Raw genomic sequence first — 55,675 nt, 5'->3', positions numbered from 1 at the left:
AGATCAGGATTGGCGTTGACGTACGTTTCCCAATCGAACGAGGTAAATGAAGGTACCTTTGAGCTCGGAGCTCGGAGCGCGGCCTTCGGCGAGGCCATGATTGTTGAAGTGGTCGAAGGGGTTCACACCCGCAGCCTTAACGTCCGGATTCGCGTCCAGATATTCCTTAGTGTCGAACACCGGATGCGGATTTGCGCCCTCGCGCCAACCATGAAGATTGTAGTGGCTGAGCGCAAACTCATACGGGGACAGAGACATGTCGGAGCTCAAGTATGCATCAAGAACATCCGAGCGGTTCTAGTAATAGTATGTAGCGGCAAAAGTAAGAGCCATGAGTTCCTTCTCCATAGGCTTGGCGAATTGTGTAAAGCAAAATGGTCTAACTTTGATCCTCGTAAGCCACTTTGCTTTCCACCCTTGATCATGCGCGCCAATTTACTTGGCTAGCATAGCAACTGCTGGCGATTAACCAGTACAGCTGAGCGCGAAGACAGTTTAGAACATCTTTTTGTTCCATCGCATCTTTACGCCGTTGCGGTTATTCATCGCCGAAGATCATCCTGTAGGCGACCGGTTCGTATGCCTCGAGCATCTTCATCGAGAACACGCGGGGGTGGATGTTGAGCGCCCTGGCCCACGCCTCCCAGCGCTCGGGAATGATCTTTCCCTGACCGTTCTCAACCTGGGAGATGTAGGTGTAGTAGAGCGACCCAACCCGCGCAGCGAGCTCGCGCTGCGTGAGGCCCGCGGCTTCGCGCTGCTGTTTCAGCCAGCGGCCGATGTCCACCCGATTCTCGGTGCGGTCGACATCCTTCAGATCCGCGCTCGTCCTGCCCTTAGCCATGATACTCCCCGCCATAACGGCGCCCCACAAGTAGGCTGAAGTATGCAAAACAAATCTTGCTTGTCCAGTACTTGCATTACTGAATAAATGGAGTATAGACCACCACTGTAATTAGGTGGTGCTAATGAATGAAATTAATAATTGGTTAAACCGGTCTGTTATGCGGCGCGGCCGTTCTGCAAAGTACATCTCGGCCAGTTGAGGGGCAGGATCATACGGAATAAGTCGTGAATAAACGGCATGAAAAATAATAAAGAAAAAGTAGATGGTTAGTGGATTTAAAGGAGCAAATTCACGGAAAACAGGCGGGGGCGCCATATGACCCAGGGGAAGATGGAGGAGGGTGAGGAGAGGGTGGGGAATAACGGTGCGGAAGCAAGATGTGAGGCAGATAGCCGGGAGGAGGAAATCGCGATCGGCGGGTGGAAGTAGCGGGACCACTGGAGTCGATGCGGGGAATTCCGCCTCCGGAGCGTCTTCTGGCTGTTGCATGGATGCATCAGCAGGGCTGTCCGATGATGCTTGCGGGAAGAATCGAGCGTCTCAGGCCCTCTGGTCGATGGTCGGAGCAGGGGCCGAGGAGTGTGCGCAATCGCGGCGGGGCTGGTGGTGTGGGAGGGTTCGCGGCGCGCGCGGCTGAGGGGAAGGCGCGGATGTCCGGGGACGACGCGTGCCGGGGTGTGCGACGGCGGCAAGGCGCCTTCGACGGAGTGCGGGAGGCTAGGCGAAAGCGAGCCCGTTACAGTGCAGGGCGGGTGTCAAAAATCATGAAGCCGCGCCAGTGCACGCTGGGCGCAAGACGAGCCGATGGGCGCTGCGTTCCGCTGCCGTTTAGTCAGATTTTATGGGAGGTGAGTTTCGGGATAACTCTTTGATCTGACTGGTCGGAGTGGCAGGATTTGAACCTGCGACCCCCTCGTCCCGAACGAGGTGCGCTACCAGGCTGCGCTACACTCCGTGGCCAGTGGCCGGGCTTATAGCGTCCTCCTCTGGACCCTGCAAGCCCGGCCAACGAACTTTTTTGCAATTTTTAGTAGGGGCTCTCCACATCCCCGGTTTCGACGTAGACCGACTTCAGCTGGGAGTAGTGATCGAGCGCCGCGAGCGAGTTTTCGCGGCCGATTCCGGACTGCTTGAAGCCGCCGAAGGGGAGCTCCGCGGGCGCGAGATTATAATGGTTGATCCAGCAGCTGCCGGCCTTGATCTCCGCGATGACGCGGTGCGCGCGGGGAAGGTCGCGGGTGAAGACGCCCGCGGAGAGGCCGAACTCGGTGTCGTTGGCGCGGGCGATGACCTCATCCTCCTCAGAGAAGGTCAGAATGCTCATCACCGGCCCGAAAATTTCTTCGCGGGCGATGCGCATGTCGTCCTTCACGCCGGTGAAGATGGTGGGCTCGACATAAAAGCCGTTTTCAAAGCCCTGGAGGCGCGGCACGCCGCCGCCATGGTGCAGCGTGGCGCCTTCGTCCTGGCCGATCCTGATGTAGCCGGTGACCTTGTCGTGCTGCGCCTTGTTGATGAGCGGGCCCATCTGCGTCTGCGGATCGAGCGGGTCGCCGATCTTAATTTTCGCCGTGCGCTGGGTGAGGCGCTCGACGAATCGCTCGTAGATGCCGTTCTGGACGAAGACGCGGGTGCCGTTGGAGCAGACCTGGCCGGTGGAGTAGAAGTTGGCGAGCATGGCGCCGCCGACGGCGTTCTCGACATCGGCGTCGTCGAAGATGATGAGCGGCGACTTGCCGCCGAGTTCCATGGTCGCGTGCTTCATCAGCGAGCCGGCAATGCCGAGTACCTTGCGGCCGGTGGGCACCGAGCCGGTGAGCGAGACTTTTGCGACCACCGGGTGGCTGATCAGCGCGCCGCCGACATCGCCAAAGCCCTGGACGACGTTGAACAGGCCGTCGGGAAGGCCGGCCTCGGTGTAGATCTCGGCGAGCGCAAGGGCGCTGAGCGGCGTGTTCTCCGACGGCTTGAAGACCATCGCATTGCCCATGGCGAGGGCGGGGGCGGATTTCCAGCCGGCGCCCTGAATCGGATAGTTCCAGGCGCCGATGCCGACGCACACGCCCAGCGGCTCGCGGCGCGTGTAGGCGAACGGGCCGCCGAAATCGACATAGTGGCCGGAGAAGCCGGCCACTACGCCGCCGAAGAACTCCAGCGCCTCGGCGGCGGAAGCCGGGTCGGCGACGGTGGTTTCCTGAATCGGCTTGCCGGTGTCGAGCGTCTCGAGCTCGGAGAGCTCCTGGTTGCGGGCGCGCAGAATGTCAGCGGCGCGGCGCAGGATGCGGCCACGGTCGGCCGGGCGCATGCGCGCCCATTTGTCCTGCGCCTCGCGGGCAGCCTCGATCGCCTGTTCGATGATCGCGGGCGTCGCGGCATGCAGGCGGGCGATGACCTCGCCGGTTGCCGGATAGATGACATCCATCGGCTGGCCCTGGTCGTCCTCGACGAAACGGCCGTTGATGTAGTGCGAAGCTTTTGGCTGGGCGCGCATGGGAATTGTCCTCTCGTGTTGGCCGATCCTAGCCGAAATTGACGGTGCGTGCGCGGCCGGACCTAGCGGTCCGACTCACGCCAGCGCGGGTTGATCCRGGGTTCCTGATTCGMSGGGGCGAGCGGCTGCCGGCCGAGGATGTGGTCGGAAGCCTTCTCGCCGACCATGATCGACGGCGCGTTGAGGTTGCCGTTGGTCACGCGCGGGAAGATCGACGAATCGGCGACGCGCAGGCCCTCGACGCCGATCACGCGGCATTCGGAGTCGACCACCGCCATCGGGTCGTCGGCGCGGCCCATGCGGCAGGTGCCGCACGGGTGGTAGGCGCTCTCGACGTGCTCGCGGATGAAGTCGTCGAGCTGCTCGTCGGTCTGGACGTGGGCGCCGGGCGAAATTTCCCGGCCGCGGTAGAGGTCGAACGCCTTCTGGCAGAAGATCTCGCGGGTAAGGCGGATGCAGTGGCGGAAGTCGGCCCAGTCGTCCGGGTGCGACATGTAGTTGAAGCGGATGACCGGCTTCTCCCACGGATCGGCTGAGCGCAGGGTGACGCTGCCGCGCGACTTGGAGCGCATCGGGCCGACATGGGCCTGGAAACCGTGCGCCTTGGCTGCGGCCTTGCCGTCGTAGCGGATCGCGATCGGGATGAAGTGGTACTGGATGTCCGGATAGTCGACGCCGGGCTTCGAGCGCACGAAGGCGGCGGCTTCGAAGTGGTTGGAGGCGCCGAGGCCGGTCTTGAAGAACAGCCACTGCGCGCCGATCAGCGCCTTCGAAAACAGGTTGAGCTTGGAATAGAGCGTGATCGGCTGCAGCGATTCCTGCTGGATGTAGAGCTCCATGTGGTCCTGGAGGTTCTGGCCGACGCCGGGACGGTCGGCGACCACCTCGATGCCGTGCTGGCGCAGTTGCTCGGCAGGGCCGATGCCGGAGAGGAGCAGGAGCTTGGGCGAGTTGATCGAGGACGCGGCGACGATGACCTCGCGGTTGGCGCGCACGACCTGGATGCCGCTGCGGTTCTCGATCTCGACGCCGGTCGCGCGGCCATTCTCGATGACGACGCGGCGTGCAAAGCCGTTGACGAGCCTGACGTTCGGGCGCTTGAGGGCCGGCTTCAGATAGGCGTTGGCAGCGGACCAGCGGCGGCCGTGATGGATCGTCTGCTCCATTGGGCCAAAGCCTTCCTGCTTGGAGCCATTGTAGTCGTCGGTCGTTTCAAAGCCTGCCTGCCTGCCCGCTTCGACGAAGGCGGTGTAGAGCGGGTTCTTGCGCGGGCCGCGCTGGACGTGCAGCGGGCCGCTGGTGCCGCGCCAGCCATCCTCGCCGCCCTTCGAGTTCTCCATGCGCTTGAAGTAGGGGAGGACGTTCGCATAGGACCAGCCGGTCGCGCCCTGCTCGGCCCAGTGGTCAAAGTCGCGCGCGTGGCCGCGCACATAGACCATGCCGTTGATGGACGACGAGCCGCCGACAACCTTGCCGCGCGGGGTCGCGAGCACGCGGCCGCCGATATGCGGCTCCGGTTCGGTCTGGAACCCCCAGTCGTAGCGCCGCATGTTCATCGGATAGGAAAGTGCTGCCGGCATCTGAATCAGCGGCCCGAAGTCGGAGSCGCCGTATTCGATGACGATGACGGAGTGTTTTCCGTCCTCGGACAGCCTGTAGGCCATCGCCGAGCCAGCAGAACCCGAGCCGACTATGACGAAGTCAGCCTGTAGCATTACTCACCTCTTGGAAATCGTTGACGCTCTTCGAGGACGTTGAGGTCCATGTGGTTGCGCATGTAGCGCTCGGAGGCCTTCTGCAGCGGCTGGAAGTCCCACGGGTAGTAGGCGCCGTTGCGAAGGGCCGGATAGACGACGAGGCGGCGAGCCTGGCTTTCGCGCACGGCCGCGTCGTAAGCGGGGATGTCCCAGCGTGCCGCGACCATTGCCTCGAACTCGGCGACAAGGGCCTCATGGGCAGGATCGGCCGCGAGGTTGGTCAGCTCGAGGGGATCTGCCTCGAGGTCGAACAGCTGCGCCGGATCGGCAGGGCAGTGGATGTATTTGAAGCGCTCGGTGCGGATCGCGACCATCGGCGCGATCGAGCCCTCGGCTGCATATTCCATATAGACGGGCTCACTGCGCTTGCCGCCGTGCATCAGCGGCTTCAGCGTCTCGCCGTCGGTCCAGGGTCGGATGGCTTCGATGTCGATGCCGGCGAGGTCGCAGAGTGTCGGGAGGACATCGAGGTTGGAGGTCGGCACATCGACCCCGGCCGGGGTGATGCCGGGGCCCGCGATCATCAGCGGCACGCGCGATGAGCCTTCAAGGAAGGTCATCTTGAACCACAGGCCGCGCTCGCCGAGCATGTCGCCGTGGTCGGAGCAGAAGACGATGAGCGTGTCATCGAGCATGCGCGTTCGCGCGAGCACGTCGACCAGCGCGCCAACATGGTCGTCGATGTAGGAAATGTTGGCGAAGTAGCCGCGGCGCGAGCGGCGGATGTCTTCGTCCGTCAGTGAGAACGAGCCGTAGTCGCTGGCGTCATAGAGCCGGCGGGAATGCGGATCCTGCTGTTCATAAGGAATGAAGCCGACCTGCGGATCGAGGTGCTCGCAGTCCTCGTAGAGGTCCCAGTACTTGCGACGCGCGACATAGGGGTCGTGGGGATGGGTGAAGGAGATCGTAAGGCACCAGGGCTGGCGATCGTCGTCCTCTGACTGGCGCGCGAGCTGGTAGAGCTTCTGCACCGCATGATGCGCGACCTCGTCATCATATTCGAGCTGGTTGGTGATCTCGGCGACGCCCGCGCCGGTCACCGAGCCGAGGTTGTGATACCACCAGTCGATGCGCTGGCCGGGCTTTGTCCAGTCCGGGGTCCAGCCGAAGTCGGCTGGATAAATGTCGGTCGTCAGCCGTTCTTCAAAGCCGTGCAGCTGGTCGGGACCGACGAAATGCATCTTGCCCGACAAGCAGGTGTGATAGCCGGCGGCGCGCAGGTGATGCGCGAAGGTCGGGATCGACGATGCGAACTCGGCCGCGTTGTCATAAACCTGCGTGCGCGAGGGCAGCATGCCGCTCATGAAGGAGGCGCGGGCAGGGGCGCAGAGCGGCGAGGCGGTGTAGTTGTTGTTGAACCGAGCCGATCGGGCTGCGAGCGCTTTGAGGTGGGGCGTGTGCAGGAAGTCGGCCGGACCATCCGGGAACAGCGTCCCGGTCAGCTGGTCCACCATGATGATGAGAATGTTCGGCCGTGTCGTCATCCGCCTCGTTCCCCCGACAACTTGTGATCGAGATAGTCCTCCACGAGCGCGATGGCGCTCGCGGCATCGGGTGCTGCGCTGCGCAGTGCGCAGCGGATGTAGAGCCCGTCGATGAGCGCCGCGACGCCCTCGGCCGTGCGGGTCGCTTCGTCGAGCGGCAGCAGGTGGCGCAGGCCGCTCATCAGGTCCGAGTGCAGGCGACGCGCGTAGATTAAAAGAAGCCGGCGCATTGGCTCCGAGCGCTGGGCTTCGACATAGAAGGCGAGCCAGGCGGAGACCGTCTCGGTGCTGAACTGGCTGTTCGCGAAGTTGACGGCGACCAGCGCCGACAGGCGTTGACGCGGATCGGTGACGCCGCGCAGCGCGTTGGCCGCGTCGTGGCCGAGCTCCCGCAGAATGTGGCGCATGGTCTCCTGCAGGAGACCTTCCTTGGCGCCGAAGTAATGATGGGCAAGCGCCGCCGAGACGCCCGCGCGCCCGGCAATCTCCGTCATGGTGACGTCGAGCGAGCCGTGCTCGCCGATCACCGAGATCGCAGCATTGATCAGCGCCTTGCGGCGCACTGGCTCCATTCCAACCTTTGGCATTTCGCGCTCCTTGCGGCCGCGAAGCTATTTTTGATTGAGCCATCAATCAAGAAAAAAATGCTGACGCTGCGGGAAGTGGCGGCTCTTTACGAGGCTACGCAGACAGTTCATGGTTGAACAAACATTGGGCGATGAAGGCGGCGGCCTTCATGCTATGCTCGACCGCGGGAGAGAGACTATGACTGCAAACATTGTGGGTTGGGCGCATTCGCCCTTCGGCAAATTGACTGACGAGACGGTCGAAAGCCTGATCGTCGGTGTTGCGCGCGATGCGCTGGACCATGCCGGCATCGGGCCGGACGATGTCGACGAGATCGTTCTGGGCCACTTCAACGGCGGTTTCTCGGCGCAGGATTTCACGGCGAGCCTGGTGCTGCAGGCTGACGACCGCCTGCGCTTCAAGCCGGCGACGCGCGTGGAAAACGCCTGCGCCACCGGTTCGGCGGCGGTGCGTCAGGGCATACAGGCGATCGACTCGGGCGCAGCGCGCATCGTCTTGGTGGTCGGCGTCGAGCAGATGACGACGACGCCGGGGCCGGAGATCGGTAAGAACCTCCTCAAGGCCTCCTACCTGCCGGAAGACGGCGACACGCCCGCAGGCTTTGCCGGCGTCTTTGGCAAGATCGCCGCTGCCTATTTCCAGCGCCATGGCGACCAGTCAGATGCACTCGCCTACATCGCGGCCAAGAACCACAAGAACGGCGTCGAGAACCCGTATGCGCAAATGCGCAAGGATTTCGGCTTCGAGTTCTGCCGCACTGAGAGCGAGAAGAATCCGTTTGTCGCGGGGCCCCTGAAGCGCACCGACTGCTCGCTCGTCTCGGATGGCGCCGCGGCGATTGTGCTAGCGGACGATGAAACCTCAAAGCAGATGCGCCGGGCCGTCACCTTCCGCGCTAACCAGCACGTGCAGGACTTCCTGCCGATGTCGAAGCGCGACATCCTGCTGTTCGAAGGCTGCTCGGAAGCGTGGGCGCGGGCGCTGAAACAGGCGGGCGTGACGCTCAACGATCTGTCTTTTGTCGAAACCCATGACTGTTTCACCATCGCTGAGCTGATCGAATACGAGGCGATGGGCCTTGCGAAGCCGGGGCAGGGCGCAAAAATCGCGCTCGAAGGCCAGACGCAAAAGGATGGCCSCCTGCCGGTGAACCCGTCGGGSGGRCTGAAGGCGAAGGGCCATCCCATCGGCGCGACAGGCGTTTCTATGCATGCGCTCACCGCGATGCAGCTCATGGGTGAAGCCGGCGGCATCCAGATCAAGGACGCGACACTCGGCGGCATCTTCAACATGGGCGGCGCGGCCGTCGCCAACTACGTGTCGATCCTCGAACGGATCAGATGAAGCCGTCGGCCGTCGTCACCGGAGGAGCATCTGGAATCGGACTGGCGACAGTCGAGTGGCTGCTGGACGACGGCTGGCCGGTCGCCGTCCTTGACGTGAACCCTGAGGCGCTTGCTTCCGCCGAGGACATGCTCGCGGGCGAGAGCGCGATCTTCATTCCAGTCGATGTGACCGATGAAGAAATGGTCTCCGACGCCTTCGACCAGGTCGCGGACGTCTTGGGACCCATCGGCGGTCTCGTCAACTCGGCAGGCGTGGCGCATGTCGCGCCATGCCTCGAGACGAGCGCCGAGCTCTTGCGCGAGATGCTGGACATCCATGTCGTCGGTTCATTCATCACCTCGCGTGCGGCGGTCGAGCGGATGGCGGAGACGCTGTCGATCGTCAATCTTGCGTCGGTGTCCGGCATGCGCGGCAATGAGGGCCGGATGGCGTTCGGTGCGTCCAAGGCAGGTGTCGCGTTGATGTCGCAGGTGATGGCGGTGGAACTAGCGCACCGCGATGTGCGCGTGAATTGCGTGGCACCCGGCGTCATAGAGACGCCGCTGTCGGCGCGGCTGCACGACGAGAACATGCGCCAGGAATGGCTGCAGCACGTCCCGCTAAGCCGACATGGCGAGCCGGACGAAGTGGCGGCGGCAATCGCCTTCCTGCTGTCGCCTGAGGCCGCCTACATTACCGGCCAGACGATCGCCGTAGATGGCGGTTTCATGGCCGCCGGGATGCGGCGCAGGCTCTAATTAGTCGAGGCCGACGCGGCCGAGAGCAGGGATCTTCAGCGCCGGGCGCAGGAAATCGATGCCGGCCACCGCTCCCATGAAATGAAACTCGATGCCGCTGCGCAGGCCGACGGCGAAGCCGGCGAGGCCGTTCAGCGTAAAGTGCAGATCGCGCCAGTCGCTCGCGACGCGCAGCGAGACTGGGCCCTCGGCATAGTCGCGGCCGGCGGCGTTGGGTGGCAGCACCGTGCCGAGCGCCGGTACCGCATTCAGCACATGGGCAACGAATGTGTTCGAGTTCGGGCCCGGCCAGATCCGGTAGCCGCCGCGCTGGGAATATGGGTAAGCGGCAATGGCCGCTTCGACTTCGGGGATGAGGCGTTCAGCCTCCTCGCCCTGAATTTCGCGGATGATCGACGGCTGGTTGGAATACCAGTAGGCGTCGGCGGCGTAGCCGTTGATGCGGATCGGCGAGCCCCAGCCGACCTTGTCGTATCGCTCATAACTGTGGGCACCGGGCTTCTTGAGCACGATCCAGCTATGCACCGAGACCGCTCCCTTCATGCCGCCGGTGCGCGCGGCCATGATGTAGATCGCTGCCTCGGGATCGTCGGATGCGGGTGGCAGGATGCCGCTCGACTCCCAGTTTGCCGAGCTCCAGGAGGTGGGCCGGTCGGCCATCGCCCACCAGGCTGCCGTGGCGGCAGTTGGCGCTACGAAGACGATGAGGATAAATAGGAGAACGCCTCTCAAAAGCCTGAGCGGTCGCAGGCGCCGATGCGCCGGTGGCGGAGAAACGAGAGGCAGAGAACTCATGTCTGGACGAGATAATGACAAATCCGGTTCTGGTTGAAGTCACGCGCGGTAACATCGTCGAGAGCACGCACCGCGGGTCTGTTGCGGTCGTCGATGCCGATGGCGGCGTGGTCCTGGAGATCGGCGACATTGACCGGCCGGTATTTCCGCGCTCGGCGGTAAAGGCGATCCAGGCTCTGCCGTTCGTCGAGTCTGGTGCGGCCGACGCGTTCGGCTTCGGCGTTCGCGAAATCGCGTTTGCTGGCGCCTCGCATTCCGGCGAGCCAAAGCACGCTGCGCTTGCCGCCGCAATGTTCGATCGGGCAGGGCTGTCGCCGGGCGCGCTCGAATGCGGCGCACACTGGCCGACGCGTCAGGAAGCCGCGCTGGACCTTGCCCGGCACGGCCAGATGCCGATGGCATTGCACAACAATTGTTCCGGCAAGCACTCAGGCTTCCTGTGCACCTGCCAGCACCTGCGGCTCGACTACAAGGGCTACGTGAAGCGCGAGCATCCGCTGCAGCAGATGGTGCGCGAGGCGATGGAATCGGTGACGGGTGCGGTACACGGCATCGACAATTGCGGGACCGACGGCTGCTCGATCCCAACCTATGCCGTCCCGCAGCGCGCGCTGGCGCAGGGTTTTGCGAAAATGGCGACAGGCGTGGGCCTTGCACCGAAGCGGGCAGAAGCCGCCAAACGCATCCTCGAAGCCTGCATGGCCGAGCCGTACTATGTTGCCGGAACCGACAAGCTCGACACCCGACTGATGCAGGCCGCGAACGGACGCATCATGATCAAGACTGGGGCCGAGGCCGTCTATTGCGGCGCGATCCCGGAACTGGGGCTCGGCATCGCCATCAAGTGCGACGACGGCGCGGTGCGTGCTTCGGAGGTTATGGTCGCAGCCGCGCTTGCCAAGCTGATGGAGAAGGACGAGGAGCTCGCGGCGAAGCTCAGGGAGTTCGCGCATCCGGTGATGCACAACTGGAACGGCATCGAGGTCGGAACGCTCAGGCCAACGCAGGCGCTGGCCTGAGACCATCGATCAGCCTTGCGCCAATAGCTCGTCTAAGCGGACGGGCGCGAGGCGGTCGCAGCGGGCGACGCCCTCGGTCGGCGCCGAGCGGCGCGTCGCTGCCAGCGTAGCAGGAGCGACGTCTTCCTTCGGCTGGTCGATCGTGGTGCCGACGATGGAGAAGCTGCCCTTGCGCAGCGCAAGCAAGCGCTGTTCGCGCGCCTGGAAGACGCGCTGCTGCACGAAACCGGCCGCGAGGCTGGTCAGCAGGCCGCCTTCTTCCTGAATCCGGCGGAACTCTTCCCAGCCAGCATCGCAGAGCGAGGCGACGAGGATGTCGAGATCCTCGGACGACGCGGCCGGATCGGCAAGCGACGACAGGTGCGTCTCGTCGGCGATCACCAGCTGCAGGTCGCGGGCAATGCGGCGCGCATGCGCATCCGGCAGTCCATGTGGCTGGGTATGCGGCAGGACGCTGACGGTATCGGCGCCGGCGGAAGCAGCGAGCGAAGCGCGGACGATGTTGGTCTCGACCGAGCGTGCCGACATCATCCGGTAGGAAGTTTCGGCGTGGATCTTCGGTGGCAGGGCTGGGATGTTGCAGATCTCCTGCACCTTGGACCACAGGCGACGCAGCGCCCTGATCTTGGCCACAGAAATGAACTGGTCGTGGTCGACGCAGAGCGAGAAGCCGATATGCGGCGCGGCATAGACCAGTGGCTGCCGCGCATCGATGAACATGCGCAGATACGACACGGCTGCAGACAGCATCACGCCAAGTTCCTGCGCCTCGCTGCCGCCGGCATTGTGGACGACGCGCCCGTCCGCCTCGAGAAGCACGGCGGGGATGCCAAGGCCGAAGAAGTGGCCGAGTGAGGGGGGCATCGACGCCTGCAGCGCTGCCACCGACATGCGCAGCGTGCCGCTGCCGGCAAAAAGGGCTGCCGGATCAATGCCGAAGGAGAGGCTGAGGCGGGCCGGGTCGACCTTCTTGCGCCGAGCAAGCTCGATCAGCCAGTCAACCGACGCGCGGCTTGCGGGATGCATGTCCATGCGAAGGTGGATGCGGTTGAGCTGGATGTTGTGCAGCACCGCCGCGAGCGATTCCGGGCGGGCTGGAAGGCCATAGCCGAACGCATTCGGCGCGCCCTCGAACACGATCGAAAGGCCGGTTGCGCCGCCGGCAATGTCTTCCTGGGCCTGATGATTGGCGCGACGCGGATCGACGTCATCGATGCGCTGGACGATCGTCCAGCCGGCACCGGCGTTGCCTTCCATGGCCGCGGCGCCGACATCGAGCCGCGGCTGCTGGAAGCGGAGATCCGCGCTGCGTGGAGGTTGTGGCGCGTCAGCACGACGCTTGATGACCGCCTGCCGCCCGATTTCCAGCCAGTCCGCCCGGTTCATCGGCGGGAAACTGCCTGCGCTGATGATTGCCGCTTCCATCTGCTTTCCTCCGCATCGAACCCTTAGTTTAGGGTGGGTACCCTGATCCCGCAATGCAACGGACGTTCTCGAAGTTTGATCGCAACGGGACGCGGGCATTTCCGAAACCGCTGTGATGAATCGGCCACGGCCTCCTGACCATTACCTCATTGGCAGCAAGTAAAGCGCTGGATATACGAGGAGACGATACCCACTCAGTGGCACCGGACACGCGGGAGAGGCAGGATGTGGCAGGACGAGCAGAAGAGCATTTTCGTCGGCGGTAGCCGAAAGCCGGATGACAGCTACCAGAAGGCGGAAGAGCTTCTGCTGAAGTATGCCAACCGCCACGGCATCATCACGGGCGCAACGGGCACCGGCAAGACCGTGACCCTGCAGATCCTGGCCGAAGGGTTCTCCAATGCCGGCGTGCCGGTGTTCTGCGCGGACATCAAGGGCGACCTCGCGGGCCTGTCGCAGATGGGCGTGTCGCAGGATTTTCTCCACAAGCGCGCCGAGGCCATCAAGCTTGAGCCTTACGAGTTCGCCGAGTTCCCGGTGATCTTCTGGGACCTGTTCGGAGAGCAGGGCCACCCGATCCGCACGACGATCTCCGAGATGGGGCCGCTGCTGCTGTCGCGGCTGATGAACCTGACGGAAGCGCAGGAAGGCGTGATGAACATCGCCTTCCGCCTTGCCGACGAGGAAGGCCTGCTGCTTCTCGACATGAAGGACCTGCAGGCGATGCTGACCAACATGGCCGAGCGCGCGCAGGAAATCGGGGCCCGCTATGGCAATGTCTCGCGCCAGTCGGTCGGCGCCATCCAGCGCCAGCTGCTGGTGCTCGAGCAGCAGGGCGGCAACTTCTTCTTCGGAGAGCCGGCGCTGTCGATTAGCGACCTGATGCGCACGACGCGCGACGGCCGCGGCGCGATCAACGTGCTTGCCGCCGACAAGCTGATGAACAACCCGCGGCTCTACGCGACCTTCCTGATGTGGCTCCTTTCGGAGCTGTTCGAGGAGCTGCCGGAAGTGGGTGATCCGGCTAAGCCAAAGCTCGTCTTCTTCTTCGACGAGGCGCACCTGCTGTTCAACGATGCGCCTAAGGCGTTCGTCGAGCGGATCGAGCAGGTCGTGCGCCTGATCCGTTCGAAGGGCGTCGGCGTCTACTTCGTCACCCAGAACCCGCTCGATGTGCCCGAGACGGTTCTGGCCCAGCTCGGCAACCGCATCCAGCACGCCCTTCGTGCCTACACGCCGCGCGAGGCCAAGGCCGTAAAGACGGCGGCCGACACCTTCCGTCCGAACCCCGACTTCGACTGCGCGACGGCGATCACCCAGCTCGGCACCGGCGAGGCGCTGGTGTCTGTGCTGGAGGAGAAGGGCATTCCGTCGATGGTGCAGCGGACGTTGATCCGTCCGCCCTCAGCGAAAATGGGGCCAATCACGCCGGAAGAACGCCGCAAGGTCATGGAAATGAGCCCGGTGCGTGGGCTGTACGACAATGCGATCGACCGCGAGTCGGCTTACGAAATCCTGCAGAAGCGTGCGGAGGAATCCGCCCGCGCCAAGGAGCAAGACGACCGTCGCGTTGAACAGGAGCGCCAGCGCGCCGATACCGGCGGTGGCGGCTGGACGCTGCCGGATTTCGGCGGCGGTGGCGGCAGCAGCCGGGCCGCTCGCGCAGTACCGGCAACCGGCAGACGGNCAGTCGTGCGCACGGTCGGTTCGACGCTTGGCCGCGAACTAGTGCGCGGCATCCTCGGCAGCCTGCGCAAGCGCTGAGACAGACTGAAAAAAGAAAACGCCGTGCGGACCAGTCGGTCGCATGGCGTTTTTCCTGTGCCCGATGTGGCGAGCGGATCAGGTGATCCGCAGGCCCGAGGTGACGATGATCGGCGATTTCGCAGCGACGCGCTCATAGAGGTCGATCACGTCCTGGTTGATGAGGCGGACGCAGCCCGACGAGACCGACTTGCCGATCGACCACCATTCCGGCGAGCCGTGCAGGCGATACAGCGTGTCCTTACCGTTCTGGTAGATGTAGAGGGCGCGTGCACCGAGCGGGTTGTTGACGCCCGGCTCCATGCCGCCAAGCCACTGCTTGGTCTTCGGATCGTAGGTCGTCGCGTACTTCTTGAGGTTCGGCTGACGCTCGATCATCTCTGCCGGCGGATGCCAGCGCGGCCACGGCTGCTTCCACTCGATCACGCCTTCACCGGACCACTCGAAGCCCTGGCGGCCGAGACCAACGCCGTAGCGAACCGCGCGGCGGAACGGCAACACGACATAGAGGAAGTGGTTGCCGGTATCGACGACGACCGTGCCGGGACGCTCGCCGGTCGGGTCAGCGACGATCTGGCGATGGTAGCGCGAATCGATCTTCTGATACGGAACCGCCGGAATGTTGTGGCCACCATCAGTCATCGCCGCATACATCAACGCTGGAGGCGCGAGCTCCGGCATCGGCGGCGGGGCGAAAGGGGTGCGCGCCGCAGGACGCGATTCGCCCGAAGTGGTTTCAGAACAGCCTGCGAGCGCAGCAGTCGCAATTGTCGCGGTTGCTGCCGTGAGGAGGGAGCGCCGGGAGATCATGGGATTGGACACGTTGGTTCCAGTTCAAGGTTGTGCGGGCTGTATAGGTATCGCGGCGGGCGTTGTGCAACCGCGAATTGCCCCTCGGCAGTCCTATCCCGTGAGTGATTCGCCACCTGTTGTTCTTTCGCCACGCTGACGTAGCGATGCTGCTCAAAAAGCAGTCAGGAGACCCTCGAGCGACGGGAGGATCAGGTTCGGCTCGTGATCGAGGTATTCGTCCGGAAGGTCGGAGCGGTTGATCCAGACCGTGTGGAAGCCGAACTTCTGCGCGCCGGCGATGTCCCAGCGATTCGATGACTGGAACGACACGGCGTCTGGGTAGAGCCGCCAGCTGGTGGTGACCAGGTCGTAGACCTCCGGGGCGGCCTTGAACTTGCGGATCTCGTCGACGGAGAAGATCTCATCGATGACGTGATCCAGCGCTGCCGAGCGCACGGCGGCCTGCAACATGGCTGGCGAACCGTTCGAAAGGATGGCGATGCGGCCTCCAGCAGCCTTGAGCTCGCGCAGGATGCGAGGCACTTCCGGATAGCAGTCGAGATGCCAGTAGGCTTCAAGCAGCTGCTTCTTCATGCCGGGATCGGCGGAAGGCACCAGCCGGAACGCCGTATCGAGCGCGTCTTCGGTGAGCTGCCAGAAATCGCGGTAGCTGCCCATCAGCGTGCGCACCCACGAATATTCCAGCTGCTTGGCACGCCAGATGTCGGACAGCCGCTGACCCTCCGGCCCGAGCCTCGCCGCATGGCGCCGCACGGCGGCGTGGACGTCGAAGAGGGTGCCGTAGGCGTCGAATACGTAAGCAGAATGTCTCATGGTGTCAGTGACTTGAACGCAGGTGCAGCATGCGGTCAAGCGAAAGAGACGGCTGGACTGATCGATGTTTTCAAGCTGTCGGTTGACGCAACGGGACAAAGCGCCTTCGATGCCGCTCAAAGAAGGAGATCAGTCATGAACCTTGCGAGCCCGGCCGAAAGCACGACTTGGACTTACATTGAGGGAGACTGGTACGAAGGGAACGTCCCTGTGATCGGTCCCCGCAGCCATGCGCTGTGGCTCGGCTCCAGCGTGTTCGACGGCGCCCGCTGGTTCGAGGGGATCGCGCCCGACCTCGACCTCCACTGCGCGCGCATCAACGAGTCCGCCACCAATCTCGGCCTGAAACCGACGGTCGGCGTGGAAGAAATGGTCGCGCTTACCTGGGAGGGCATCAAGAAATTCGACGGCAAGACGGCGATCTACATCCGTCCGACCTACTGGGCCGAGTATGGCGGCTACATGGGCGTGCCGGCCAATCCGGATTCGACGCGCTTCTGCCTCTGCCTCTACGAGTCGCCGATGCTGCCGCCGTCCGGCTTCTCAATCACGGTGTCGCCGTTTCGCCGGCCGACGCTTGAGACGATGCCGACCAACGCCAAGGCAGGGTGCCTCTATCCGAACAACGGCCGTGCGATTCTGGAGGCGCGGAACCGCGGCTTCGACAATGCGCTGGTCCTCGACATGCTCGGCAACGTTGCCGAGACCGCTTCTTCGAACGTGTTCATCGTCAAGGACGGCGTGGTGATGACGCCCGTCGCGAACGGCACATTCCTCGCTGGGATCACGCGCTCGCGCATCATCGGACTGCTGCGGGAAGCTGGCTTCAAAGTGGTCGAGAAAACGCTGAAAGTGCAGGATTTCCTGGACGCGGACGAGATCTTCTCCACCGGCAACCACTCCAAGGTGGTGCCGATCATCAAGATCGAGGACCGCGAGCTGCAGCCCGGACCGGTGGCGAAGCGGGCACGCGAGCTTTATTGGCAATGGGCCCATTCGACAGCTGCGTAAAGAGGCGCTAAACATCGCGGGACATTGCGCCGCCGAGGGTTGTGAAGCCGCGGTGCGCGCCTATGTACAGTTCGAACCCAGACCATTTCAGCGAGGGAGATATTGCCATGGCCTTTGAACTTCCGGAACTGCCGTACGACTACGAGGCTCTCCAGCCGTTCATGTCGAAGGAGACGCTCGAGTACCACCACGACAAGCATCACAAGGCCTATGTCGACAACGGCAACAAGCTGGCCGCTGAAGCAGGCATGGACGGCCTGTCGGTCGAGGAAGTTGTGAAGCAGTCCTTCGGCAAGAACCAGGGCCTCTTCAACAACGCTGCCCAGCACTACAACCACATCCACTTCTGGAAGTGGATGAAGAAGGGCGGCGGCGGCACGAGCCTTCCGGGCGCGCTGCAGAAGGCAATCGACAGCGACCTCGGCGGCTACGACAAGTTCCGCGCCGACTTCATCAATGCTGGTACGACCCAGTTCGGTTCGGGCTGGGCATGGCTGTCGGTCAAGGACGGCAAGCTCGAGATCTCGAAGACCCCGAACGGTGAGAACCCGCTGGTCCATGGCGCGTCGCCGATCCTCGGCGTCGACGTCTGGGAGCACTCCTACTACATCGATTACCGCAACGCCCGTCCAAAGTACCTCGAGGCGTTCGTCGACAGCCTCATCAACTGGGACTACGTCCTGGAGATGTACGAGGCGGCGACGAAGTAATTTCTCGCAGCCGCGAGACATGGAAGCCCCGGCACGCCGGGGCTTTCTTTTGCCGGAACCATCACAGAAGCGTGAGTCCTCGGCGGGCGGATGTGACTTTTCCGCAGATGCGAAATCGCCATTATCGCGACGATGGATCCGCAATGGGCCATAGCGAATTTTACCGGAGTTATTTCATGAAACTGTTCATCTACGCTGCCGCCGCTCTTTCCGTCATGACGATGGGGGCGACCGCGAACCCGATTGAACAGCGCCAGGCCAACATGAAGGAGCGCGGACAGATCCTGCGCGTGCTGGCCCCGATCGCACAGGGCCGCGCGGATTTTGACGCGGCGACCGTGCTGGATGCGCTGGAGAAGCTGAATGCGAATGCGCAGGCAGCGGCGGACGTCGATGCGTTTTATCCGGCCGGTACCGAGACCGGCGACACCAAGGTGAAGGAGAGCATCTGGTCGGACCGCGAGGGCTTCAAGAAGGCCAACGAGGACTACCTCTCCAAGGTTGCGGCTGCCACGAGACCTACCGCAACTAACGGCGGCTTGCATGTCCTCACTTGCCAAAATTTCCGCCGGCTTGCTGGTAGCCGCAGCTGTCGCCGGCGGTGCGGCGTGGTTCCTTGCGACGCCTTCGCGGCTGAACGCCGCGGCGCTGGCGTCGTTCGGGGAAGGGGATGCGAGCCGGGGCGAACAGGTGTTCTGGGCGGCCGGCTGCGCCTCGTGCCACGCGGCGCCGGGTGCTGAAGGCGATGCGGTGCTGCAGCTTGGCGGCGGTGAGCGCTTCAAGACCGAGTTCGGCGTCTTCGTTGCGCCAAACATCTCGCAGCATCCGACAGATGGCATCGGCAGCTGGAGCGTCGAGGACCTCGCCAACGCGATGATGCGCGGCGTCTCGCCGGACGGCCGGCATTATTATCCCGCCTTTCCCTATACGTCCTACGCCCGGATGAAGCCGGCGGATATTGCCGACCTCTACGCGTTCCTGAAGACGCTGCCGGAGGTGGAAGGCAAGGCGCCCGAGCATGAGCTGAGCTTCCCGTTCAACCAGCGCTGGGCGCTCGGTTACTGGAAGCTGCTCTACCTCAGCGACAAGCCGAGGGTGCAGATGGCCAATGCCAGCGAGGAAGTGCTGCGCGGGCAGTATCTGGTCGAGGGGCCGGGGCACTGCGGCGAATGCCATACGCCGCGCGGGATACTCGGCGGGCTGGACGCGAGCCGCTGGCCTTGCGGGTGCCAAGGCCGCCGAAGGCGAGGGCAGCGTGCCCAACATCACCACGGGCGAAGGCGGGATTGGTGACTGGTCGAAGACGGAGATCATCGACCTGCTCGAAACTGGCTTCACCCCGGAGTTCGATTCGGTCGGCGGCTCGATGGCACCGGTTGTCCGCAACATGGCGAAGCTGTCGGCGGAGGATCGCGAAGCGATCGCGGCATACCTGATGGCCATTCCCGGCCATCCGAGCGCCGACTGAGGGACACATCATGAAGAAGGCCCGGAACCAGGTTCCGAGCCTTCTTCATTTTGAGGCCTCGCCAACGACCTTGAGGGCGAAGGCGTAGACGTAGGCGATTTCCTCGAGACGGGAGAAACGGCCGGACGCGCCTGCGTGACCCGCGTCCATATTGATCTTGAACAGGACGGGGTTGTCGTCGTTCTTCAGCTCGCGCAGGCGCGCAACCCACTTGGCTGGCTCCCAGTAGGTGACGCGCGGGTCGGTGAGGCCGGCAACCGCCAGGATCGGCGGGTAAGCCTGCGCCTTGACGTTGTCGTAGGGCGAGTAGGCCGCTATCGTCTTGTAGTCGTCGAGCGACTCGATCGGGTTGCCCCATTCGGGCCATTCCGGCGGGGTGAGCGGCAGGGTCGCGTCAAGCATGGTCGTCAGCACGTCGACGAACGGCACTTCGGCGATGATGCCGGCGAAGGCATCCGGCGCCATGTTGGCAACCGCGCCCATCAGCATGCCGCCTGCCGAGCCACCCTGTGCAACGAGGCGGTCATGCGAGGTGAAGCCTTCGGATACGAGGTACCGCGCGGCCGAGATGAAGTCATGGAAGGTGTTTTCCTTCTTCTCGCGCTTACCCTCGTCGTACCAGGCGTAACCCTTGTCCTTACCGCCGCGGATGTGGGCGATCGCGTAGACAAACCCGCGGTCGACCAGCGACAGGCAGTTGGTGTTGAACGAGGCCGGGATGGTGACGCCGTAGGAGCCGTAGCCATAAAGCAGGCAGGGCGCAGAACCGTCGAGCGGCGTGTCCTTGCGGTAGAGCAGCGAGATCGGCACGGTTTCGCCGTCGTGGGCAGGCGCCATGATGCGACGGGTGACGTAGTCGGCGGGGTTGTGACCGGACGGCACTTCCTGCGTCTTCAGCAGCACGCGCTCGCGGGTGCGCATGTCGTAGTCGAACACCTGCGCCGGCGTCGTCATCGACGAATAGGAGAAGCGAATCACGTCGGTGTCGTACTCGTACGAGCCCGACAGGCCCAGCGAGTAGGCCTCCTCGTCGAAGGCGACGATGTGCTCGTTGCCGGTCGCGCGCTCGCGCACGACGATGCGCGGCAGGCCGTCCTTGCGCTCGAGGCGGACGAGCCAGTCGCGGAAGSCGATGATCGAGAGGATCAGGCGGCCAGGTTCGTGCGGGACGAGTTCAGTCCAGTTTTCCTCGCGCGGATCGCTGACCGGCGCGGTCATGATGCGGAAGTCCTTCGCGCCGCCCGAGTTGGTTAGGATGAAGAAGACGTCGCCGCCTTCTTCGAGGTCGTACTGAACGCCGGTCTCGCGCTCCTTGACCGTTATCGGCGTGGCGAACGGGTCGTTCGCCGGCAGCAGGCGGTACTCGGACGTCTCGTGATCACCGATCGAGATCATGATCCAATCGCGCAGCCGCGTGCCGCCGACATCCATGAAAAAGCCGGGATCCTTTTCCTCGTAGATCAGCCGGTCGCTGACGACGTCATCGCCGAGACGGTGGTAAAAGATCTGCGAGGGGCGGTGGTTCTCGTCGAGGCGCGTATAGAAGAAGCCGCCGTTCGACTGGTCCCATTCGCCGGAGCCGCCGGTGTTGCTGATCGCGTCCGGCAGGTCGGTGCCGCTGTCGAGGTCACGGACCTTCAGCGTGTAGAACTCGGATCCCTTGTCATCATAGCCCCACAAAAGGCGCTTGTGGTCGCCGGAGTGGTCAACGCCGCCGATGCGGAAATAGGCAAGGTCCTTTGCCTCGGCATCACCATCGAGCAGGATCTGCTGGTCGCCGCCGTCACGCGGAATGCGGAAGTACCTCGGATGTTCGCCACCGGTGACGAAGGACGTACCATAGGCGTAGGGGCCATCCCTCATTGGTACGCTTGAATCATCTTCCTTGATGCGGCCCCTCATCTCCTCGAAGAGGGTCTTACGCAGTTCAGCTGTGTCGGCCATCAACAATTGCTGGTAGGCGTTCTCAGCATCAAGGTGAGCGCGGATCTCGGGATCCAGCTTATCCGGCGCAAGAAACACTTCCTGCCAATTATCCGCTCGAAGCCACGCGTAGTCGTCCTGCCGCGAAATTCCGTGTGCGGTGTGGACGAACTTCTTGCGGTGCGGCAAAGGTGCATCTTTTCGGAGAAAGTTGGATGATCTAATGGACATAGCGGCTTCCTAGAATTGTCAGGTTAGCGAATATCCTCTGATCCAATCGCTGCACAAGGACGAAAAATCGTCAATTGCAGCATTTGCGGGCAAATGTCAGAGTTATCGGCCAGTGGTCTAAATCGCCCGTCGACCAAATGCCGCAACTAGTGGCCCGTCCCAATACTGGTTTTCCACTTGGTTCACGGAAAAAATCGCAAGTTTTGAATTGACTTACTCTTCGTAGAGTACCATTTATGCCGTGACGATGCGAATCGGAAGGTGTGGCCAACGCACCCGCTGCAGCGTCTTCCTCCGGGCACCAGATCGCCCGCGGAAATGACTAACATTCCAATATTGGGGCCAAAATGGATACGAACGAGACTGTCGCCAGAAATGGCGAAATGCTCATTGAGCTCACCGCGGATGTTGTTTCCGCTTACGTCAGCAACAATCCGGTTCCGGTCGGTGAGCTGCCAAACCTCATCGCAGACGTGTACGCTGCACTTGGCCGGGTAGAAGGCGCCGTTGAACAGGCTCCTACCGACAAGCAGAAGCCTGCGGTTAACCCGAAGAAGTCGATCCACGACGACTACCTGATCTGTCTCGAGGACGGCAAGAAGTTCAAGTCGCTGAAGCGTCACCTGATGACTCACTACGGCATGACGCCCGACCAGTACCGCGAGAAGTGGGGCCTCGACCCCAACTACCCGATGGTCGCGCCGAACTACGCGCGAGCGCGTTCGGACCTGGCGAAGAAGATGGGTCTCGGCCGCAAGGCAAAGTAAGAATTATCCAGTCACGCTGGAGCCCAAAGGGCAGCGGTCGAAAGATCGCTGCCCTTTTTGCTTTATGCCCGCCCGCGCGCGGAACAGGTCGAGCGCCTGCTTGAGCGAGATGTGGCGGTTGAGGTCGTAGCTCCAGTGCCGGCGCATACCGCGCAATCGCTCGCGCTCAAGCAGACGCTGCAGGCGCAGGATGATCCGCTCCTGCTCCGCGCCATCCGCTTCCAGAGCTTTTTCCATGTCCATGCCAGCGCAGAGCTGCAGCGCCATCAACTGTCGGGCGTGGTCGTGTTCGCCTGACCTGCGCTGCCGGAAAGCGCGGATCTCGTCCTGCAAAGTGTTCATCAGAATGCCTCGTCGGTTATCTGATGGGGACTCTGGGGGGGCCTGGAAGCGAGTGGATAAGTTCCGGCAGTGTGGCGAGGGTTCGGAGGAAAAAGCGAAATGAATTCCAGCAAGAGTTCGTTTCATTAAGCTATTTGTTCTCGATTTGTTCACACTCTCCCGTTGATCGAATATAAGAAAGCATTCCTATTTCAACGGGGTGCTCAACGTGCGATCGACGACCGCGAAGCAGGCGAGACAGTCAGAGAGGGAATACTGCGAAAGCTGCCAGCAGCCGGTGCTGTTGGGTGGCAACCCGGAAGCAGCAGAAGGCCGCAGCCGCAGGAACCCCGTGCGGGATGCCAGGACAACGGGGCTCGCCAAGCTGCCGCGGTCAGAGCGCGTCATTTCTATCTGCGATGCGGTGATCGACATCACATCGGCGCTGTTCAGCGTCAGCAGCAAGGATCTGCGCAATCCGCGGCGGTCGACCGCCGACATCGCTCGCGTCACGCAGATCGCGATGTACGTGGCGCATGTTACGCTAGCGCTCAGCATGCGCGACGTCGGCCACGGCTTTGGGCGCGACCGGACGACGGTTCTGTATGCCTGCCACCAGATCGAGGACATGCGCGACGACCTTGAGTTCGACCGCATTGTCTCCATTACCGAACGCGTGATCGCGGCCGCCTTTGGCCTCACGGAAGGACGCGGCAACGAGGTTATCTGATGATCGATGAAAAGCGGCAGAGGAGGCTCTTGGCCTTCCTCGCAAAGGGAAGCGCGCGCCTGCAATCAGCGGCAACGAAGGGCAGGGTGCTGCTCGACGGCGGCGACAGGGGCGTCATCGGCGAGGAGGCGGACGTGCTCGCGAGCCTTGCCCGCGCAGAACTTCTTACCATGACCGGCGAGGCCGTCGCGCTGACCGAGGTGGGCAGAAAGGCGGCCAAGCGGGCGGAAGCGCCGGCGGATGCGCACGCTACCCAGCATCAAGAGCGAGAAGTTGCGAGCGTGGTGAGGGCCTCGGGCGCCGAGCGGGTGATCGTCAACCAGAACGAAAGTCCACTCGACCTGCTCTGGCGCAGGCGCGACCGCAACGGTAGGCGGTTTCTCGACGAGCGCGAGTATCGGGCGGGAGAACGGCTGCGGAAAGATTATACCTACGGGCGGATCATACCACGACTCGGCATCAACTGGGGCTCGCTGGGAGGTGCCTCCGGAGCTTCAGGCCAGTGGCGGAACGGCGGCGAGGACCTGTCGATGAGGGCGCTGGCCGCGCGGCAGCGGGTTGAAAAGGCGATCGAAGCGGTAGGGCCTGAACTCGCCGGCGTCCTGATCGACGTGTGTTGTTTCCTGAAAGGTCTGGAAACCGTCGAGGCCGAACGCGGCTGGCCGGTGCGCTCGGCGAAGGTGGTGCTGAAGTCGGCATTGTCGGCGTTGGCACGGCACTACGAACCGGAAACGCGGGCAAGCCGCGAGGCAAGGCCGATCCTGCATTGGGGAGCAGCGGACTACCGCCCGGCCATCAGATGAGATCAGGCGGCGGAAGCGGCGAGTGCCTTTTCCGCCTCGGCACGGATACGGCGGATCATCGAGCGAAGGCCGTTGGCACGCTGCGGCGTCAGATGCTCGTCGAGGCCGAGCGCACGCAGCGTCTCTTCGGCGTCGATCTCGAGAATCCTGGAGGCTTTCTGGCCGGAGTAGAGGGCAAGGACGATTGCCACGAGGCCGCGAACGATGTGGGCGTCTGAATCGCCACGGAAGGTGAGCTCCGGATCGGCTCCTGTTCCGCGCGTGGTGTAAAGCCACACCTGGCTGACACAGCCCGGAACCTTGTGGGCGTCGTCGCGTGCCTCTTCCGGGTAGGGCTCGAGATCTCCACCCAGCTCGATCACGTAACGGTAGCGTTCCTCCCAGTCGTCAAGGAAGGAAAAGTCTTCGCGGATGGAGTCAATAGTCGTGGTCATGACCGCGATATAGTGCGTGGATGCGCGGCCGTCACCCGAAAAGCGCGGATCTGCAGATTACTCGGCCGCCTCGGCTTCTTCCGGCTGCGGCTGTGCCGGCACGGAACCGGTGACGATCTCGACCTCCTGAGCGTCCTTGCCGAAGTGCTCGTCGAGCGTCGTGTAGGCGATGCGGGCGGTTTCGCGGGCGCGGATGCCGATCGTCTGCATGGCAGCGCGGCCAACCTCGCAGACATCCGGGCGGCGTTCGCACAGACTCGACATGTCATCCACCAGCGCGCGGGCGGCCAGGAAGGCCTCGACTGCACCGATCGTCGGCTCGTCGTCGGAATTCGTGCCGAACGGGATGAGCAGCAGGACGATGGAAAGCCAGAAAGCGGACTTGATCAGGAAACCCATGTTGCACCCTCGACTGTCTGGCGGACGCGGTGCTCCGCCTGTCATGGGCTCATAATGCAGGGCAACCTGAAATGCCCGCTTGAGATGACGAGTGACATTTGCGGCAAAGTTGACTCAAATTTTATGTATCGGGCCCGAAGGCGCGTTTTCAGGCGTTTCGAGCCTCGCTTTCGGCCCGCCGCGGCCTGTCCCAACAAATTGAGATAACTTGTAATTTTCGTCCGAAAGGCGCGGAAGCGCCATGACTAGCGGCTGCGGACTAGCAACTTACCCTCTGTTTACCATGCGGCAAATTCCTCGCCGCTAATGGCTTCCCGAGGGCATTTCGGGCCCCGGTTCGGCCTCGCGTTTATTCATTCCTTAAACCGCAGATGCGAGGTTCCGGACAAAGAGTTCGATCCGCAAAGCGGACGTTGTACGGGTGCGTTGAGTTGAGTTCAGAAGCAACCAGATCAGGTCGCTGGTTCGAGGGGCTGCAGGCAGGCTGCGAACGCCTGCTTCATCCCTCGGCGACTGACGAGAAGAAGGCAGAACACTGCCGTCTTCTCGCTGTTCTGCTGGCTGGACCCTTCGTTGCTGCTCCGCTGATCGCGCAGGCAGCCGCATCTGCTTTCGGGCTTCTCACTGCTGTTTCCGCACTTTGTGTTGCCGTGGGCCTCACCTGGCTTTGCGCGCTGCTTCTTTCGACGCGTGGTCGCGCGCGGGAGGCAGGCGTCGCGGCGCTGGTTCTCGCAACGGTCGCGCTTTCGCTCGCAGTCGGTTTCGCCGGCGGTCTCGGTACCCCGGCCGCGATGCTACTGGCTGCACTTCCGATCGAGACGTATTGGATTACCCGCTCGCGTAAGGCAGGCTATTTCGGTCTGGCCGCTGCCGCGGTGGCAGTCTGCAGTGCGGCGATCGTCGCGCCTGAGGCAGCCTGGACCGCAGGGCAGGGCTGGCTGTGGCTGTCGCCGGTGCTCTATGCCGCGACACTCGCGCTACGTGCGCTGAATGGTGCTGATGCCGGCAACGTCGTCAGGGTCGCACCGGACCTGCTGCCGGAAGAATGCTTCAATGCGGCGATCATCCGTGTTGGCCGCAATGGCGAGGCGGTGAACGCGTCCGCGCAGGCGGCCGAGCTGCTTGGGCTCGATCCGTCGCTGCTGCTCGGCACTGGCCTGTTCGACCGCATCCATGTCGCCGACCGGGTCGCCTTCATGTGCGCGCTGGCTTCCACACGCGACACGGGCAAGGCAAGCCATTGCACCGCGCGCATCCGCATGCCGTCTGCCGGCGGCGGTGCATACTACCGCCCGTTCGAGATTGAGATCGTGCGGACGCATGAAGACGCTGAAACGGTGAGCGTGCTGATTCGCGATGGCGGTGAGTATGGCGCGCTGCGCGAAGAACTGACCGAGGCTCGCGAGAAGGCGGGCCAGATCGAAGTTGCCAAGAGCCGGTTCCTGGCTGCCGTCAGCCACGAGCTGCGCACGCCGCTCAACGCCATCATCGGCTTCTCCGACATGCTGCTGCACCCGGCGATCTCGGGCCCGCTGTCCGACAAGCAGTCGGAGCAGGTGTCGCTGATCCGAGAGGCAGGCAATCATCTGCTTTCCGTGGTCAATGCGATCCTCGACGTGTCGAAGATCGAGTCGGGCTCCTACGAGATCGTCGTTGAACCGTTCGAACTGCGTCCGACCGCGGAGCTGTGCTGCGCCATGCTGAACCCGCAGGCGCAGGACAAGGGCGTCAACCTGTCGGCGAAGATCCCGGACGGCCTGAGCGCGGTGCTCGGCGATCAACGCGCCGTCCAGCAGATACTGATCAACCTCGTCTCGAACGCGATCAAGTTCACGCCGGAAGGCGGCAGTGTCAGCGTCTCCGCGGTCTCGGCTGACGACACTGTGCGCATCTTCGTCAACGATACCGGCATCGGCATTGCCGCGGAGGACCTGGCGCATCTCGGCCAGCCGTTCCGGCAGGTCCAGAACGACTACACACGGCAGTACCAGGGTACGGGTCTTGGCCTGTCCCTCGTGAAGGGCCTGGTGAAGCTGCATGGCGGCACGATGAGCATCGAAAGCGCCCCAGGACTGGGCACGACGGTGATGGTTGGGCTTCCTGCTGCAACCCGGCAGAGCCTGAAAGGCAACAATGGGGAATGTGATGGCATCGCGCTCCGCAAGACCGCGTAGCGGCCGGCGACCGGCGGATATTTACGAGGAGGAGGACGAGGCAGGCGGCCTCGGCGCCTTCCTCATGCGCCATCGCTTTGCGGTGGGCGGGCTGACCGCCTTTGCCGTCGCCTTCTCCTATGTCACGGCCAATGCGATCTGGTACCAGCCGCATGCGCATGACGGTGCGTTCTTCGCAACGCGTCCGTTGCCGTCTGGCGCCCAGCCGGCGCGGCCCGAGACCATCATCCGCCTCGACCGCAGCGCGGCGCAGGAGCCGGTGCAGAACCAGGTTGCCGCCGTGAAGCAGTCCGGCGCAACCCCGTCGGCGACCCCACAGCTGCCGGAGCAGGCACCTGCGCCGGCTGCCCAGCAGGCGGTGGTGCGTACGGGCGATCCGGTTGTCGAGGAAGTGCAGCGCATTCTCTCCGGTCTCAACCTCTATTCCGGCACGGTCGATGGACTGAATGGACCGCAGACGCGCGCGGCGATCGAGAATTACCGGCGGATCGTCGGCCTCGGCGGTGGTGCCGAGATCGACGACGCGCTGCTGTCGCAGCTGGGTGCTGCGCCGCGCTCGATGACCTCTGCGGTGCAACTGCCGGCAGGCTCGCCGGGTACCGATCTCATCGAAACGTCGTCTGCGAAGCCGAGCGGCGGCGACCAGATGATCCGCCGCATCCAGGCGGGCCTGAAGGCGTTCGGCAATGACGGCATCGAGGAAGATGGCGTCGTGGGGCCGCGGACGCGCAAGGCGATCATTGAATTCCAGTCGCTGTTCGGCCTGCCGCAGAGCGGCGAGCCCGATGAAGCGCTCTACGCCAAGATGCGCGACATCGGCCTGACGGACTGATACGACTTCCCGGTGAGAGTCACTTCCGATCTATGGGTTTCAGCGCTGACCCGCCGCGCTTTCGCGAGCGGCGGGTATGCGGCTGTCGTGCGACGCGGCGCTACCGAGGCCGGGGCGATCATGATTCTCGTGCGCGACCGGATGGGGGAGACGACCCTCTACGGTCCGGCACCGCAAACAAGCTATGACGAGGGGCGGCCGGAGGAACGACTGTTTACCGAGGTCGCGCGGACGTTCGATTCGGACGAGATCGACAAGCGGCTGGAAGGGGAAATGCGGTTCGACCCGGATATCTGGGTGATCGAGCTTGAGGTCGACGACACGACCTTCAAGGAACTGGTGAGCGTCAGGACGCTCTGAGCGCCGCCTTGCGGCCGGGGCTGTTGGCGGCGCGATCGAGCGTGCGCCATTCCTCGACGATGCGCTCGGCCTTGTGGCCGTCCATCTGCTCGTAGGCGTGCAGGAAGTCGGCGATGGCGCTTGCCGTGTAGATGCCGTGCGGGCGCACGCACTTCCAAATCAGGAACGCTTGCTCTTCGGTGAGTTCCAGCACGCGCAGGCACGCCAGCAAATAGGCGCGCTCGTTCGCTTCGACGATCTGTCGGGCGCCGTGGACGCTGATGCCGATGGCAACTGACAGAGCGCGGTGAAACTCATGGGCACGGCCGGTAAGGGCAGCGGCCTTCAGGCTCTCGTAGCCCGGTTCCTGCTGAACCTCGGCGTCCTGCTCGTCCTCTTCAAGGGTATCGACAGGACGCATCATGGCGCGCAGCTGATCGCGCGTCTGCTCGGCCTTGTCGGGTGCGCTGCGCTCGAGCCTTGTGATCGAGGCAATCAGCTGGGCGATGCGCTCGTCGAGGTTGGGGCGTGCCGCGATGGCACGGGCGTGCGAGACGCCGTGGCGGCCGATAAGCGCCACGAGGTCGATGTCGGTCAGCACTGGCGAGCGCATCAGGATCGGTGCCGAGATCTCGGCGGGAAGTGCCGCGAGGCGGCGGATGAGACGCGGCGGCGCGTACGGAAGGTCGGATAGGGCTGCCGAGACATAGCGCAGCGTTTCGTCGGAGGCGAAGTCGAGCAGCGGTACGGCAAGGTCGTCGAGTTGGATGATCTCGCGGCGGGTCGGCCTCGGGATTGAGCAGAAGGCGCTGATAGCGGACCTGAGAAGACGTTCGGGTCGTCCGGCTGCGCGGTATGAACTGGGCAGGGAGGAACGCGAAGGGTTCACGAATACACGCCGATACGCAAGACTACTGACACAACCCGAGCGGCCATACGGCCAGATCGGATGAGTCAAATTACGCCATATTTGTTAGCGGTGCGTTAACTGTCTTCTGCGCGATAATCTGCACCGGAGGCGTAGCGTTTGCTCCGGTGAACCGTAAGAGGCGCAGGTCATGGCTACAATTCTGCAGTTCGAGTGTCGCCCCGGCACTCGCCAGAAGGCGAGGCGGCCAGGAAAGGGCGCCGAGATCGTGATCTTCCCCGGCGTGCGTTACGAACGGTGGTCGGATGAAGTCGACCTCAAGCCGGGAAAGCGAAGATCATCCGCGCGGCGGAAGAAGGCCGGCACGAACTAGCACCTCGCACGTCAGTGGGACGTGCAGCTGAAGCTCTGGAGGAAGTCGGACACCGTCGGGTGCCAGCTTGCGTCCGGGGCAAAGGCGCGCGCGACGACGATCCCCTCATCAATGTCCGCCTCGATGAACACCGAGCGGCTGAACTCGGGGGGCAGCGCATTGCGCATTTCCACCATCTGCGACGTGGTCGCGATGACGAAGTCCGGCTGGCCGGCCGACGAAGATCGGTCGTTGAGGCTGAAGATGTTCTGACCGGCGCGGTCGTAGACCGAGATCGACCAGTAGGGGACCTTGCCTTCGCCCGTGAGGTGAACGACGCCTTCGGAGAGATCGAAGCGGCAGGCGCTCGCGAGGAAGAGCGGGTCGATGGAGTCGATCAGCTGCTGGCCGGCGAGTTTATCGAGCCGCGTCATTGTGTAATAATTGCTGCGCTGGGAAAGGCTCGACCAGGCGTCGCGGACGGAAAACTCAGGCACCATCAGGAGGATCGCGATGTGGACGATCGCCGCGCCGATGACGCCGAGAACGAGGGCGTGAAGCAGCCTACCCATCGCAGCCCTCGCGGATGATGCGCGGCAGTTCGACCTCGCCGATGCGCGAGCTGGACGAGATGGCGGTGTCGTAAAGCGAGAGGACGAGGCTGAACTCGCCCGGACGTACGGCAAGCCAGTTGCCTGGCTGTGGGTGACGCGAGACGAGGGTGACGACGGTGTTGTCCTGCTGGCGCAGCACGGCATAGGAGTGAAGCGCCGAAGCACGATTGGAGGCAGGCTCTATCAACCGATCCTCGACATCGCGCGCGTGGAGCGTCCAGAAGCGCGCGGAGGGCGTCGGGCCTTCAAGCCGGTAGGTGCAGCTGCCGCGAAGCGGCTCGCCGTCTGCATCGTGACGGGCGGTGAAGGTGAGGCCTTCGCCACGACCGAGCGCAAGGTCGGCCGTGCGGGAGAAGCGGGCCTTGGCATAAGGATCCGCGTCAGGTGTGCCGCGCGAGGGAAACGCCGACCAGTCGCCGACCGTGACGGTGTCAAACTCCAAATCCGAATCCAGAGCCAGCCAGACGCTGCCGGCACCGCCTCCAAGAGCGATCGCAACTGCCAGAGCTGTCAGGAAAATCGACTTTAGCATTCAGGGATGGACCGTAACGCTTTCAGGCAGGTTCGGACGATGAAGTAACAAGCGGTCGCCAGACAGGCTCCGATTGTCAAGGCGTTTCGGTCACGCGCATGAACTGCTCACAGGGCAGAAAGGGTTTCTGGCGTCTCGGGAACCGAGATTGGCGGGGCGTTACGGAAGGTTTCGGACAGGTCGAGCAGAAATTTCGTCGTGCGGGCTGACAGGACTGCAGGGCGCTCGATCTCCGTCTCTCCCTCGCCATTGGCTGATGCCACTGCCTGATCGGGCTTCTGCTCGAAGAACGGCTTTTCGATGCCGGGGATCGGCTTCAGTTCGATGCCCTGATGGGCATAGGCCATCAGGCGCTGCCAGACCATGGCCGGCACCGAGCCGCCGGTCATATTGAGGGTGGGCGAATAGTCGTCGTTTCCGAGCCAGACGGCGGCGGTGTAGTTGCCGGTGTAGCCGATGTACCAGGCGTCACGATACGCCTGCGCCGTCCCCGTTTTACCGGCGGAGCGGATGCCGGGCAGCGCGGCGCGGCGGGCCGTGCCGGTCTCCGGGATCTGGACCATGATCTGGTTCATGGCGGCCGCGGCTTCCTCAGTGACGGTGCGGCGCGGCTGCGGCGCATCGCGCGCATGGTCGTAGACGACTTCGCCGGCGTGGGTGAGCAACTGGGTGATGGCGTGGCGGCTGCCGGTGTAGCCGCCGGTGGCGAGGGTGAGGTAACCGGTCGCCTGGTCCATCACCGTCATGCCGGACGTACCGAGCACCATCGTGCGGTGGCCATTGAGCTCGCTCTCGACGCCCATGTCCTTCGCCTTCTGGGTAATGACGGGGATCGTCAGATGCTCCTTGGCGAGACGCACCGGAACGGTGTTGAGCGAGCGGATGAGCGCGTCGGCGAGGGTGACGCGGCCGGCAAAGCCGCGGCTGTAGTTGCGCGGCGACCAGCCCGCCCAGCTGATCGGCGCGTCGGAGACGATCGACTGCGGGGTGAAGCCGGCTTCGATCGCCGCCGTATAGACATAGGGCTTGAAGGACGAACCGGTCTGGCGCAGCGCCTTGGTGGCGCGGTTGAACTGGCTGCGCGCATAGTCGCTGCCGCCGACGACCGCGCGCACCGCGCCGTTGTTCTCGATGACGACGACGGCGCCTTCGGCGAAGCGGTAGGACTTGCCGTACTGGCGCAGGTGGAATTCGAGCGATTCCTCCGCCGCCTTCTGGATGTTCATGTCGATGGTGGTGCGCGCGACGAGCGAGCGCGGGCTGTTCTTCGGCGCGACCCGTTTCACCTCCTCGAAGGCCCAGTCGAGGAAATAATCCGGGCTGTCGCGGTCGCCGCGGTCGACGGCGGTGGCTGGATGCAGCCGTGCGTGCAGCACCTGGCCCTCGGTCATGAAGCCGGAATCGACCATGTTCGACAGCACGACATTGGCGCGGCCGCGTGCGGCCGGCAGGTTGATGTGCGGGGCGTAGTTGCCCGGCGCCTTGAACAGGCCGGCGATCATCGCTGCCTCGGCGAGAGTCAGTTCCTTGACGCTCTTGTCGAAGTAGAAATCGGCCGCAGCCGCGATGCCGAAGGTGCCGCCGCCGAGATAGGCGCGATCGAGATAGAGCTGCAGAATTTCCTTCTTGGTCAGGTTCCACTCAAGCCAGAGCGCAAGGAAGGCTTCCTTGATCTTGCGCTCCATCGAACGCTCGTTGGTCAGGAAGAGGTTTTTTGCCAGCTGCTGCGTCAGCGTGGAACCTCCCTGGACGACGGAGTTCGCGCGCACGTTCTCGGACAGGGCGCGGAAGAGGCCGATGAAATCTATGCCGAAATGGTCGAAGAAGCGGCGGTCCTCGGTGGCGAGCACCGCCTTGATGAGATGGTCGGGCAGCTCGTCGACCGGGACGGAATCACGCTGGATGATGCCGCGCTGGCCGATCTCGTTGCCGTGGCGGTCGAGGAAGGTGACGGCGAAGTCGCCCTGGCTGCGCCAGTCCTTCGCGGTCTCCTCGAAGGCAGGCAGCGCAAGCGCCAGCATGACGATGCAGCCGAGCGTGCCAAGCGTAAAGCCTTCGCTGCCGAGTTCGAAGAAGGCGCGCTTCCAGCCCGAGACGCGGAAGCGGCGGAAGAAGATCGTGATGTTTTCCCAGGCTTCGCCAGCCTTAAAGCCGGCTTCGTAGAGGGACGAGTCGAGCCACGCGTCGAACGCGAGCAGTTTCGTTGCCAATCGCGAGGCCGGCTTCTTTTCCTTCTGAGGATTATTCATCCAGATCGCGCCCACGCAACGAAACCTTCGAAGGCCGTGCCCTACGCGCCCGTTGAAGGATCAACCATCGATTGTTGTTGCCGATTTCCCGGCAGGCGGCAAGCGGCGCGAAGAGCGTGTCAGAAAATGTGAAAAGATATAGGAATATATTCTTGACACCGTGACGGTGCTTTGGTAGCGTTTGGCTATGGTCGGAAACGTGTGCCGGTGAGGCACCTTCCAGCGGGTCGCTGGTTTCTTTCGCGACGGATTTTCCAGATTTCGGGAACAGGAATGAGCCATGGGGCAAATGCCGCGTGGGCGGCCCGGCGTGCCTTGATGGAAGGCGCGCCGCTGACGTTCGAGCGCATGGCGCAGGCCTGCGGCGTCAGCACGGCGACGCTCGAGCGTACCGCGCGACGGGAGCGCTGGCGGGTTTCGGGCGTGGCGCAGGGGCTGAGCCGCAGCGAGCGGATCGCCAGGCTGCGCGACCGGTTGCTGGAGAAGGCCGAGCGCATCGAGCTCAATCCCGCCGAAGATGAGCCGGGCGCGGACAAGGCGGTCTCGGACCTCTCAACCAGCGTGAAGACGCTCCTCAGGATTTTCGAGACGACGCGCGATGACGACGAGGCGCGCGAAAGGCAGATAACGAGCGATGCCAACGTCGCAGACCTTCTCGACCGGCTCGACCGGAAGATCGTGGAGCTGGCCCGATATCTCGCTGAGAGAATGGTTGGAGAAGGAGTACAGCCCGCAGCAGATCGTGACGCTGGCCCATGAGTGGGCAGGCAGCGCGCGCGGGGCACAGTACCGGCCGGGGGCAGAAAAGCCGAACTGGCTGGTGATGGGCGGACGCGGGTCGGGCAAGACCCGGCTGGGGGCGGAATGGGTGAGCGCGTTGGTGCGCGGGCTGCCGCCTTTCACACCAAGGGATGTCAGGTATGGCCGGATCGCGCTGGTAGCCGAGACGCTGGGAGACGTGCGCGAGGTGATGATCGAGGGGCCGTCCGGGATCGCGACGATCTCGCGCCGCGACCGGCCACGCTGCGAGCCGACGCGGCGCAGGCTGCTGTGGGACAGCGGGGCGGTGGCGCAGGCGTTCTCTTCGGAAGATCCGGAGAGCCTGCGCGGGCCGCAGTTCGAAGCGGCATGGTGCGATGAGGTCGCCAAGTGGAAGAACGCGGTCGAATGCTTCGACATGCTGCAGTTCGGCCTGCGGCTCGGGCCGATGCCGCGGCAGATCGTGACGACGACGCCGAAGCCGGTGCCGCTGGTGAAGCGGCTGCTGAGCGATCCGAAATTCTATCTGACCCAGATGCGAACGCGGGAGAACGAGGAGAACCTGGCGTCAGGGTTCATCGAGGCGATCGAGGCGCAATATGCCGGCTCGCGACTCGGGCGGCAGGAGCTCGACGGCGAACTGATCGATGACCGGCAGGACGCGCTGTGGACGCGGGACTTGCTGGAACAGACGCATGGGCAGCATGGCGAGTTGCGGCGCATCGTGGTTGCCGTCGACCCGCCGGCGTCTTCGCGGAAGAGCTCCGACGCCTGCGGGATCATCGTCGCTGGCGTGGATGACGAGGGAATCGCGGTGGTGCAGCAGGACGCAACGCTGAACGCGGCCCGGCCGCAGGACTGGGCAGGCAGAGCAGTGGCGCTGTTTCACCAGTACGAAGCCGATGCGATCGTCGCCGAAGTGAACCAAGGGGGGACATGGTGACGGCGGTGCTGCGGACGGTGGACGCCACGGTGCCGGTCAGGGAAGCGCGGGCAAGCCGCGGCAAGTGGCTGCGCGCAGAGCCGGTCGCGGCGCTGTATGCGCAGGGCCGCGTGGTGCATGCGCGGCGCTTTCCCGAACTCGAGGACGAGATGTGGGATTTCGGGCCCGACGGGCTTTCTGGCGGCCGGTCGCCCGACCGGGTGGACGCGCTCGTCTGGGCGCTGAGCGAATTGCTGCTGGGCGGTTCCGGCCGGCCGCGTGTCAGAAACTTCAGCTAACGGATCTCGACAATGGGTTGGAACTGGCCATGGGCTCGGCCGAAGGTCGAGCGCAAGGGCGACGGCGTCTATGGCTTCGTCGCGCTGCATGCGCAGGGAGATGCCGCCTGGACCCGGCGCGATTATGCGACGCTGGCGCGCGAAGGGTTCATGCGCAACCCGACGGTGCACCGCTGCGTGCGGCTGATTGCCGAGGCGGCAGCATCGGTGCCGTGGCTGCTCTATGAACAGCAAAGCGAGGTGAGCGAGCATCCGCTGCTGGAACTTCTGGCGCGGCCGAACCCGCGCTGCTCGGGAGCGAGCTTCATGGAGGTGCTGTACGGGCACCTGCTGATGTCCGGCAACGCCTATGTCGAGCTGGTCGAAGCTGGCGAGACGCGCGAACTGCATCTCTTGCGGCCTGACCATGTGTCGGTCGTCACCGATGCGAGCGGCTGGCCCGTGGCGCTCGAACAGCGGCAGGGAGAGAAGAAGCGCCGGATTCTGCTCGGCAGCGAGCGCGAGGGGTCCGCGCTGCACCTGCGGCTCTTCCACCCGCTCGACGACCTCTACGGTTTCCCGCCGCTGCAGGCGGCGCTGATGGCGCTCGACATCCAGAATGCGGCGGGGCGCTGGAACAAGGCATTGCTGGACAACTCGGCAAGGCCGTCCGGCGCACTGGTTTATGCGCCGAAGGACGGGGGCAACCTCACCGAGGAACAATATGAGCGGCTGAAGAGCGAGCTTGAGGAAGGCTACACGGGTGCCGCGCGCGCCGGACGTCCGATGCTGCTCGAGGGCGGGCTCGACTGGAAGGCGATGGGCCTGACGCCGAAGGACATGGACTTCGTCGAGGCCAAGAACGGCGCGAGCCGCGAGATCGCGCTCGCCTTCGGCGTGCCACCGATGATCCTCGGCATTCCGGGAGACAACACCTACGCTAACTATCAGGAAGCGAACCGTGCCTTCTACCGCATGACCGTGCTGCCGCTCGTGGCGCGGACGGCGGCGGAACTGTCGGCCTTCCTTGTGCCGAGCTTCGGCAGCAGCCTGCGGCTTTCCTTCGACGCTGACCAGATCGACGGCCTTGCGCTGGAGCGCGAGGCGCTGTGGTCGCGGATCGGCGCGGCAGATTTCCTGACGGACGACGAAAAGCGGGAGGCGGTGGGCTATGGCCCGCGCAGCTGAGGATATCATCATGAACGATACGGTCTTGCTATGGACGGCCAGAGCCGGCGGAGCGGCCGCGGGGTCTGCGATCTCGCTGGCGTATCTCTTGCCGGTCACCCGCCGCGAAGCAGCAATCCGGCTCGGCATCGGCGTCGCCAGCGGCCTCGTCTTTGGCGGAACGGTGGGGCTGAAGATCGCGACCGAACTCGGCATCGACGACAAGCTGGGCCCTTACGAGCTGGTGCTGATGGGCTCGGCCGCGGCGAGCCTGTGCGCCTGGTGGTCACTTGGGCTGCTCGTCCGCTTCTTCCGTGCCAAGCGCGCTGTTCGCAAGGAGCAGGGCGATGAATGAGCATCCTGCACTTCGCTACGAACGCAAGGTCGCCGATACCACCTTCGGCGTCGACGTCGACGGGACCTTTACCGGCTATGCGAGCCTGTTCGGCAAGGCCGACCTCGCCCGCGACGTGGTCGAGCGGGGCGCGTTTGCGCGCTCGCTCGCCAGGCGCGGCGCTGGCGGGATACGGATGCTCTACCAGCACGATCCCAACGAGCCGATCGGCACGTGGATCGAAGTTCGCGAGGACGAGCGCGGACTGTTCGTGCGCGGCCGGCTGACGAACGGCGTCGGCCGGCCGCGCGAAGTGCGCGAGCTGATGCGCAGCGGAGCGCTCGACGGGCTGTCGATCGGTTTCCGCACGGTGCGCTCGCGCAAGGATGCGAGCTCCGGCGTGCGCCGAATCCTGGAGGCGGACCTCTGGGAAATCTCGATCGTGACTTTTCCCATGCTGCCCGAGGCCCGCGTTGAAAGCGTCAAGCGCGCCATGGGGCGGCTACCTTCCATTCGCGAGTTCGAGCGTTGGCTGACGCGGGACGTGAAGCTGACGCGCGCAGAAGCCCGTGCGGTCATCACGCGCGGCTTTTCTGCACTGGTGCGTGAGCGGGATGCCACGCGCTTCACCGAAGCCCGCCTTGCGGAGCGCATCCGCCGGGCAACACGCATCATCTCAAACAAGGAAAGCGGACATGACGAATCCTGACCAGGTTGCGCCGGAGACGAAGTCCGGCTCGGCCGACCTTGCCGCGCTCGCCGACGGCTTTGACGAGTTCATGGCGACCTTCGCGGCATTTCGCGAGGAAAACGACAAGCGGCTGCGGGAGGTCGAACAGCGCAAGAGCGCCGACGTGCTGACCGTCGAAAAGGTGGATCGTATCTCCGAGGCACTCGACCGGCAGAAGCGCGCGCTCGACGAAATCGCGCTGAAGCGGGCCCGTCCGGCGCTCGGCCGCGATGGAGACAGCATCGTCGACCTCGAGCACAAGGAGGCGTTCGAGCGCTACGTGCGCTCGGGCGAGGAGCAGAAGCTGCGGGCGATCGAGACCAAGGACATGTCCTATGGCTCCAACGCCGATGGCGGCTATCTGGTGCCGCAGAATGTGGAGGCAGAGATCGGTCGCAGGCTGGCCGAGATCTCGCCGATCCGATCCATTGCCTCGGTACAGCAGGTGTCGGGGCCGGTGCTGCGCAAGCCGTTCACAGTGACGGGACCGGTGGCGAACTGGGCGGCGGAGACTGCCTCGCGAACGAAGACGGACTCGCCGGTGCTCGACCAGCTGCAGTTCCCGACGGCGGAGCTCTATGCGATGCCGGCCGCGACGCCGTCGCTGCTCGAGGATGCCGTGGTCGATCTCGACCAGTGGATCGTCAGCGAAGTGGAGACCGCATTCGCCGAGAAGGAAGGTGCCGCCTTCATCAACGGCACAGGTTCCAACCAGCCGAAGGGTTTTCTGGCTTATGACCAGGAGGCGGACGCGTCGCGCAGCTGGGGTGAGATCGGCTATGTCGACACCGGTGTCGACGGCGCGTTCCCGACTACCAGTCCGTCCGACAAGCTGCTCGACCTGATCTATTCGCTGAAGGCGGGCTACCGGCAGAACGCGCACTGGGTGATGAACCGCAAGACCTAGGCGCTGATCCGCAAGATGAAGGACTCGGACGGCAACTATCTCTGGCAGCCGCCGGCAACGGCCGGCGGGCGGGCCATGCTGATGGGCTTCCCGCTGGTCGAAGCCGAGGACATGCCCGATGTCGCGGCGGGCTCGACCCCGATTGCTTTCGGCGACTTCAAGCGCGGTTACCTGATCGTCGACCGCACCGGCGTGCGCGTGCTGCGCGACCCGTACTCCGCCAAGCCGTACGTGCTGTTCTACACGACCAAGCGCGTCGGCGGCGGCGTGCAGGACTTTGACGCGATCAAGCTGCTGAAGTTCGGCGACGCGGACGAATAAGGCGAAGCGTGGCTGGCACGAGCCGGCCCTTCGCCGACGGCCCCGGTTGCCCCTTGCCGGGGCCGTTTTCATTCCATCAGTTTCGAGGTGCCGATGACCCTCTATCGAACGGTTGCGCCCGAGGCCGAGCCGGTGACGCTCGCCGAGGCGAAGCAGATGCTGCGCATCAGCCACGACAGCGAGGACGATCTGATCTCCGGACTGATCCGAGCAGCGCGCGAGGAGGTGGAGGCGTCATGCGGCTTGGCGCTGATCGACCAGCAGTGGCGGTTGGCGCTCGATGTGCTGCCGCCGCTGGGGCGGGTGCTGCTGCGCCGTCACCCGGTGCGCGAGATCGTAACGATCACGATGTTCGGCGAGGATGGCGAGGGTGAGACGGTCGATCCGGCGAGCTATCGGCTCGACGCGCATGCGCGCCCGGCGCGGTTGCATTTCAGGACGCTGCCGGACCCTAGGAAAGCGGCGAACGGCTACGAGATCGACTTCAAGGCAGGTTTCGGTGAGGCGGGGACGGACGTGCCTGACCTCATCCAGCGCGCGATCCTGCAGCTTGTTGTGCACTGGTACGAGTTCCGCGCGCATCTTTCGCCGAAGGACCAGCCGGTCTCGTATCCGGCAGGATATGAGCGGCTGATCGCACCGTGGCGTGCGCGGAGGCTGTAGGATGCGCACGGAGTTCATCGATCCCGGCGCGTTCCGCCATGAAGTCATCCTCGAGGCGGCAAGCCTCACACCGGATGGCGCCGGCGGGCATCATGCAAGCTGGACGGAAGTCGCCACCTTCTTCGCACGGATCGAACCGGTTGCGGCGACGAGCAGGTTCGGCGGCGACCAGACACTGGAGACGGTGACCCATCGGGTGACGATCCGCTACCGCGAGGACGCTGCGAGCGGCATGCGGCTGAAGCACGGCAGCCGGATCCTGGAGATCCTGACCGTGCACGATCCGGACGAGACGGGTCGCTATCTGGTTTGCCGGACGAGGGAGATCGGACGATGAAGGTCGCAGTCCGAATGACGGTTGAGGATCTCATTCGCGCGCTGCGGTCGCATATGCACCAGATGGCGGACGAGATCGAGACGGGATACGCTGAGATACGCGCGCGGGAGAATCGCGAGGAGCGCGCGAGGGTGGGAAAGACTGAAACATGACGGCAGCGGCAATCGAGTTGCAGAGGGGGATCTTTGCCAGGGTCACCTCCGACCTGGCGCTCACGGCGCTGCTGGGCGAGGTGCGGGTCTACGACCACGCACCGGCCAATGTCACCTTCCCCTACTTTACCTTCGGCCGCACGACCGGTTTCGACTGGAGCACCAGCACGGAGGACGGGTCGGAGCACCTGTTCACCGTGCACGCCTGGTCGAAGGAGATGGGAAAGAGCGAGACGCTGGCGATGCTCGATGGTGTCAAGGCCGCGCTGCATGACGCTGACCTTGAGCTCGATGGCCACCGGCTCGTGAACCTGCGGCGCGAGTTCGAGGAAGTCCGCTACGACGAAGACCTCGCGATCTATCACGGTATCCTGCGGTTCAGGGCGGTGACCGAACCGATCGGCTAACCTTTCAGGTCACTCCATCACACCATCAGAGGGTAAGGAGGCTCGCTGTGGCAGCACAGAAGGGCAAGGATCTTCTATTGAAGCTCGCCAATGGCGAGAGCTACGTGACGGTGGCCGGCCTGCGCAGCAAGCGGCTGGCGTTCAACAGCGAGGCGGTGGACATCACCGACGCGGATTCGACCGGGCGCTGGCGTGAGCTTTTGGGTGGCGCTGGCGTTCAGCGCGCGTCACTAAGCGCGTCCGGCATCTTCAAGGACGCAACGTCTGACGGGCTTATTCGTAGCCGGTTCTTCGGCGGCACGATCTCGACCTGGCAACTGGTGATCCCGGACTTCGGCACGGTGTCCGGTCCGTTCCAGATCACGGCGCTGGAATATACCGGCAACCACGATGGCGAGGTGGCCTTCGAGATCGCGCTGGAGTCGGCAGGCGTCATTTCCTTCGAGGCTCAGACATGAGTGCGAACCGGCGGCGCGGGGAAATTTCCGCAGTCATCGACGGGCGCGAATGCACGCTGTGCCTGACGCTGGGCTCGCTGGCGGAACTGGAGAACGCCTTTGCGGCGAGCGATCTGACGGCGCTGGCCGAAAGGTTTTCGAGCGGGAAACTCTCGGCGCGAGACCTGATGGAGGTGATCGCTGCCGGGCTGCGCGGTGCGGGCTTACCTGTGCAGGCGAGCGACGTGGCGGCGATGAAGATCGAGGGCGGCGCGACGGGAGCGGCGGCGATTGTCGCCGAATTGCTGCAGGTCACGTTCGGCGCGGCTGAGGCTGCGGCGTCGCCGGGCCCCTGAACGCCGCAACAGGCAGTGCGCGCCGGTTTCCCTGGGACGATGTCATCGCGTTGGGGCTGGGCCTGTTGCGGCTGCCGCCGCGCGACTTCTGGACAATGACGCCGAGGGAACTTGCGCACGCCCTGCGCTTCCTGCGCGGCGACCAGACGCCGCCGACGCGGGCCGCGCTGGCTGAACTGATGCGGATGTTCCCGGACCAACCACGAGGCGACAGACATGGCAGAGCGGGAAAGGCTGGAGATCAGCATCGAGGCTGACACGCAGCCGTTCGCGGATGCAATCGGCAATCTCGAAAAGCTCTCACAGAGCTTTGGCCGGCAGCTGACCGGCGCGCTGAAGGACGCGGTGGTGAGCGGCAAGTCGCTCGACGACATGCTGCGCAAGATCGGCATGAACCTCGCGGGCATGGCGCTGAGCCAGGGGCTGCAGCCGCTGTCGAACCTCGCCTCCGGCCTGTTTTCGACCATGTTCGGCGGGATCGGCAAGGCGCTTCCCTTCGCGAAGGGCGGCGTTGTGCCGTTTGCAAGTGGCGGGGTCGTCTCGGCGTCGCGAATTCGGGTGGCGGCGGCGGGACGGTGAACGTCGTCTTCAACGTTTCGACCCCGGATGCGGCCTCGTTCCGCAAGTCGGAGGCGCAGGTGACAGGCATGCTGGCGCGGGCGGTGACACGCGGGACGCGCACCCTCTGAAATCGGAGCAATCGATGCAGAGTTTCCACGAGGTCCGGTTTCCGGAGGACGTGTCCTTTGGCGCGACCGGCGGGCCGGAAAGACGCAACGAGATCGTCGCGCTGACGTCCGGCCGCGAAAAGCGGAACCTGAGGTTTGCGCAATCGCGCCGGCGCTTTGATGCGGGGACGGGCGTTCGCTCGCTCGCCGACCTCTACGAGATCGTCGCCTTCTTCGAGGCGAGGCGCGGGTCACTGCACGGATTCCGCTTCCGCGATCCATTCGACATGAAGTCGTGCCCGCCCGATGCGCAACCGTCGGCCTTCGATCAGTTCATCGGAACCGGCGACGGCGAGACCGCAACGTTCCAGCTGGTGAAGTGGTACGGCGAGGGTGAAGATGCCTACGCCCGCCAGATCCGCAAGCCGGTGGCGGAGACTGTGCTGGTGGCGGTGGGCGGCGAGGTTGCCACCGAGGGCGAGGAGTTCGAGGTCGATGCGACGACAGGCATGATCACCTTCGCCGAGGGCGCAACGCCCGGCGACGGGAAAGAGGTCTCGGCCGGGTACGAGTTCGATGTGCCGGCGCGTTTCGACGCTGATCGCATCGAGATCAGCCTGACCGCTTTCAGCGCCGGACAGATCCCGTCGATCCCGATCGTGGAGATCCTTTTGCCATGACGGGATATTCCGAAGAGTTCGCCGCGCATCTGGCGCAGGACTGCACCACGCTCTGCCATTGTTGGTTGGTGACACGGCGTGACGGCACGACGCTCGGATTCACCGACCACGACCGGAAGCTGACGGTCGGTGGCAGGACCTTCGAGCCGCAAAGCGGCTTCTCGCAGAGCGAGGTGCGGACCTCGCTCGGGATGGCGGTGGATACCGCCGACGTCGAGGGCGCGCTGTCGTCAGACGTCCTCGTCGAGGCCGATATTCTTGCCGGCCTCTATGACGGGGCGAAGGTTGAGACCTTCCTCGTCAACTGGATGGACACGAGCCAGTTCGCGCGGATGCGGACCTCAACGATCGGGCGGATCGAGCGGCGCGACGGACAGTTCGTCGCCGAGCTCGAGAGCCTGACCGCGAGCCTCGACAAACCGAACGGGCGCGTGCTGCGGCGCCAGTGCGATGCGCAATTAGGCGATGGGCGGTGCAAGGTCGTTACCGACGATCCGGCGGTGAAGGGCGAGGGAGTTGTGGTGGCGATTGCCGGGGCGGGCAAGTTCGAGGCGATCGGGTTGGGCGACTACACGCCCGGCTGGTTCAGTCTCGGGGAGATCAGCTGGACGAGCGGGCCGCTGGCCGGGCGCTGCTTCGCGGTGCTGGATCACGCGGTGCGCGGCGGGAAGGTTTTCCTCGCTGTCTCGGCTGCCGACCCGCAGCCGGAAGTGGGCGCGACCTTCACGATCATTGCCGGCTGCGACAAGAGCTTCAAATCCTGCCGCGAAAAATACAGCAATGGCCTGAATTTCCGCGGTTTTCCGCATCTTCCCGGCAACGACGCTGCTTACCGCTACGTGGCCGACGGAATGGTGTTCGACGGCGGCGCGCTGGTCGAATGAGCGGGGACATTCGCGAAAAAATCCTCGCCGAGGCGATGAGCTGGGTGGGAACCCCTTATCGCCACCAGGGCTCGCGAAAGGGCGTCGGCTGCGACTGCCTCGGGCTGGTGCGCGGCATCTGGCGGAACGTCTACGGCACGGAGCCGGAAGAGGCCGGCGCCTATTCGCCGGACTGGGCTGAATTGGGTGGCCGCGACAGGCTGCTGGAGGCGGCGCGACGCCATGCAGTCGAGAAGCCGATCGGGGATGCTCTGCCGGGCCATCTGCTGGTCTTCCGCTGGCGTCCGCAGCATGCAGCCAAGCACGTCGGCATTCTCGTGAGCGAGAACGCGTTCCTACACGCCTATGAGGGGCATGCGGTGATGATCTCGCCGCTCGTGCCGCAGTGGCGGCGGCGGATCGCCGGCGTCTTCGCCTTTCCTGACAAGACGAGCTGAGCGGGCCAGCCATGGCGACAATTATACTCCAGGCAGCCGGGGCGTTTCTCGGCGGCATCTTTGGGCCTATCGGCAGCGCGATCGGCTCGGCCGCCGGCGCGATGGCGGGCTACGCCATCGATCAGACGCTCTTGCAGGGGCATCGCCGTATCGAAGGCCCACGGCTGGGGGCGCCGCGCCCGTTCCTTGCCGAGGAAGGCCAGCCGATCCCGCGCGTCTACGGGACGATGCGCGTTGGCGGCAACCTGATCTGGGCGACCAGGTTCCAGGAGACGAAAACCGTCGAACGCCAAGGCGGCAAAGCGGGGCCGCGGGTCACCACGACCACCTACGCCTACTTCGGTAACTTCGCCTTTGCGCTGTGCGAGGGCGAGATCGCGGGTGTGCGCCGCATCTGGGCGGATGGGCGTGAACTCGATCTCGAAGAGTTCAACGTCCGCGTCTACATCGGGTCAGAGGACCAGCTTCCTGATCCGCTGATTGCGGCGAAGCAGGACGGCAAGGCACCGGCCTATCGCGGCACGGCCTATGTCGTGTTCGATCATTTTCCGCTCGGCGACTTCGGCAACCGCATCCCGCAGTTTCAGTTCGAGGTGATGCGGCCGGTGGGGGAGCTTAACGGGCAGATCAGATCGGTCGCGCTGCTGCCGGGTGCGACGGAGTACGGGCTCGATCCGGAACCGGTGACCCATACGCCGAGTCCAGGCGTGACCATCTACGTCAACCGCAATGTCCTGCATGGGCCGACGGACCTCATTGCTTCGCTTGACGAGCTGCAGGCGCTGTGCCCGAACCTCGAGGAGATCGCCATCGTCGTCACTTGGTTCGGCGACGATTTGCGCGCGGGGCACTGCAGGATCAGGCCCAAGGTGACGCAGAACACGGCGCTCGAGTTTTCGGAGCCCTGGCGCGTGTGTGGTCAGGTGCGCGAGGAGGCGGAGCAGGTGAGCTACGTTGACGGCGTCGCGTGCTATGGCGGCACACCGTCGGATGCTTCAGTCGTCCGCTGCATCCAGGAAATCAGGCGCCGGGGATTGCGCGTTGCGCTCTACCCGTTCCTGATGATGGATGTCCCCTCCGGCAACGGGTTGCCTGATCCCCACGGCGCGGACGAGCAAGCACCTTTCCCGTGGCGCGGGCGCATCAGCTGCATCCCGGCGCCGGGAAGCGAGGGATCGCCGGACAAGTCTGCAGAAATTCGGGACGATGTGGCCGCGTTCTGCGGCAGCGCGGATGTAGCGGACTTCGCTGTCGAGGAAGGCGCGATCGCGTTCTCAGGCGACGAGGACGACTGGGGCTTTCGCCGGCTGGTGCTGCACTACGCAGGGCTGGCTGAGCTAGCAGGCGGCGTCGACACTTTCCTCATCGGCTCCGAGTTGCGCGGGCTGACGACGCTGCGCGACGCAGACAACCAATTCCCGTTCGTCGAGGCGCTGTGCGAGTTGGCCGCCGATGTCCGCAGCGTTCTGGGCAGCGGCACAAAGATCACCTACGGCGCCGACTGGACCGAATATTTTGGGCACCAGCCGCCGGACGGTTCTGGCGATGTGTTCTTTCACCTCGACGAGCTGTGGGCGCATCCGGCGGTCGATGCGGTCGGGATCGACAACTACATGCCGCTCGCCGACTGGCGCGACGAAGACATCGACGGCGGGAACCCGGACGGATTCCGCCTGCCTTACGACATTGACGGTTTGCGCAGCCAGGTGAGCGCCGGCGAGGGCTTTGACTGGTACTATGCAAGCGCGGAGGCCCGCGAGGCGCGGGAGCGCTCGCCGATCACCGACGGCGCCTATGGCAAGCCGTGGGTCTTCCGCTACAAGGACCTGGTCTCGTGGTGGGAGAACCAGCACTTCAACCGGATCGGTGGGGTCGAGGCGGCTGAGCCGACTGCATGGCTGCCGCGTTCGAAGCCGATCTGGTTCACGGAGCTTGGTTGCCCGGCGGTCGATAAGGGCCCCAACCAGCCAAACGTGTTTCCGGACAGAAAATCGTCGGAGAACGCGATCCCGTATTTTTCGAACGGCGGGCGAGCGGACGAGGCGCCGGCCAGGTTCCTGCAGGCGCACTATCAGCACTGGGACCCGGAGAGCCCGTACTTCGACGAAGCGAAGAATCCGGTTTCGCCAGTCTATGGCGGGCGGATGGTCGACAGGGTGCGTATCAGCGTGTGGGCATGGGACGCGCGGCCGTTCCCGGCTTTTCCCCTGCATGACGAGATCTGGGCCGATGGCGAGAACTGGAGCGCCGGCCACTGGCTCAACGGCAGGCTGTGCGGGGTGCTCGGCGCTGATCTGGTCGAGGCGATCCTGAAGGGTCACGGGCTGCCGGCGGCCGACACGAAGCTGGTGGCCGGAAGTCTCTATGGCTACCTGACAGATGCGCCCGATACCGCGCGGGCAGCGCTGGAGCCCTTTGCGCAGCTCTTCGGTGTGGTGGCTAGGGAAGAGGACGGACGGCTGCGGTTCTCGTCGGAAGATGCTGCGCAGCAGGTCTTTCCCGTCGCGGAGCTCGTCGTGGAGGAAGGCGGCGCCACGCTGGAGCGGACGCGCATGCCGCAGCGCGACCTGAACGACGCGGCCGAGGTGAGCTTCATCGAACCTTTTGCGGAGTATCAGGCAGCCGTTGTGCGGGTCGTGCGGCCGGGGGCGCATGAGGCTTCAATCGAGCGGCTGTCGCTTCCCGGCAGCATTCATCGTGAAGGCGCTGCGGCACTGATCAGCGACTGGCTCGAGCGTCGCCATGTTGCGCGAGATACGATCGGCTTTGCGGTGCCGGCGAATGCGACCGCAATCGAGGTCGGCGCCGTCGTGCGGCTGGATGCTGATGAGGCGGGCTACGACTACCTCGTGACGGAGGTCGAGCAGGGCTGGAGCTGCAAGGTGGTTGCGCGCCGGGTGAGCCGGCGTGTTCCTACGCCGCAAGGGCTCGGCTTCGGCGACAGCAATTACCGCCCGCCGGCATTCGCGGGGGCGCCGCATGTCATGCTTCTCGACCTGCCGATGCTGCCCGGCACCGCCGATTTCGAAAAGCAGTTCAGGATTGCTGCATTCGCCGATCCCTGGCGGCAGCAGGCGGTCTATGCCTCGCCGGAGCAGAGCTCGTTCCAGTTTATGACCGCAGTCGAAACGAGGGCGACGATGGGCGAACTCGTCGAGCCGCTGGAACCCGGACCTCGGGCCAGGATGGATCTTGCCGGCTCGCTGACGGTGAAGCTGTTCGGCGGCGAACTCGCCAGCGTCAGCATGGCGAGCCTGCTGAATGGCGCGAATGTCGCGGCCCTGCGGTCAGAGAGCGGCGAATGGGAAGTGCTGCAGTTTGCCGCCGCAGAGGAAATCGCGCCAAGCATCTGGCGGCTGACAAAGCTGCTGCGGGCGCAGCTTGGCACTGAAGACGCAATGCGGACCGGAAATGAGGCTGGTGCGGCGTTTGTGCTGCTCAACAGCGCGGTGGTGAGCGCGGGGCTCACGCCGGAACAGTGCGGCCTGGTGCTCAATTGGCGCGTGGGGCCGGCCGGCCAGACGCCCGGTACGCGAAACTTCGTTTCGGCACAGCAGGCAGGCGGCATGCGGGCGCGCCTGCCGCTGTCGCCGGTGCATCTGAAGGCGGTGGAGCAGGACGACGGCAGCGTCGCGATCAGCTGGATCCGGCGCGGGCGGATCGATGCTGATGCCTGGCTGGCCGAGGATATTCCGCTCGGCGAGGAGAGCGAAAAGTACCGGATTGAGCTGGCGGGCGAGGAGGGCGAGGCGCGGCGCGTGGTGGAGGTCGCGACGCCTTCGTGGACTTATCCAGAGGAATTGGCGCTGGCGGATTTTCCGGATCGGCCTTGCGAGGTTGAAGTCACCGTTCGCCAAGTCAGTTCGTCCGTCGGTGCCGGCGTTCCGGCGCGGTGCCGCGTAATGCTCACTTAAGATGAGGAGAGCTAAATGGAAGAGGTAAAGCCGTGGTATCTGTCGCGAACGGTGTGGGCATCACTAGTAGTTATTGTTGCCTCGATCGCGGCGTTGTTTGGGTTTACCTTTGATGATGCAGAAATGACGGAGCTGGTCGACGGTATCGTGCAGGCAGTGGTAGCCGTCGCCGCGCTCGTTGCACTGGTTGGCAGGCTGGCTGCACGCGCAAGGATCGGTTAGCGTGCGGCGGTTATTGTTCATTCCGCGTTCAGGCATACTACGATAGAACCGAGGCATGAAAACGCTCCGCACCATCTCTCAAGTTCTTGTCGCGGGACTTCTGGCCTCGGCCCTGCTGGTGCCTGAGGCACCGGTTCAGGCGGCATCCGACGCCTATGAGGTCGCGCAGGCGGGCTCCTGCCACGATGTCGGCCAGCGCTACGCCGCGCAGATGGGCGGACAGCTGGCGCGCGCCACGCCGGACGTGAGAGGTGGGCAGCAGGTCTGCGTCATCGTCGTGCTGTTGCCTGCGCGGGACGGCCAGCGGCCGCGCCGCGAGGAAATCGTGGTTCCCGCCGGCTAGAGCGTCACGTTGCCTGCCGTGAATTTCCAGACATAATCACCCCCGACGCCAACCCACAGGACACCCAATGCGCATACTCGTGGTCGAGGACGACAAGGATCTGAACCGTCAGGTTTCCGAAGCGCTCATCGATGCCGGGTATGTCGTGGACCGGGCATTTGACGGCGAGGAGGGGCACTTTCTGGGCGACACCGAGCCCTACGACGCGGTGGTGCTCGATATCGGCTTGCCGCAGATGGACGGCATCAGCGTGTTGGAGCGCTGGCGTCGGGACGGGCGCAAGATGCCGGTGCTGATCCTGACCGCGCGCGACCGCTGGAGCGACAAGGTCGCCGGCATCGACGCGGGCGCAGACGACTACGTCACCAAGCCATTCCATATCGAGGAAGTGCTGGCGCGCGTGCGCGCGCTGATCCGCCGCGCGGCGGGGCACGCCTCTTCGGAGCTGATTTGCGGACCGCTTCGGCTCGACACCAAGTCGTCAAAGGCCTCCATCGATGGCGTGACGCTGAAGCTGACCTCGCACGAGTTTCGCCTGCTCGCCTATCTGATGCACCACATGGACCAGGTGGTGTCGCGCACTGAGCTGGTCGAGCACCTTTACGACCAGGATTTCGACCGCGACTCGAACACCATCGAGGTGTTCGTCGGCCGCTTGCGCAAGAAGATGGGCGTCGACCTGATCGAAACGGTTCGCGGGCTCGGCTACCGCATGCGGGGGACGCCGGAGTGAGAAGCGCCCGCGTCCATCACGGCTGAACGGCGCGACCGGTGCTGGCGTCCGTCCTTCCGATCCTTAAGAAGCCTTTCCGGTACCTCGCATTTCGCGTCGTCGCCTTCTCGACGGTGTGGGCTGTGCTGGCGCTTGTTGTCATTGCAACCATCATCTCCACCCTGTTCAGGCAGGCGAGCGAGCGCGGCTTCGAAAGCCTGCTGACCGCGCACCTGTTCAACCTCATCAGCTCCGTCGGCGTTGATGCCGATGGCAGGCTCTCCGGCTCGCCCAACCTCGGCGACCTGCGGTTCACCATTCCGAACTCGGGCTGGTACTGGTCGGTCGAGCCTGTCTCGGAGGACGTGAAGGGCAGGCTTCAATCGCTGTCGCTGACCGGAGACCTCCCGTCGCCGCCGACCGACGAATTCCCGTTCAACAGCGAATACCAGCGCGGCTATCTCGCTGACGGTCTCGATGGCGAGACCATAGAGGTCTTTGAAAGCGAGTTCGTGCTGGCGGGCGAGAACAGCATCGCCCGCTTCAGGGTGATGGGAAATCGTACCGAGCTGGAAGAAGACATCGCCAGCTTCGAGCGGCAGCTTCACCTGTCGCTGCTGGTCTTCGGCCTTGGCATGATCGCGATCAACGCGATCGCGATCCTGATAGGTCTCAACCCGCTGCGGCGGGTGCGAAAGGCGCTGGCGGAGATTCGCGCGGGGCAGGCGCACCGGCTCGACGGAGCCTTCCCGGCCGAGATCGCGCCGCTTGCGGACGAGACCAATGCGCTGATCGACAACAACCGCCGCATCGTTGAGCGCTCGCGCACGCAGGTGGGCAATCTCGCACATTCCCTGAAGACGCCGCTCGCGGTGCTGACAAACGAGGCGCGGGCGATCGGCGGCAAAAAGGGCCAGCTGATCGCCGAGCAGGCAGGCGCCATGCAGCAGCAGGTGGAGCATTATCTGCAGCGGGCGCGAATGGCCGCGCAGCGCGACACCATCGTCTTCCGCACGCCGGTGAGGCAGGTCATCGAGCGTATGGTGCGGGTGATGGCCAGGCTCAATCCGCGCATCGACCTTTCGCTGGACGCGCCGGACGATGAGTTCATCTTTGCCGGCGAACGTGAGGACCTTGAGGAGATTGCCGGCAACCTGCTCGAGAACGCGATGAAGTGGGGTCGAGAGCAGGTCGCAGTCACGATCGGGGCAGGGCCGGGCGAGGCCGGCCAGCGCACCTTCCGGCTGATCGTCGATGATGATGGCCACGGAATTCCTGAGGAAAGCCGCCGCGACGCGCTCGTGCGCGGGCGAAGGCTGGATGAGACGAAGCCGGGGACTGGCCTCGGGCTCTCGATCGTTGCCGATCTCGTCAAGGAGTACGGTGGCGAGATCGTGCTTTCTCGGTCACCCTGGGGTGGCCTGCGTGCATCGGTAACCCTTAAACGTGCACAACAGTGACGTTACGTTGCCGTTTTGCCATGGATGCGCCAAACTCTGCCTTAATGAAGCGTCGGTCGGCGGGGGAGACGCAGGACTGATTGGAAAGGCATCTTGGTAATGAACCATTCGATTGCGGCGGTGGTGGTTCTTGTAGCGCTGTTGTCGGCCTGTTCCACGACGGGCAGCCCAACGGCAAGTCTGGCGGAAAGGGCATTTGCAGGAAGTTCGCGACCGGTTTCGACGGCCATCGTTGAGGCGATGGCAGGAGGCCTGATCGCCCGCACGCCGGGCGTCCAGCTCGACAGCCGCGAGCGCCGGCGCGCTCTGGAAGCGGAGTATCGCGCGCTCGAATACATGCCCGCCGGTCAGTCAGTGTCGTGGGGACGCCCTGGTGGAAGCCGGGGTGAAGTCGTTGCCGGGTCGCCGTATAGGGTGGGGTCGCAGGATTGCCGCCAGTACACGCATACGGTTTATGCGGGCCCCGCGGTGCGTTCGACGCGCGGCACTGCATGTCGCAATCCCGACGGCAGCTGGACGATTCTCGCGTAGCGAGATCGCCAAAAAGCCGCACTGAGCCGTCATTGGCATCGGGGAAACCAACCGCTATCTGACGGCCATGGCTTTCTGGATTTTCGCAGCCCTCCTTACCATTGCCGCGTGCCTTGCCGTGTTGCTGCCGGCGATGAGCGGGCGCGCGTCCGCTGGCGCGGACGCTGACCACGACCTGACGGTCTACCAGGACCAACTGGCGGAGCTTGAACGAGACGTCGAGCGCGGCGTGATCGATCCGCAGGAGGCTGCGGAAGCACGCGCCGAAATTGGGCGCCGAATCCTCAAGATTTCAGGCGAGAAGCAGAAGGCTGCCACAAGCAGCCAAATCGGCAAGGTGATCGCCACCTGCGCCGTGCTGATGGTGCCACTCGCAAGCTGGGGCGTCTATTCCGTCACCGGCTCGCCCGATCTCCCGAGCCAGCCGCTTGAAGCGCGCCTGTCTAAGGATCCGTCCGAGAGCAGCATCGAGGAGCTGATTGCTCGCGCTGAAAAGCATCTTGTCGCGAATCCGCAGGATGCCCGCGGCTGGGAGGTGCTTGCGCCGATCTACTACCGCGTTGGTCGTTTCCAGGATTCGGTGACCGCCTGGCGCAGCGCCATCTCCATCAGCGGACAGAACGCCGCGCGTGAAATCGGGCTGGCTGATGCGCTGACGGCGGAGGCCGGTGGCGTCATCGTTGCCGATGCTCGCCAGGCCTATGAGCGTGCGCTGCAGCTTGAGCCCGGCAACCCGAAGGCGCGGTTTGCGCTGGCGGCCGCGCTTTCGCAGGAAGGCCGGGTCGAGGACGCCCAGAAGGCGCTGCGTGAGCTGCTTGCCGACCTGCCGGCAGATTCGCCGTGGCGCGGAGCGATCAACCAGGCGCTCGCATCAACCAATGGTGATGACGGCAATTTGACTTCGGACAACGCACAGTCCGAGATGATCGAGAATATGGTGGCAGGCCTCGACCAGCGACTGCGCGAGCAGCCGCAGGATCCGGCCGGCTGGCAGCGGCTCATTCACTCCTATGTCGTGCTCGGTCGGGTGGAGCAGGCGAAGGATGCGCTCGCGCGAGGACTTGAGGCGCTGGGCGCCGATAGCGAAGCCGGCAATGAACTGTCCGCCTTTGCCGCGGAACGCGGCTTGAGTGCGAAGGAATAGACGATGGCAATGACGCGCAAGCAGAAGCGGCTTTCGGTGATTGGCGGGGCGATGCTGTTCCTGGGCCTTGCCTCGGGACTGACGCTCTATGCTCTCGGCCAGAAAACGTCGTACTTCTATACGCCCATCGACCTGAAGGCTGCCGCGCCTGAGGCCGGGCAGCGCATCCGTCTCGGCGGCCTCGTTGAGGAAGGCTCGGTCGTGCGCGGCGGAGGAACCGAGATCCAGTTCTCGGTCACCGACCAGTCGCACTCGGTCCGCGTCGCCTATAACGGCATCCTGCCTGACCTTTTCCGCGAGGGTCAGGGCGTTGTCACCGAAGGCGAGATGCGGCCGGACGGCATCTTCGTTGCCGACAGCGTGCTGGCGAAGCACGACGAAACCTACATGCCCCCGGAAGTTGCGGACAAGCTGAAGCAGAACGGCATGTGGCAGCACGCCGAGTCCTCTGACGGCGAAGAGGCAACGCAGTGATCGCCGAGATCGGACATTTCTCGCTGGTCCTGGCCTTCACCCTGGCTCTCGTCCAGTTCGCGGTGCCGCTTGCGGGGACGCGCCTGGGCGATGCAAGGCTGATGGCGGTTGCGAGCCCGGTGACGCTGGTGGGCTTTGCGCTCGTCGCGCTGTCCTTCGCGACCCTGATTACCGCATACGTCCAGTCCGACTTCTCGGTTTTGAACGTGTGGGAGAACTCCCACTCGGCAAAGCCGATGCTCTACAAGGTAACGGGCGTATGGGGAAACCATGAGGGTTCGATGATCCTCTGGGTCTTCATCCTCACCTTCTTCGGCGCGCTGGTCGCCATGTTCGGCCGCAACCTGCCCGACACGCTGCGCGCCAACGTGCTTTCCATTCAGGGGCTGGTCGGAGCCGCCTTTCTGCTGTTCATCCTGGCGACGTCGAACCCGTTTGCGCGATTAACGCCGGCGCCGATGGAGGGCCGCGACCTCAATCCCGTGCTGCAGGACATCGGGCTCGCGGTTCACCCGCCGATGCTCTACCTCGGCTATGTTGGCTTCTCGGTCTGCTTCTCCTTCGCCGCTGCCGCCCTTATCGAGGGCCGCATCGATGCGGCGTGGGCGCGCTGGGTGCGCCCGTGGACGCTGGCCGCGTGGATCTTCCTGACCGGCGGTATCGCAATGGGCTCCTACTGGGCCTATTACGAACTCGGCTGGGGCGGCTGGTGGTTCTGGGACCCGGTCGAGAACGCTTCATTCATGCCCTGGCTGTCCGGAACGGCTTTGCTGCACTCAGCGATCGTCATGGAAAAGCGCTCGGCGCTGAAGATCTGGACGCTGCTGCTGGCAATCCTCACCTTCTCGCTGTCGCTGATGGGTACGTTCCTTGTCCGCTCGGGTGTGTTGACCTCGGTGCACGCATTCGCGACCGATCCGGCGCGCGGCGTATTCATCCTCGTGCTGCTGATCCTGTTCATCGGCGGCTCCCTCGCGCTGTTTGCCGTGCGCGCTTCGTCGCTGACGGCGGGCGGCCTGTTCCACCCGATTTCACGCGAGGGCTCGCTCGTCCTCAACAACCTGTTCCTGACCACCGCGACGGCAACCGTGCTGCTCGGCACGCTCTACCCGATGCTGGTCGAAGCGGTGTCGGGTGAGAAGATTTCGGTCGGAGCGCCCTTCTTCAACCTTACCTTCATCCCGCTTGCGGTGCCGCTGCTGCTCGCCGTTCCGTTCGGCCCGCTGCTCGCCTGGAAGCGCGGCGATCTCTATGCGGTGGCGCAGCGCCTGTTCTTCGCCTTCGGCGGCGCGTTGCTGGTGATGCTGATCGGCTACTTCTTCGTCGATGGCACCGGAGTGCTCGCGGCCTTTGGCATGGGCCTTGCGGCCTGGCTGATGCTGGGCGCGATGACGGACCTGGCGCTGAAGGCCGGCGTCGGCGGCGTGTCAGGGTCGGTCGCTTGGCGCCGTTTCCGCGGCCTGCCGCGCTCCGTGTTCGGCACGGCGCTGGCGCATTTCGGTCTTGGCGTCACGGTGCTCGGCATCGCGACCGTTACCTCGCTCGACGTCGAAGAAGTCACGGTGATGCGTCCGGGCGACACGCTCCCCGTTGCCGGCTACGCGCTCAAGTTCGAGGACATCGCGCCCTACCGTGGCCCGAACTTCACGGAGGATCGTGCTCGATTCACCTATTTCGACGCGGCGGGGCGTCCGAAGGGCGAGATCATTTCGTCGAAGCGCGTCTACACTGCTCGCCAGATGCCGACAACGGAAGCCGGCATTGCCACACGCGGTTTCAGCCAGCTCTACGTTTCGCTCGGCGACGTAGCGCCCGATGGCGGGCTGGTCGTGCGCGTGTGGTGGAAGCCGCTGGTGCTGCTGATCTGGCTCGGCGGTGTCGTGATGATGGCCGGCGGCGTGATTTCGCTGCTTGACCGGCGCCTGCGCGTGGGCGCGCCGGCACGCCGCAAGACGAAGGCTGTTCCGGCAGGGGTTGCTGCGGAATGAGGAAGCTCGCTGCATCGCTGATTCTGCTGTTTTCGCTCGCCATGCCGGCGCTGGCGGTACAGCCGTCGGAAGTGCTGGATGACCCGGTGCTCGAGCAGCGTGCGCGAAAGCTGTCGGCGGGGCTGCGCTGCATGGTCTGCCAGAACCAGTCGATCGACGACTCGGATGCCGAGCTCGCCCGCGACCTCCGCGTTCTTGTTCGCGAGCGTCTGGTCGCCGGTGCGACCGACGAAGAGGTCATCGACTATGTCGTCTCGCGCTACGGCGAGTTCGTGCTGTTGCAGCCGCGTGTAAGCGCTCGCAACGCCATCCTGTGGGCCACTCCCGTCGTGCTGCTGGTCATCGGCGGCACGTTCCTGTTCGTGCGCGGCCGCAAGCGAGTTGCGAAGCCGGCCTCAGCCGCGCTCACGCCCGAGGAGGAGCAGAAGCTCCGCGAAATCCTAGGCGGGGACGACACCTCCCGCTCCTGAAGATTACAAAAGTTTCATGCGCCGGAAATGGCGCTGTAAGGTTGGCTCGCCTATCTCAGAGGCCAAGGGTGCGATGGCGCATCCACGGTATCACCAGGGAAATGCGAGATGACTCAGAACCAGACTGTTTCTAAGGCACGTAACCGCTGGCTCGCTGCTGCGGCTTCGGTTGCCATCGCCAGCGCGATCGGTTTCGGCGCCGTCACCTCCGGGGCTCTGCCTTCCTATGCAGAGGCGGTCAAGGTCGAGGGCGTCCAGCAGAGCGCGGGCTTTGCCGATGTTGTCGAGCGCGTCAAGCCGGCCGTCGTGAGCGTCCGGGTCCAGGCAAAGGTTGATCCGGCAAGCGATCGCCGCAACGGCTTCTCGTTCGGCATGCCGGGCTTTGAGGACCTGCCGCGTGATCATCCGCTGTACCGCTTCTTCCGTGAATTCCGGGGCGAGCGCGAGTTCGGCAATCCGCGCCAGCGCGCACGTCCGGAGCGCCCGGGGAAGGAGCGTTCGCGCCCGGTTGCGCAGGGTTCCGGCTTCTTCATTTCCGGTGACGGCTACCTCGTCACCAACAACCACGTCGTCGAGGGCGGCTCGGACTTCGTCATCGTTACCGATGACGGCGAGGAGTTTGATGCGAAGCTGGTCGGCACTGACCCGCGCACCGACCTTGCCGTACTGAAAGTCGAGGCGGACAAGACCTTCACCTATGTCGCCTTTGCCGACGACTCGAAGGTTCGCGTTGGTGACTGGGTCGTCGCCGTCGGTAACCCGTTCGGCCTTGGTGGCACCGTGACGGCAGGTATCGTTTCAGCCCGCGGGCGTGACATTGGCGCGACGCTGTATGACGACTTCATCCAGATCGACGCTGCGGTGAACCGCGGCAATTCCGGTGGCCCGGCCTTCAACCTCAATGGCGAAGTCGTCGGCGTCAACACAGCGATCTTCTCGCCGTCGGGCGGCAATGTCGGCATCGCCTTCGCCATCCCGGCCTCGACCGCGAACCACGTCGTCAAGAACCTGATCGAGAATGGCGCGGTGACCCGTGGCTGGCTGGGCGTCCAGATCCAGCCGGTGACCGACGAGATTGCCGAGTCGATCGGCCTCGAGAAGCCGAAGGGCGCGCTTGTGACCGAACCGCAGGCGAATGGCCCGGGCCTTGCCGCCGGCATCAAGGCGGGTGACGTCATCACCTCCGTCAATGGGCGCGACGTCGCCAACCCGCGAGAACTTGCTCGTACCATCGGCAGCTTCGCCCCGGGCGAGGAGGTCGAGGTCACCCTGTGGCGTGGCGGCAAGGAAGAGAAGCTGAAGGTCAAGCTCGGCGAACTGCCGACCGACACCGCCAAGGCT

At 64.3% G+C, this 55,675-nt stretch carries 58 protein-coding genes, 1 tRNA gene and 3 pseudogenes (1 of these 62 running past the window's edge); 43 read left to right on the top strand and 19 right to left on the bottom strand.

Going from position 1 to position 55,675, the window contains the following annotated elements:
- Positions 1-3: 3 nt before the first annotated feature.
- The 7 genes from L610_RS03710 to betI form a co-directional block, all read right to left on the bottom strand.
- The gene (locus tag L610_RS03710; protein WP_144702600.1) at positions 4-258 is read right to left on the bottom strand and encodes a hypothetical protein; all 255 of its coding nucleotides are present in this window, start codon (positions 256-258) and stop codon (positions 4-6) included.
- Between the two features lie 280 nt (positions 259-538).
- Positions 539-844: a helix-turn-helix domain-containing protein gene (locus tag L610_RS03705; RefSeq protein ID WP_144702597.1), complete on the bottom strand. Its 306-nt coding sequence runs from the start codon at positions 842-844 to the stop codon at positions 539-541.
- 881 nt (positions 845-1,725) lie between these two features.
- Positions 1,726-1,802, bottom strand: a tRNA-Pro gene (locus L610_RS03700).
- Between the two features lie 72 nt (positions 1,803-1,874).
- On the bottom strand, positions 1,875-3,338 hold the full coding sequence (gene betB, locus L610_RS03695) for a betaine-aldehyde dehydrogenase (RefSeq protein WP_144702594.1): 1,464 nt from the start codon (positions 3,336-3,338) through the stop codon (positions 1,875-1,877).
- Positions 3,339-3,400: 62 nt separating this feature from the next.
- Complete coding sequence (gene betA / locus L610_RS03690; RefSeq protein ID WP_144702591.1) at positions 3,401-5,053, bottom strand: choline dehydrogenase; 1,653 nt, start codon at positions 5,051-5,053, stop codon at positions 3,401-3,403.
- Entirely contained in the window at positions 5,053-6,579 is a 1,527-nt protein-coding gene (gene betC, locus L610_RS03685; protein WP_144702588.1) for a choline-sulfatase, read from the bottom strand. Before betC ends, betA begins: the two co-directional genes overlap by 1 nt.
- A complete protein-coding gene (gene betI / locus L610_RS03680) occupies positions 6,576-7,166 on the bottom strand; it encodes a transcriptional regulator BetI (RefSeq protein WP_144702585.1) in 591 nt (196 codons plus the stop codon). The genes betC and betI overlap by 4 nt, the downstream gene beginning before the upstream one ends.
- Positions 7,167-7,344: 178 nt before the next feature.
- On the opposite strand from betI, the gene L610_RS03675 reads away from it, so the two are divergent.
- Positions 7,345-8,511, top strand: a complete 1,167-nt coding sequence (locus L610_RS03675; protein WP_144702582.1) for an acetyl-CoA acetyltransferase — start codon at positions 7,345-7,347, stop codon at positions 8,509-8,511.
- On the top strand, positions 8,508-9,251 hold the full coding sequence (locus L610_RS03670; RefSeq protein WP_024848132.1) for an SDR family NAD(P)-dependent oxidoreductase: 744 nt from the start codon (positions 8,508-8,510) through the stop codon (positions 9,249-9,251). The genes L610_RS03675 and L610_RS03670 overlap by 4 nt, the downstream gene beginning before the upstream one ends.
- Here the strand turns inward: L610_RS03670 and L610_RS03665 are convergent, their stop codons facing one another.
- Entirely contained in the window at positions 9,252-10,046 is a 795-nt protein-coding gene (locus L610_RS03665) for a DUF3750 domain-containing protein (RefSeq protein WP_051473185.1), read from the bottom strand.
- Between the two features lie 14 nt (positions 10,047-10,060).
- Here L610_RS03665 and L610_RS03660 point away from each other — a divergent pair, with 14 nt between their 5' ends.
- The gene (locus L610_RS03660; RefSeq protein ID WP_144702579.1) at positions 10,061-11,065 is read left to right on the top strand and encodes an asparaginase; all 1,005 of its coding nucleotides are present in this window, start codon (positions 10,061-10,063) and stop codon (positions 11,063-11,065) included.
- A gap of 9 nt (positions 11,066-11,074) precedes the next feature.
- Here the strand turns inward: L610_RS03660 and L610_RS03655 are convergent, their stop codons facing one another.
- Positions 11,075-12,490, bottom strand: a complete 1,416-nt coding sequence (locus L610_RS03655) for a methylmalonyl-CoA mutase family protein (protein ID WP_144702576.1) — start codon at positions 12,488-12,490, stop codon at positions 11,075-11,077.
- Positions 12,491-12,715: 225 nt separating this feature from the next.
- Between L610_RS03655 and L610_RS03650 the strand changes: the two genes are divergently transcribed.
- Positions 12,716-14,254 (top strand): helicase HerA-like C-terminal domain-containing protein, encoded by a 1,539-nt coding sequence (locus L610_RS03650; RefSeq protein ID WP_144702573.1) that lies wholly within the window; start codon positions 12,716-12,718, stop codon positions 14,252-14,254.
- Positions 14,255-14,332: 78 nt separating this feature from the next.
- Here L610_RS03650 and L610_RS03645 read toward each other — a convergent pair whose 3' ends face one another.
- Together L610_RS03645 and L610_RS03640 are read right to left on the bottom strand one after the other, a co-directional pair.
- A complete protein-coding gene (locus tag L610_RS03645) occupies positions 14,333-14,896 on the bottom strand; it encodes a L,D-transpeptidase (protein ID WP_348601896.1) in 564 nt (187 codons plus the stop codon).
- Positions 14,897-15,217: 321 nt separating this feature from the next.
- Positions 15,218-15,880 (bottom strand): haloacid dehalogenase type II, encoded by a 663-nt coding sequence (locus L610_RS03640; RefSeq protein ID WP_024848126.1) that lies wholly within the window; start codon positions 15,878-15,880, stop codon positions 15,218-15,220.
- A gap of 135 nt (positions 15,881-16,015) precedes the next feature.
- On the opposite strand from L610_RS03640, the gene L610_RS03635 reads away from it, so the two are divergent.
- The 5 genes from L610_RS03635 (at position 16,016) to L610_RS20805 (ending at position 19,069) form a co-directional block, all read left to right on the top strand.
- A complete protein-coding gene (locus L610_RS03635; protein WP_144702569.1) occupies positions 16,016-16,891 on the top strand; it encodes a branched-chain amino acid aminotransferase in 876 nt (291 codons plus the stop codon).
- Between the two features lie 107 nt (positions 16,892-16,998).
- A complete protein-coding gene (locus L610_RS03630) occupies positions 16,999-17,601 on the top strand; it encodes a superoxide dismutase (protein ID WP_024848124.1) in 603 nt (200 codons plus the stop codon).
- A gap of 176 nt (positions 17,602-17,777) precedes the next feature.
- A complete protein-coding gene (locus L610_RS20810; RefSeq protein WP_371712942.1) occupies positions 17,778-18,341 on the top strand; it encodes a cytochrome c in 564 nt (187 codons plus the stop codon).
- Positions 18,292-18,894, top strand: a complete 603-nt coding sequence (locus L610_RS03620) for a cytochrome c (protein ID WP_371712941.1) — start codon at positions 18,292-18,294, stop codon at positions 18,892-18,894. The genes L610_RS20810 and L610_RS03620 overlap by 50 nt, the downstream gene beginning before the upstream one ends.
- Complete coding sequence (locus tag L610_RS20805; protein WP_371712940.1) at positions 18,857-19,069, top strand: hypothetical protein; 213 nt, start codon at positions 18,857-18,859, stop codon at positions 19,067-19,069. Before L610_RS03620 ends, L610_RS20805 begins: the two co-directional genes overlap by 38 nt.
- Positions 19,070-19,114: 45 nt before the next feature.
- Here the strand turns inward: L610_RS20805 and L610_RS03615 are convergent, their stop codons facing one another.
- Positions 19,115-21,223 carry a S9 family peptidase gene (locus L610_RS03615; protein ID WP_144702563.1) on the bottom strand — a complete coding sequence of 703 codons (2,109 nt, stop codon included), beginning with the start codon at positions 21,221-21,223 and terminating at the stop codon, positions 19,115-19,117.
- A 347-nt stretch (positions 21,224-21,570) separates the two neighbouring features.
- On the opposite strand from L610_RS03615, the gene L610_RS03610 reads away from it, so the two are divergent.
- On the top strand, positions 21,571-21,990 hold the full coding sequence (locus tag L610_RS03610) for a MucR family transcriptional regulator (protein ID WP_024848120.1): 420 nt from the start codon (positions 21,571-21,573) through the stop codon (positions 21,988-21,990).
- Between the two features lie 3 nt (positions 21,991-21,993).
- Here the strand turns inward: L610_RS03610 and L610_RS20420 are convergent, their stop codons facing one another.
- Positions 21,994-22,332, bottom strand: a complete 339-nt coding sequence (locus tag L610_RS20420) for a cytoplasmic protein (protein WP_246658912.1) — start codon at positions 22,330-22,332, stop codon at positions 21,994-21,996.
- 208 nt (positions 22,333-22,540) lie between these two features.
- Between L610_RS20420 and L610_RS20415 the strand changes: the two genes are divergently transcribed.
- Both L610_RS20415 and L610_RS03595 read left to right on the top strand, forming a co-directional pair.
- Positions 22,541-23,041 (top strand): helix-turn-helix domain-containing protein, encoded by a 501-nt coding sequence (locus L610_RS20415; protein ID WP_246658911.1) that lies wholly within the window; start codon positions 22,541-22,543, stop codon positions 23,039-23,041.
- A complete protein-coding gene (locus L610_RS03595; protein WP_246658910.1) occupies positions 23,041-23,844 on the top strand; it encodes a DUF6456 domain-containing protein in 804 nt (267 codons plus the stop codon). Before L610_RS20415 ends, L610_RS03595 begins: the two co-directional genes overlap by 1 nt.
- Positions 23,845-23,846: 2 nt before the next feature.
- On the opposite strand, the gene L610_RS03590 is transcribed toward L610_RS03595, so the two are convergent.
- Together L610_RS03590 and L610_RS03585 are read right to left on the bottom strand one after the other, a co-directional pair.
- On the bottom strand, positions 23,847-24,278 hold the full coding sequence (locus L610_RS03590) for a SufE family protein (RefSeq protein ID WP_144702560.1): 432 nt from the start codon (positions 24,276-24,278) through the stop codon (positions 23,847-23,849).
- 57 nt (positions 24,279-24,335) lie between these two features.
- Positions 24,336-24,677 carry a DUF5330 domain-containing protein gene (locus tag L610_RS03585; RefSeq protein WP_144702557.1) on the bottom strand — a complete coding sequence of 114 codons (342 nt, stop codon included), beginning with the start codon at positions 24,675-24,677 and terminating at the stop codon, positions 24,336-24,338.
- Positions 24,678-25,108: 431 nt separating this feature from the next.
- Between L610_RS03585 and L610_RS03580 the strand changes: the two genes are divergently transcribed.
- From L610_RS03580 to L610_RS03570, 3 genes are read left to right on the top strand one after another with little or no spacing between them, the layout of a single operon-like run.
- Positions 25,109-26,851 carry a HAMP domain-containing sensor histidine kinase gene (locus tag L610_RS03580; protein ID WP_186441304.1) on the top strand — a complete coding sequence of 581 codons (1,743 nt, stop codon included), beginning with the start codon at positions 25,109-25,111 and terminating at the stop codon, positions 26,849-26,851.
- Positions 26,823-27,683, top strand: coding sequence for a peptidoglycan-binding protein (locus L610_RS03575; RefSeq protein WP_144702551.1), 861 nt, complete (start codon positions 26,823-26,825; stop codon positions 27,681-27,683). Before L610_RS03580 ends, L610_RS03575 begins: the two co-directional genes overlap by 29 nt.
- A gap of 12 nt (positions 27,684-27,695) precedes the next feature.
- Positions 27,696-28,043, top strand: coding sequence for a DUF1491 family protein (locus tag L610_RS03570; protein ID WP_144702548.1), 348 nt, complete (start codon positions 27,696-27,698; stop codon positions 28,041-28,043).
- Here the strand turns inward: L610_RS03570 and L610_RS03565 are convergent.
- Entirely contained in the window at positions 28,030-28,911 is an 882-nt protein-coding gene (locus tag L610_RS03565; RefSeq protein WP_144702545.1) for a DUF2336 domain-containing protein, read from the bottom strand. The genes L610_RS03570 and L610_RS03565 overlap by 14 nt on opposite strands.
- A gap of 169 nt (positions 28,912-29,080) precedes the next feature.
- Here L610_RS03565 and L610_RS03560 point away from each other — a divergent pair, with 169 nt between their 5' ends.
- Complete coding sequence (locus L610_RS03560) at positions 29,081-29,263, top strand: hypothetical protein (protein ID WP_144702542.1); 183 nt, start codon at positions 29,081-29,083, stop codon at positions 29,261-29,263.
- An 11-nt stretch (positions 29,264-29,274) separates the two neighbouring features.
- On the opposite strand, the gene L610_RS03555 is transcribed toward L610_RS03560, so the two are convergent.
- The 3 genes from L610_RS03555 to L610_RS03545 form a co-directional block, all read right to left on the bottom strand.
- Positions 29,275-29,814 carry a DUF1254 domain-containing protein gene (locus tag L610_RS03555; RefSeq protein WP_144702539.1) on the bottom strand — a complete coding sequence of 180 codons (540 nt, stop codon included), beginning with the start codon at positions 29,812-29,814 and terminating at the stop codon, positions 29,275-29,277.
- Positions 29,807-30,388 carry a DUF1214 domain-containing protein gene (locus tag L610_RS03550; protein ID WP_144702536.1) on the bottom strand — a complete coding sequence of 194 codons (582 nt, stop codon included), beginning with the start codon at positions 30,386-30,388 and terminating at the stop codon, positions 29,807-29,809. The genes L610_RS03555 and L610_RS03550 overlap by 8 nt, the downstream gene beginning before the upstream one ends.
- Positions 30,389-30,495: 107 nt before the next feature.
- Positions 30,496-32,637 (bottom strand): transglycosylase domain-containing protein, encoded by a 2,142-nt coding sequence (locus tag L610_RS03545; protein WP_144702533.1) that lies wholly within the window; start codon positions 32,635-32,637, stop codon positions 30,496-30,498.
- A gap of 273 nt (positions 32,638-32,910) precedes the next feature.
- Between L610_RS03545 and L610_RS03540 the strand changes: the two genes are divergently transcribed.
- The 27 genes and pseudogenes from L610_RS03540 to L610_RS03410 form a co-directional block, all read left to right on the top strand.
- A complete protein-coding gene (locus tag L610_RS03540; protein WP_144702530.1) occupies positions 32,911-33,396 on the top strand; it encodes a hypothetical protein in 486 nt (161 codons plus the stop codon).
- A pseudogene (locus L610_RS03535) lies at positions 33,380-34,617 on the top strand (DNA-packaging protein). The gene L610_RS03540 and the pseudogene L610_RS03535 overlap by 17 nt, the downstream one beginning before the upstream one ends.
- A 12-nt stretch (positions 34,618-34,629) precedes the next feature.
- The gene (locus L610_RS03530) at positions 34,630-35,784 is read left to right on the top strand and encodes a phage portal protein (RefSeq protein ID WP_186441302.1); all 1,155 of its coding nucleotides are present in this window, start codon (positions 34,630-34,632) and stop codon (positions 35,782-35,784) included.
- Between the two features lie 10 nt (positions 35,785-35,794).
- A complete protein-coding gene (locus L610_RS03525) occupies positions 35,795-36,118 on the top strand; it encodes a DUF6107 family protein (protein WP_245263702.1) in 324 nt (107 codons plus the stop codon).
- Positions 36,111-36,806, top strand: a complete 696-nt coding sequence (locus tag L610_RS03520; protein WP_144702527.1) for an HK97 family phage prohead protease — start codon at positions 36,111-36,113, stop codon at positions 36,804-36,806. The genes L610_RS03525 and L610_RS03520 overlap by 8 nt, the downstream gene beginning before the upstream one ends.
- Positions 36,793-38,055, top strand: a pseudogene (locus L610_RS03515) (phage major capsid protein). The gene L610_RS03520 and the pseudogene L610_RS03515 overlap by 14 nt, the downstream one beginning before the upstream one ends.
- A 93-nt stretch (positions 38,056-38,148) precedes the next feature.
- Entirely contained in the window at positions 38,149-38,718 is a 570-nt protein-coding gene (locus L610_RS03510; RefSeq protein ID WP_144702524.1) for a head-tail connector protein, read from the top strand.
- 1 nt (position 38,719) lies between these two features.
- Positions 38,720-39,055 carry a phage head closure protein gene (locus L610_RS03505; RefSeq protein WP_144702521.1) on the top strand — a complete coding sequence of 112 codons (336 nt, stop codon included), beginning with the start codon at positions 38,720-38,722 and terminating at the stop codon, positions 39,053-39,055.
- Positions 39,056-39,203: 148 nt separating this feature from the next.
- A complete protein-coding gene (locus L610_RS03500; RefSeq protein WP_144702518.1) occupies positions 39,204-39,614 on the top strand; it encodes a DUF3168 domain-containing protein in 411 nt (136 codons plus the stop codon).
- A 47-nt stretch (positions 39,615-39,661) separates the two neighbouring features.
- The gene (locus L610_RS03495) at positions 39,662-40,072 is read left to right on the top strand and encodes a phage major tail protein, TP901-1 family (protein WP_144702515.1); all 411 of its coding nucleotides are present in this window, start codon (positions 39,662-39,664) and stop codon (positions 40,070-40,072) included.
- Entirely contained in the window at positions 40,069-40,407 is a 339-nt protein-coding gene (locus L610_RS03490; protein WP_144702512.1) for a gene transfer agent family protein, read from the top strand. Before L610_RS03495 ends, L610_RS03490 begins: the two co-directional genes overlap by 4 nt.
- Positions 40,404-40,664, top strand: a complete 261-nt coding sequence (locus L610_RS03485; protein WP_084465886.1) for a rcc01693 family protein — start codon at positions 40,404-40,406, stop codon at positions 40,662-40,664. The genes L610_RS03490 and L610_RS03485 overlap by 4 nt, the downstream gene beginning before the upstream one ends.
- A pseudogene (locus L610_RS03480) lies at positions 40,624-41,096 on the top strand (phage tail tape measure protein). The gene L610_RS03485 and the pseudogene L610_RS03480 overlap by 41 nt, the downstream one beginning before the upstream one ends.
- A 14-nt stretch (positions 41,097-41,110) precedes the next feature.
- The gene (locus L610_RS03475) at positions 41,111-41,755 is read left to right on the top strand and encodes a DUF2460 domain-containing protein (protein ID WP_144702509.1); all 645 of its coding nucleotides are present in this window, start codon (positions 41,111-41,113) and stop codon (positions 41,753-41,755) included.
- The gene (locus L610_RS03470) at positions 41,752-42,639 is read left to right on the top strand and encodes a DUF2163 domain-containing protein (protein ID WP_144702506.1); all 888 of its coding nucleotides are present in this window, start codon (positions 41,752-41,754) and stop codon (positions 42,637-42,639) included. Before L610_RS03475 ends, L610_RS03470 begins: the two co-directional genes overlap by 4 nt.
- Positions 42,636-43,076, top strand: coding sequence for an NlpC/P60 family protein (locus L610_RS03465; protein WP_144702503.1), 441 nt, complete (start codon positions 42,636-42,638; stop codon positions 43,074-43,076). The genes L610_RS03470 and L610_RS03465 overlap by 4 nt, the downstream gene beginning before the upstream one ends.
- Positions 43,077-43,087: 11 nt before the next feature.
- Positions 43,088-46,990 (top strand): glycoside hydrolase/phage tail family protein, encoded by a 3,903-nt coding sequence (locus tag L610_RS03460; protein WP_144702500.1) that lies wholly within the window; start codon positions 43,088-43,090, stop codon positions 46,988-46,990.
- Between the two features lie 15 nt (positions 46,991-47,005).
- Positions 47,006-47,212 (top strand): hypothetical protein, encoded by a 207-nt coding sequence (locus tag L610_RS03455; RefSeq protein WP_144702497.1) that lies wholly within the window; start codon positions 47,006-47,008, stop codon positions 47,210-47,212.
- A gap of 55 nt (positions 47,213-47,267) precedes the next feature.
- On the top strand, positions 47,268-47,555 hold the full coding sequence (locus L610_RS03450) for a hypothetical protein (protein ID WP_144702494.1): 288 nt from the start codon (positions 47,268-47,270) through the stop codon (positions 47,553-47,555).
- 67 nt (positions 47,556-47,622) lie between these two features.
- Positions 47,623-48,288 (top strand): response regulator transcription factor, encoded by a 666-nt coding sequence (locus L610_RS03445; RefSeq protein ID WP_144702491.1) that lies wholly within the window; start codon positions 47,623-47,625, stop codon positions 48,286-48,288.
- A gap of 38 nt (positions 48,289-48,326) precedes the next feature.
- Positions 48,327-49,727, top strand: coding sequence for an ATP-binding protein (locus L610_RS03440; RefSeq protein WP_144702488.1), 1,401 nt, complete (start codon positions 48,327-48,329; stop codon positions 49,725-49,727).
- Positions 49,728-49,826: 99 nt separating this feature from the next.
- On the top strand, positions 49,827-50,258 hold the full coding sequence (locus L610_RS03435) for a hypothetical protein (RefSeq protein ID WP_144702485.1): 432 nt from the start codon (positions 49,827-49,829) through the stop codon (positions 50,256-50,258).
- Between the two features lie 67 nt (positions 50,259-50,325).
- A complete protein-coding gene (gene ccmI / locus L610_RS03430; protein WP_144702482.1) occupies positions 50,326-51,402 on the top strand; it encodes a c-type cytochrome biogenesis protein CcmI in 1,077 nt (358 codons plus the stop codon).
- Between the two features lie 9 nt (positions 51,403-51,411).
- Positions 51,412-51,876, top strand: a complete 465-nt coding sequence (gene ccmE, locus L610_RS03425; protein ID WP_024848089.1) for a cytochrome c maturation protein CcmE — start codon at positions 51,412-51,414, stop codon at positions 51,874-51,876.
- Positions 51,876-53,864 (top strand): heme lyase CcmF/NrfE family subunit, encoded by a 1,989-nt coding sequence (locus tag L610_RS03420; RefSeq protein ID WP_024848088.1) that lies wholly within the window; start codon positions 51,876-51,878, stop codon positions 53,862-53,864. Before ccmE ends, L610_RS03420 begins: the two co-directional genes overlap by 1 nt.
- Positions 53,861-54,334 (top strand): cytochrome c-type biogenesis protein, encoded by a 474-nt coding sequence (locus L610_RS03415; protein ID WP_024848087.1) that lies wholly within the window; start codon positions 53,861-53,863, stop codon positions 54,332-54,334. The genes L610_RS03420 and L610_RS03415 overlap by 4 nt, the downstream gene beginning before the upstream one ends.
- A 108-nt stretch (positions 54,335-54,442) precedes the next feature.
- Positions 54,443-55,675: the 5' portion of a Do family serine endopeptidase gene (locus L610_RS03410; protein ID WP_024848086.1), read on the top strand. It continues 300 nt past the right edge of the window; the window shows 1,233 of its 1,533 coding nt (coding positions 1-1,233); the start codon lies at positions 54,443-54,445; its stop codon lies beyond the right edge, outside the window.

This window comes from Aminobacter sp. J44 (genome assembly GCF_007829415.1).
Taxonomy (GTDB): Bacteria; Pseudomonadota; Alphaproteobacteria; order Rhizobiales; family Rhizobiaceae; genus Aerobium.
Note: the sequence above shows the minus strand (reverse complement) of the source record. Positions and strands in the feature narration are given on the sequence as shown.

What these genes read in the sequence shown, in the direction of transcription:
- L610_RS03710 (WP_144702600.1), bottom strand. Translation starts at nt 258, where the DNA reads ATGTCTCTGTCCCCGTATGAGTTTGCGCTCAGCCACTACAATCTTCAT.
- L610_RS03705 (WP_144702597.1), bottom strand. Translation starts at nt 844, where the DNA reads ATGGCTAAGGGCAGGACGAGCGCGGATCTGAAGGATGTCGACCGCACC.
- betB (WP_144702594.1), bottom strand. Translation starts at nt 3,338, where the DNA reads ATGCGCGCCCAGCCAAAAGCTTCGCACTACATCAACGGCCGTTTCGTC.
- betC (WP_144702588.1), bottom strand. Translation starts at nt 6,579, where the DNA reads ATGACGACACGGCCGAACATTCTCATCATCATGGTGGACCAGCTGACC.
- betI (WP_144702585.1), bottom strand. Translation starts at nt 7,166, where the DNA reads ATGCCAAAGGTTGGAATGGAGCCAGTGCGCCGCAAGGCGCTGATCAAT.
- L610_RS03670 (WP_024848132.1), top strand. Translation starts at nt 8,508, where the DNA reads ATGAAGCCGTCGGCCGTCGTCACCGGAGGAGCATCTGGAATCGGACTG.
- L610_RS03665 (WP_051473185.1), bottom strand. Translation starts at nt 10,046, where the DNA reads ATGAGTTCTCTGCCTCTCGTTTCTCCGCCACCGGCGCATCGGCGCCTG.
- L610_RS03660 (WP_144702579.1), top strand. Translation starts at nt 10,061, where the DNA reads ATGACAAATCCGGTTCTGGTTGAAGTCACGCGCGGTAACATCGTCGAG.
- L610_RS03655 (WP_144702576.1), bottom strand. Translation starts at nt 12,490, where the DNA reads ATGGAAGCGGCAATCATCAGCGCAGGCAGTTTCCCGCCGATGAACCGG.
- L610_RS03645 (WP_348601896.1), bottom strand. Translation starts at nt 14,896, where the DNA reads ATGACTGATGGTGGCCACAACATTCCGGCGGTTCCGTATCAGAAGATC.
- L610_RS03640 (WP_024848126.1), bottom strand. Translation starts at nt 15,880, where the DNA reads ATGAGACATTCTGCTTACGTATTCGACGCCTACGGCACCCTCTTCGAC.
- L610_RS03635 (WP_144702569.1), top strand. Translation starts at nt 16,016, where the DNA reads ATGAACCTTGCGAGCCCGGCCGAAAGCACGACTTGGACTTACATTGAG.
- L610_RS03630 (WP_024848124.1), top strand. Translation starts at nt 16,999, where the DNA reads ATGGCCTTTGAACTTCCGGAACTGCCGTACGACTACGAGGCTCTCCAG.
- L610_RS20810 (WP_371712942.1), top strand. Translation starts at nt 17,778, where the DNA reads ATGAAACTGTTCATCTACGCTGCCGCCGCTCTTTCCGTCATGACGATG.
- L610_RS03610 (WP_024848120.1), top strand. Translation starts at nt 21,571, where the DNA reads ATGGATACGAACGAGACTGTCGCCAGAAATGGCGAAATGCTCATTGAG.
- L610_RS20420 (WP_246658912.1), bottom strand. Translation starts at nt 22,332, where the DNA reads ATGAACACTTTGCAGGACGAGATCCGCGCTTTCCGGCAGCGCAGGTCA.
- L610_RS03595 (WP_246658910.1), top strand. Translation starts at nt 23,041, where the DNA reads ATGATCGATGAAAAGCGGCAGAGGAGGCTCTTGGCCTTCCTCGCAAAG.
- L610_RS03590 (WP_144702560.1), bottom strand. Translation starts at nt 24,278, where the DNA reads ATGACCACGACTATTGACTCCATCCGCGAAGACTTTTCCTTCCTTGAC.
- L610_RS03585 (WP_144702557.1), bottom strand. Translation starts at nt 24,677, where the DNA reads ATGGGTTTCCTGATCAAGTCCGCTTTCTGGCTTTCCATCGTCCTGCTG.
- L610_RS03575 (WP_144702551.1), top strand. Translation starts at nt 26,823, where the DNA reads ATGGCATCGCGCTCCGCAAGACCGCGTAGCGGCCGGCGACCGGCGGAT.
- L610_RS03560 (WP_144702542.1), top strand. Translation starts at nt 29,081, where the DNA reads ATGGCTACAATTCTGCAGTTCGAGTGTCGCCCCGGCACTCGCCAGAAG.
- L610_RS03555 (WP_144702539.1), bottom strand. Translation starts at nt 29,814, where the DNA reads ATGGGTAGGCTGCTTCACGCCCTCGTTCTCGGCGTCATCGGCGCGGCG.
- L610_RS03550 (WP_144702536.1), bottom strand. Translation starts at nt 30,388, where the DNA reads ATGCTAAAGTCGATTTTCCTGACAGCTCTGGCAGTTGCGATCGCTCTT.
- L610_RS03545 (WP_144702533.1), bottom strand. Translation starts at nt 32,637, where the DNA reads ATGAATAATCCTCAGAAGGAAAAGAAGCCGGCCTCGCGATTGGCAACG.
- L610_RS03540 (WP_144702530.1), top strand. Translation starts at nt 32,911, where the DNA reads ATGAGCCATGGGGCAAATGCCGCGTGGGCGGCCCGGCGTGCCTTGATG.
- L610_RS03530 (WP_186441302.1), top strand. Translation starts at nt 34,630, where the DNA reads ATGGGTTGGAACTGGCCATGGGCTCGGCCGAAGGTCGAGCGCAAGGGC.
- L610_RS03525 (WP_245263702.1), top strand. Translation starts at nt 35,795, where the DNA reads ATGAACGATACGGTCTTGCTATGGACGGCCAGAGCCGGCGGAGCGGCC.
- L610_RS03520 (WP_144702527.1), top strand. Translation starts at nt 36,111, where the DNA reads ATGAATGAGCATCCTGCACTTCGCTACGAACGCAAGGTCGCCGATACC.
- L610_RS03510 (WP_144702524.1), top strand. Translation starts at nt 38,149, where the DNA reads ATGACCCTCTATCGAACGGTTGCGCCCGAGGCCGAGCCGGTGACGCTC.
- L610_RS03505 (WP_144702521.1), top strand. Translation starts at nt 38,720, where the DNA reads ATGCGCACGGAGTTCATCGATCCCGGCGCGTTCCGCCATGAAGTCATC.
- L610_RS03500 (WP_144702518.1), top strand. Translation starts at nt 39,204, where the DNA reads ATGACGGCAGCGGCAATCGAGTTGCAGAGGGGGATCTTTGCCAGGGTC.
- L610_RS03490 (WP_144702512.1), top strand. Translation starts at nt 40,069, where the DNA reads ATGAGTGCGAACCGGCGGCGCGGGGAAATTTCCGCAGTCATCGACGGG.
- L610_RS03475 (WP_144702509.1), top strand. Translation starts at nt 41,111, where the DNA reads ATGCAGAGTTTCCACGAGGTCCGGTTTCCGGAGGACGTGTCCTTTGGC.
- L610_RS03470 (WP_144702506.1), top strand. Translation starts at nt 41,752, where the DNA reads ATGACGGGATATTCCGAAGAGTTCGCCGCGCATCTGGCGCAGGACTGC.
- L610_RS03465 (WP_144702503.1), top strand. Translation starts at nt 42,636, where the DNA reads ATGAGCGGGGACATTCGCGAAAAAATCCTCGCCGAGGCGATGAGCTGG.
- L610_RS03460 (WP_144702500.1), top strand. Translation starts at nt 43,088, where the DNA reads ATGGCGACAATTATACTCCAGGCAGCCGGGGCGTTTCTCGGCGGCATC.
- L610_RS03455 (WP_144702497.1), top strand. Translation starts at nt 47,006, where the DNA reads ATGGAAGAGGTAAAGCCGTGGTATCTGTCGCGAACGGTGTGGGCATCA.
- L610_RS03450 (WP_144702494.1), top strand. Translation starts at nt 47,268, where the DNA reads ATGAAAACGCTCCGCACCATCTCTCAAGTTCTTGTCGCGGGACTTCTG.
- L610_RS03445 (WP_144702491.1), top strand. Translation starts at nt 47,623, where the DNA reads ATGCGCATACTCGTGGTCGAGGACGACAAGGATCTGAACCGTCAGGTT.
- L610_RS03435 (WP_144702485.1), top strand. Translation starts at nt 49,827, where the DNA reads ATGAACCATTCGATTGCGGCGGTGGTGGTTCTTGTAGCGCTGTTGTCG.
- ccmI (WP_144702482.1), top strand. Translation starts at nt 50,326, where the DNA reads ATGGCTTTCTGGATTTTCGCAGCCCTCCTTACCATTGCCGCGTGCCTT.
- ccmE (WP_024848089.1), top strand. Translation starts at nt 51,412, where the DNA reads ATGACGCGCAAGCAGAAGCGGCTTTCGGTGATTGGCGGGGCGATGCTG.
- L610_RS03415 (WP_024848087.1), top strand. Translation starts at nt 53,861, where the DNA reads ATGAGGAAGCTCGCTGCATCGCTGATTCTGCTGTTTTCGCTCGCCATG.